48 protein-coding genes and 1 tRNA gene (1 of these 49 running past the window's edge) are annotated in these 57,671 nt (G+C 53.9%); 11 read left to right on the forward strand and 38 right to left on the reverse strand.

The features are described from left to right. Nucleotides 1–2 precede the first annotated feature (2 nt). The 15 genes from F1728_RS29700 to F1728_RS29770 form a co-directional block, all read right to left on the reverse strand. Nucleotides 3–560, reverse strand: a complete 558-nt coding sequence (locus F1728_RS29700) for a hypothetical protein (protein ID WP_155367032.1) — start codon at nt 558–560, stop codon at nt 3–5. A gap of 47 nt (nt 561–607) precedes the next feature. Beyond that, nucleotides 608–1,777: an ABC transporter permease gene (locus F1728_RS29705; protein WP_155367033.1), complete on the reverse strand. Its 1,170-nt coding sequence runs from the start codon at nt 1,775–1,777 to the stop codon at nt 608–610. A gap of 112 nt (nt 1,778–1,889) precedes the next feature. Further along, nucleotides 1,890–2,270, reverse strand: a complete 381-nt coding sequence (locus tag F1728_RS29710) for a hypothetical protein (RefSeq protein ID WP_155367034.1) — start codon at nt 2,268–2,270, stop codon at nt 1,890–1,892. A gap of 63 nt (nt 2,271–2,333) precedes the next feature. Further along, nucleotides 2,334–3,509: a multiheme c-type cytochrome gene (locus F1728_RS29715; RefSeq protein ID WP_155367035.1), complete on the reverse strand. Its 1,176-nt coding sequence runs from the start codon at nt 3,507–3,509 to the stop codon at nt 2,334–2,336. Continuing rightward, nucleotides 3,506–4,201 (reverse strand): tetratricopeptide repeat protein, encoded by a 696-nt coding sequence (locus F1728_RS29720; RefSeq protein WP_155367036.1) that lies wholly within the window; start codon nt 4,199–4,201, stop codon nt 3,506–3,508. Before F1728_RS29720 ends, F1728_RS29715 begins: the two co-directional genes overlap by 4 nt. After that, nucleotides 4,105–5,649 carry a hypothetical protein gene (locus F1728_RS29725; RefSeq protein WP_155367037.1) on the reverse strand — a complete coding sequence of 515 codons (1,545 nt, stop codon included), beginning with the start codon at nt 5,647–5,649 and terminating at the stop codon, nt 4,105–4,107. The genes F1728_RS29720 and F1728_RS29725 overlap by 97 nt, the downstream gene beginning before the upstream one ends. Before the next feature lie 269 nt (nt 5,650–5,918). Beyond that, nucleotides 5,919–8,042, reverse strand: coding sequence for a LamG-like jellyroll fold domain-containing protein (locus F1728_RS29730; RefSeq protein ID WP_155367038.1), 2,124 nt, complete (start codon nt 8,040–8,042; stop codon nt 5,919–5,921). 190 nt (nt 8,043–8,232) lie between these two features. Next, complete coding sequence (locus tag F1728_RS29735; RefSeq protein ID WP_155367039.1) at nt 8,233–8,661, reverse strand: carboxypeptidase-like regulatory domain-containing protein; 429 nt, start codon at nt 8,659–8,661, stop codon at nt 8,233–8,235. Between the two features lie 94 nt (nt 8,662–8,755). Continuing rightward, nucleotides 8,756–9,754 (reverse strand): DUF1559 domain-containing protein, encoded by a 999-nt coding sequence (locus F1728_RS29740; RefSeq protein WP_155367040.1) that lies wholly within the window; start codon nt 9,752–9,754, stop codon nt 8,756–8,758. A gap of 189 nt (nt 9,755–9,943) precedes the next feature. Continuing rightward, on the reverse strand, nt 9,944–10,327 hold the full coding sequence (locus F1728_RS29745; protein WP_155367041.1) for a cupin domain-containing protein: 384 nt from the start codon (nt 10,325–10,327) through the stop codon (nt 9,944–9,946). Nucleotides 10,328–10,522: 195 nt separating this feature from the next. Then, on the reverse strand, nt 10,523–11,842 hold the full coding sequence (locus F1728_RS29750; protein WP_145041460.1) for a DUF1552 domain-containing protein: 1,320 nt from the start codon (nt 11,840–11,842) through the stop codon (nt 10,523–10,525). A 14-nt stretch (nt 11,843–11,856) separates the two neighbouring features. Further along, nucleotides 11,857–13,554: a DUF1592 domain-containing protein gene (locus F1728_RS29755; protein ID WP_155367042.1), complete on the reverse strand. Its 1,698-nt coding sequence runs from the start codon at nt 13,552–13,554 to the stop codon at nt 11,857–11,859. After that, nucleotides 13,551–14,141, reverse strand: a complete 591-nt coding sequence (locus F1728_RS29760) for a c-type cytochrome (RefSeq protein WP_194242594.1) — start codon at nt 14,139–14,141, stop codon at nt 13,551–13,553. The genes F1728_RS29755 and F1728_RS29760 overlap by 4 nt, the downstream gene beginning before the upstream one ends. Before the next feature lie 290 nt (nt 14,142–14,431). Further along, on the reverse strand, nt 14,432–15,160 hold the full coding sequence (locus tag F1728_RS29765; protein WP_228030404.1) for a 3-keto-disaccharide hydrolase: 729 nt from the start codon (nt 15,158–15,160) through the stop codon (nt 14,432–14,434). Nucleotides 15,161–15,303: 143 nt separating this feature from the next. Next, nucleotides 15,304–16,716, reverse strand: a complete 1,413-nt coding sequence (locus F1728_RS29770) for a DUF1501 domain-containing protein (protein WP_155367044.1) — start codon at nt 16,714–16,716, stop codon at nt 15,304–15,306. 618 nt (nt 16,717–17,334) lie between these two features. Between F1728_RS29770 and F1728_RS29775 the strand changes: the two genes are divergently transcribed. The 3 genes from F1728_RS29775 (at nt 17,335) to F1728_RS29785 (ending at nt 20,763) form a co-directional block, all read left to right on the forward strand. Further along, on the forward strand, nt 17,335–17,898 hold the full coding sequence (locus F1728_RS29775) for a sigma-70 family RNA polymerase sigma factor (protein WP_155367045.1): 564 nt from the start codon (nt 17,335–17,337) through the stop codon (nt 17,896–17,898). Continuing rightward, on the forward strand, nt 17,885–19,189 hold the full coding sequence (locus F1728_RS29780; RefSeq protein WP_155367046.1) for an anti-sigma factor: 1,305 nt from the start codon (nt 17,885–17,887) through the stop codon (nt 19,187–19,189). The genes F1728_RS29775 and F1728_RS29780 overlap by 14 nt, the downstream gene beginning before the upstream one ends. Nucleotides 19,190–19,302: 113 nt before the next feature. Next, nucleotides 19,303–20,763, forward strand: a complete 1,461-nt coding sequence (locus F1728_RS29785) for a sulfatase (RefSeq protein ID WP_155367047.1) — start codon at nt 19,303–19,305, stop codon at nt 20,761–20,763. A 19-nt stretch (nt 20,764–20,782) separates the two neighbouring features. On the opposite strand, the gene F1728_RS29790 is transcribed toward F1728_RS29785, so the two are convergent. The 4 genes from F1728_RS29790 to F1728_RS29805 all read right to left on the reverse strand — a co-directional run bounded on the left by F1728_RS29790 (nt 20,783) and on the right by F1728_RS29805 (nt 25,835). Continuing rightward, nucleotides 20,783–21,823 (reverse strand): Gfo/Idh/MocA family protein, encoded by a 1,041-nt coding sequence (locus F1728_RS29790; protein WP_155367048.1) that lies wholly within the window; start codon nt 21,821–21,823, stop codon nt 20,783–20,785. Between the two features lie 44 nt (nt 21,824–21,867). Continuing rightward, nucleotides 21,868–23,154: a Gfo/Idh/MocA family protein gene (locus tag F1728_RS29795; protein ID WP_194242595.1), complete on the reverse strand. Its 1,287-nt coding sequence runs from the start codon at nt 23,152–23,154 to the stop codon at nt 21,868–21,870. Nucleotides 23,155–23,273: 119 nt separating this feature from the next. Beyond that, nucleotides 23,274–24,398 (reverse strand): hypothetical protein, encoded by a 1,125-nt coding sequence (locus tag F1728_RS29800; RefSeq protein ID WP_155367050.1) that lies wholly within the window; start codon nt 24,396–24,398, stop codon nt 23,274–23,276. Between the two features lie 168 nt (nt 24,399–24,566). Further along, entirely contained in the window at nt 24,567–25,835 is a 1,269-nt protein-coding gene (locus F1728_RS29805; protein ID WP_155367051.1) for an exo-alpha-sialidase, read from the reverse strand. Nucleotides 25,836–26,052: 217 nt separating this feature from the next. Between F1728_RS29805 and F1728_RS29810 the strand changes: the two genes are divergently transcribed. Continuing rightward, nucleotides 26,053–27,312 (forward strand): outer membrane protein assembly factor BamB family protein, encoded by a 1,260-nt coding sequence (locus tag F1728_RS29810; RefSeq protein ID WP_155367052.1) that lies wholly within the window; start codon nt 26,053–26,055, stop codon nt 27,310–27,312. A gap of 52 nt (nt 27,313–27,364) precedes the next feature. On the opposite strand, the gene F1728_RS29815 is transcribed toward F1728_RS29810, so the two are convergent. Both F1728_RS29815 and F1728_RS29820 read right to left on the reverse strand, forming a co-directional pair. Continuing rightward, complete coding sequence (locus F1728_RS29815) at nt 27,365–29,287, reverse strand: exo-alpha-sialidase (RefSeq protein ID WP_228030405.1); 1,923 nt, start codon at nt 29,285–29,287, stop codon at nt 27,365–27,367. 68 nt (nt 29,288–29,355) lie between these two features. Next, on the reverse strand, nt 29,356–30,453 hold the full coding sequence (locus F1728_RS29820; protein WP_155367053.1) for a twin-arginine translocation signal domain-containing protein: 1,098 nt from the start codon (nt 30,451–30,453) through the stop codon (nt 29,356–29,358). 222 nt (nt 30,454–30,675) lie between these two features. Between F1728_RS29820 and F1728_RS29825 the strand changes: the two genes are divergently transcribed. Further along, nucleotides 30,676–32,265 (forward strand): arylsulfatase, encoded by a 1,590-nt coding sequence (locus F1728_RS29825; RefSeq protein ID WP_155367054.1) that lies wholly within the window; start codon nt 30,676–30,678, stop codon nt 32,263–32,265. Nucleotides 32,266–33,485: 1,220 nt separating this feature from the next. Here F1728_RS29825 and F1728_RS29830 read toward each other — a convergent pair. Both F1728_RS29830 and F1728_RS29835 read right to left on the reverse strand, forming a co-directional pair. Next, the gene (locus tag F1728_RS29830; RefSeq protein WP_155367055.1) at nt 33,486–34,289 is read right to left on the reverse strand and encodes a polysaccharide deacetylase family protein; all 804 of its coding nucleotides are present in this window, start codon (nt 34,287–34,289) and stop codon (nt 33,486–33,488) included. 47 nt (nt 34,290–34,336) lie between these two features. Further along, a complete protein-coding gene (locus tag F1728_RS29835; protein WP_155367056.1) occupies nt 34,337–35,152 on the reverse strand; it encodes a hypothetical protein in 816 nt (271 codons plus the stop codon). Between the two features lie 141 nt (nt 35,153–35,293). Here F1728_RS29835 and F1728_RS29840 point away from each other — a divergent pair, with 141 nt between their 5' ends. Next, a complete protein-coding gene (locus F1728_RS29840; protein ID WP_155367057.1) occupies nt 35,294–35,866 on the forward strand; it encodes an ECF-type sigma factor in 573 nt (190 codons plus the stop codon). 39 nt (nt 35,867–35,905) lie between these two features. Here F1728_RS29840 and F1728_RS32385 read toward each other — a convergent pair whose 3' ends face one another. After that, entirely contained in the window at nt 35,906–36,034 is a 129-nt protein-coding gene (locus F1728_RS32385) for a hypothetical protein (RefSeq protein ID WP_261344489.1), read from the reverse strand. Here F1728_RS32385 and F1728_RS31995 point away from each other — a divergent pair. The 3 genes from F1728_RS31995 to F1728_RS29850 are packed head-to-tail and all read left to right on the forward strand — an operon-like array spanning nt 36,033 to nt 40,851. Further along, on the forward strand, nt 36,033–36,434 hold the full coding sequence (locus F1728_RS31995; protein ID WP_228030406.1) for a hypothetical protein: 402 nt from the start codon (nt 36,033–36,035) through the stop codon (nt 36,432–36,434). The genes F1728_RS32385 and F1728_RS31995 overlap by 2 nt on opposite strands. Then, nucleotides 36,374–40,456, forward strand: a complete 4,083-nt coding sequence (locus tag F1728_RS29845) for a serine/threonine-protein kinase (protein WP_228030407.1) — start codon at nt 36,374–36,376, stop codon at nt 40,454–40,456. The genes F1728_RS31995 and F1728_RS29845 overlap by 61 nt, the downstream gene beginning before the upstream one ends. Beyond that, a complete protein-coding gene (locus tag F1728_RS29850; RefSeq protein WP_155367058.1) occupies nt 40,453–40,851 on the forward strand; it encodes a hypothetical protein in 399 nt (132 codons plus the stop codon). The genes F1728_RS29845 and F1728_RS29850 overlap by 4 nt, the downstream gene beginning before the upstream one ends. 20 nt (nt 40,852–40,871) lie before the next feature. On the opposite strand, the gene F1728_RS29855 is transcribed toward F1728_RS29850, so the two are convergent. The 5 genes from F1728_RS29855 to F1728_RS29875 all read right to left on the reverse strand — a co-directional run bounded on the left by F1728_RS29855 (nt 40,872) and on the right by F1728_RS29875 (nt 45,673). Then, nucleotides 40,872–41,264 carry a zinc metalloprotease gene (locus F1728_RS29855; protein WP_155367059.1) on the reverse strand — a complete coding sequence of 131 codons (393 nt, stop codon included), beginning with the start codon at nt 41,262–41,264 and terminating at the stop codon, nt 40,872–40,874. Nucleotides 41,265–41,332: 68 nt separating this feature from the next. Then, nucleotides 41,333–42,007: a Calx-beta domain-containing protein gene (locus F1728_RS29860; protein ID WP_155367060.1), complete on the reverse strand. Its 675-nt coding sequence runs from the start codon at nt 42,005–42,007 to the stop codon at nt 41,333–41,335. Between the two features lie 100 nt (nt 42,008–42,107). Next, complete coding sequence (locus F1728_RS29865; RefSeq protein WP_155367061.1) at nt 42,108–43,115, reverse strand: DUF1559 family PulG-like putative transporter; 1,008 nt, start codon at nt 43,113–43,115, stop codon at nt 42,108–42,110. A gap of 69 nt (nt 43,116–43,184) precedes the next feature. Continuing rightward, nucleotides 43,185–44,021, reverse strand: a complete 837-nt coding sequence (locus F1728_RS29870; protein ID WP_194242596.1) for a DUF1559 family PulG-like putative transporter — start codon at nt 44,019–44,021, stop codon at nt 43,185–43,187. Nucleotides 44,022–44,137: 116 nt separating this feature from the next. Then, nucleotides 44,138–45,673 (reverse strand): DUF1559 family PulG-like putative transporter, encoded by a 1,536-nt coding sequence (locus tag F1728_RS29875; protein WP_155367063.1) that lies wholly within the window; start codon nt 45,671–45,673, stop codon nt 44,138–44,140. Between the two features lie 371 nt (nt 45,674–46,044). Between F1728_RS29875 and F1728_RS29880 the strand changes: the two genes are divergently transcribed. Together F1728_RS29880 and F1728_RS29885 are read left to right on the forward strand one after the other, a co-directional pair. Next, nucleotides 46,045–47,316 carry a lactonase family protein gene (locus F1728_RS29880; RefSeq protein ID WP_155367064.1) on the forward strand — a complete coding sequence of 424 codons (1,272 nt, stop codon included), beginning with the start codon at nt 46,045–46,047 and terminating at the stop codon, nt 47,314–47,316. 64 nt (nt 47,317–47,380) lie between these two features. Further along, a complete protein-coding gene (locus F1728_RS29885; protein ID WP_155367065.1) occupies nt 47,381–48,094 on the forward strand; it encodes a methyltransferase family protein in 714 nt (237 codons plus the stop codon). 1,213 nt (nt 48,095–49,307) lie between these two features. Here F1728_RS29885 and F1728_RS29890 read toward each other — a convergent pair. The 9 genes from F1728_RS29890 to F1728_RS29930 all read right to left on the reverse strand — a co-directional run. Further along, nucleotides 49,308–49,392, reverse strand: a tRNA-Leu gene (locus F1728_RS29890). Between the two features lie 113 nt (nt 49,393–49,505). After that, entirely contained in the window at nt 49,506–50,291 is a 786-nt protein-coding gene (locus F1728_RS29895; RefSeq protein ID WP_155367066.1) for a sensor histidine kinase, read from the reverse strand. Nucleotides 50,292–50,874: 583 nt separating this feature from the next. Beyond that, nucleotides 50,875–51,876 carry a glycosyltransferase gene (locus tag F1728_RS29900; RefSeq protein ID WP_155367067.1) on the reverse strand — a complete coding sequence of 334 codons (1,002 nt, stop codon included), beginning with the start codon at nt 51,874–51,876 and terminating at the stop codon, nt 50,875–50,877. 319 nt (nt 51,877–52,195) lie between these two features. Beyond that, the gene (locus tag F1728_RS29905) at nt 52,196–53,389 is read right to left on the reverse strand and encodes a hypothetical protein (RefSeq protein ID WP_228030408.1); all 1,194 of its coding nucleotides are present in this window, start codon (nt 53,387–53,389) and stop codon (nt 52,196–52,198) included. 12 nt (nt 53,390–53,401) lie between these two features. Beyond that, nucleotides 53,402–54,682 carry a glycosyltransferase family 2 protein gene (locus F1728_RS29910; RefSeq protein WP_155367068.1) on the reverse strand — a complete coding sequence of 427 codons (1,281 nt, stop codon included), beginning with the start codon at nt 54,680–54,682 and terminating at the stop codon, nt 53,402–53,404. Then, the gene (locus F1728_RS29915) at nt 54,679–55,263 is read right to left on the reverse strand and encodes a serine O-acetyltransferase (protein ID WP_155367069.1); all 585 of its coding nucleotides are present in this window, start codon (nt 55,261–55,263) and stop codon (nt 54,679–54,681) included. The genes F1728_RS29910 and F1728_RS29915 overlap by 4 nt, the downstream gene beginning before the upstream one ends. A 26-nt stretch (nt 55,264–55,289) precedes the next feature. After that, the gene (locus F1728_RS29920; RefSeq protein ID WP_155367070.1) at nt 55,290–56,696 is read right to left on the reverse strand and encodes a glycosyltransferase family protein; all 1,407 of its coding nucleotides are present in this window, start codon (nt 56,694–56,696) and stop codon (nt 55,290–55,292) included. Nucleotides 56,697–56,721: 25 nt separating this feature from the next. Then, nucleotides 56,722–57,456: a polysaccharide deacetylase family protein gene (locus F1728_RS29925; RefSeq protein ID WP_155367071.1), complete on the reverse strand. Its 735-nt coding sequence runs from the start codon at nt 57,454–57,456 to the stop codon at nt 56,722–56,724. 9 nt (nt 57,457–57,465) lie between these two features. Beyond that, nucleotides 57,466–57,671, reverse strand: partial view of a glycosyltransferase gene (locus F1728_RS29930; protein WP_155367072.1) — the 3' portion only. The gene runs 1,045 nt beyond the window's last position; 206 of the gene's 1,251 nt are visible here — the last part of the coding sequence; its start codon lies off the right edge, out of view — the gene reads right to left on this strand; it ends in the stop codon at nt 57,466–57,468.

Below are 57,671 nucleotides of genomic sequence, written 5' to 3' on the forward strand. Positions count from 1 at the left end.
ATTTACTTCCGTACAAAAACCTGGTTAGCGAAGACGGTCAGATTACCGGAGTCGTCACGTTTGGCTTTCCCTTTGACGACAACCGTCTGCAGTTCTTTCAGATTCAACAGCTTGCGGGCATCTTCCTTGATCAGCGTGCCGTCTGCATCGACGACTTTGACCAGGGCGGTTGCACCGGGCAGCTTGTCGGTTTCACAACAGTAGTCCCAGGGTTTCTCACAACCATCGCCGGGAATATCACTGCAGGCTTTCAGTGAATTATCCACGATGGAAAATGCGGCCCGGCCGTCAATCCAGGGATTTTCACTTCCGCCAATCCGTCCCACCACGATAACCTCTTCTTCATCCTTAGATGACTCGCGGGCCGCAATTACTTCTTTCGCGCCCGCCGGTTCACTGGTCAGAATGATTTCCGAGGCAGCGGCCGTCGGTTCTGTAGCAGACTCGGCTGCAGAGTTCGCATCAGAAGATGCAGTTGGTTCGGTGGAAGACTGGCCACAGCCCACTGCAGTAAGACAGACAGCGGAGAGGAACAGGCTGGAAAACATCAAACGTTTCATTGAATTCAATCCTTTAAAAATGAGTATTCAACAGGTTAAAAGCATTACTAAACAGATTTGAGACCATCGACGATCGGCAGTCGCAGTGCCCGCAGGGCCGGTGGGATTGCTCCCAGGAGACCCAGCAGAATTCCGACTCCCGAACCGATCAGCAGTGAGACCGTATCGATCTGCAGCGAGAACGCGCCCATTGTAAAACGGACGGCAACCCCGTTGATCAGCAATACCGCGATCAATGCTGCGATCAGACTGGCAGCCGTCGAGAGCAGGATGCCCTCCTGGATCAGGCTGATCACAATCGCCCGGCGGACAAAGCCGAGTGTCTGCAACATCGATAATTCACTGGTGCGGCCGACGACCGCACCGTACAACGTATTTAAGCCGGCAAAGACTCCGGCGCCGGAGACCAGAAACACAATCAGCCAGGCCAGCATCCGAATCGGACCATAATCTTTTTTCAGACCCTGATAGTAGGAGACTTCGCGAACTGACTGTAATTCGAGGTCAAGGCGTTCTTTGCAGAACAGATCCAGATCAGGGTAAACATCGGGTGAGTCCAGGGTGACCGCAACCAGACTCAGGTCCTGGCGTTTCATTGCCTGCTGCAGCTCATCGAGACGACACCAGATCTCTGATTCAAATGCAGACCCACCTGCGGAGAAGGTACCGCTGATTTTCCAGCTGCGCCCCTCCAGTTCGATTGCCTGGCCGGTCCTCAGCTGTTCGGGGGAGAGTCCCAGCTTGGTAGCGACCAGCTGGCCAATCAGGACTTCTCCCGGTTCGGGCCAGCGACCCGATTCCAGTTCGACTTTACGACGGACCAGGAGTATCGCCGGTGTTACACCGCGCACCAGCCCCATCGCAGTTCGCTCCTGTTCGGGCAGGGTGATCTGTGTTCCCAGGTACAATTCGGGAGACGCGTATTTCCGGCCGTGAAATTCTTTAATGCCACCCACACTGGCGGAAACGAGTTCACTCGTCCGCATTGGAATGGATGAGTATTCCAGATTCTCCCCCATGCCCAGCGAAAACAGAATAGCTACATCCGGATCACCGCTGGCGGACAGGCTGTGTTCCAGCCCCCGGATGAAACCGACTACGATAAACACCAGTACGATCACGGTCGTCAGACCGGTCAGCGTGAGCAGGGTACGCAGGGGGCGACGGAACAGATTCCGTACGCCGTATTCCCAGGGGATTAATGAGAATCGGATCATGAAAGATGCTTTTGAAGTATCTGCAGCGCAATACACGAATCGAGTCAGCGCGCAGCGGGACATACGTGAATGAAAGTGGAATTAACGCAGGCGGTGCTGATTCAGGAGCAGATCAGCAGAGAAACGACATCTGCGCACAGCGCAGCGCACGACCGGCAGGTGGGGGCGGCGCGGAAGAAACCGGTTGGGGAACCGAGTGAATGTCGGAGACAAGCGATTCTGTCTCTGAGAGAACAGGCATGGCCCAGACGGAAGTCAGCAACGTCAGGTCCAGTTGATCGGCTTTATCATGGATCGCTCCGAAACAGAAGCACTGACAACATTCATCAGAGGCACTCTCTGGTGAGAGTGGCGTTTCAGACGTCGGCGGCTGACAGTGACTGCAGCAGCCAGTGCTGACGGCGTCTGTAGATTCTGCGCCGGCTGGCATGCAGTTTAACGGGCAGACCAGAATCATCAGGGAGCACAGAAATGAAAACAGCTTCTCAGTCACAAATAACCTTTTTTTAGTACTAGTTCCTTCTCATCGTAGTCGTTCGCAAGTCTCAAGACAACATCATTTTGGCTGCTGCAGCTGAAATTCGGGGAAGCGTTCTTTGTCGCGCTCGCGGACTCGTATCCAGTGGTCAGTGAAGGAGAGGTTGTCGTGGACTTCCACTGCCGGCATATGACATTGCAGACACTGGCTTTGCATCGACTCTTTAGAACACACCGGTGCATGATCCTTGAGATCGCTGTGACAGTTCAGGCAGATCTGGCGGTAATATTCCGGATCGCGGCTGGCCTGCTGATGCGGATTGTGACAGGTAGTGCAGTCAAAACGGGCCGATTTGCCGTCCGCCAGTTTGACGTCAGTCTGTTTCAGGAAACAGGGGCTCTGGGACATCCCCACTGGAGCAAAACGGTAGAGCAGATCATTCGCAGGATGGATTTCATCCGCCTCCAGTTGATCGAAGCGACGATGGCACTCTCCACAACGATTGATCGACTCCAGAGGTGTCAGTGAACTCCATTGAGTCAACTTGAGATCTTTATCCCCACGTTCGACGGCTTTAATGTGTTCTTCGCCATTCAAGTGGCAGCGGACACATGAGACCCCGGGAATGATCGCATCCGAATTGATTTCACCTGGCGAATCCCCCAGCCAGGCCGCGTGACAGCCAAAGCAGTTTTGAGTTTTAGCATGATCGCTGACTTCTCCCAGCGCGTTGATGCCGGTCTGCTCATGGGCCAGTTCCTGCAGGCCGAGTGTGATTCCCAGTTTGCCGGAAGGATACCAGGAGACGATGTGCTGCAGCAGTTCTGACTCTCCCTGTGCATTCGGAAACAGCGAAACCGGTGTCATCGCATGCATGCCGGAACCGAAGACCCAGTCGATCCGGACTGGTGACGGATAACTATCGCAGTCGACCCACAGCGCATCATCTTCTTTGAAAAACCGGTAGGTATGCCCGTTCTCTTTGAGGGTGACTTCCCGGTCGACAAAATTTTCGAGTACGCCTGGATCCGTAGCTTTGCGGAGAGTCCGCAGATGAGGAGCCCCTTCGAACTGCTGACAGAATTTGTCGTGACACTCACAGCAGGAACGCGATGGGACCGGCTGATGCACCGAACGGACATGCGGAACGAACTCCGTTTTCTGCTGTGATCCGTAAAGAAACAGGCCGGCACCTGACAGGCAGGCCAGTAACAGGATCGACAGGGGGATGAGAAACGGGTACTTCTGGATCATTGCAGGGCATCTAACATGTTCTGACTGGGGACGACCAGTCGGTCCTGGGGATGCTGTTCAATTAACTGACGAAAGGTCGACGCGGCATTCGCGGGATCGCCGGCTTCCAACTGAATCTGGGCTTTTGCATACAGACTCTCGCTGTCATCGGCAGTCAAAGCGGCGATGGCTTCGGAACAGTCGCCGTGAATGTATTCGTTAATCGCCCGCGCGAGCGTTTCTGAAACTTTTTCGGGCGGACTGTGGTCACCTTTGATTCCCGGACCTGCCTGGGCGAGAGGAAATTCTTCTGTCGGGCTGGTCTGCTGATAGGCTTGCAGGCGTAACTGGCTGGGAGCACCCGTGTCGAGCTGTTCCTGATAAGCCAGTTCTTTCTGACAGAGTTCGAATTCCTGTTTGACTTCAGGAGAGTCGTAATGTTGCAGTAGTGGATGCAGCACACGCAATGCGGCTGTATAGAGCTGCATCGCACGAAACGTTCGCGCCTGCAGCAGTGCCGGTTTCAGATTGGGAGAGCCGGTCAGCATACCCCACCAGTCAGCACAGTCCGGTGTGCCACTCGGATCGGGCGGGGAATAGGTCCACTGCTGGCGATTCAGAAACTCTTTGACGGGGAGCAGCTTGATGATCTGCGGCGTGCTGAGTAATTCACCCGACCAGCCAAAGGGAATGACTGCCGCGTCAACCGACATTGGCTGCCAGCGACTGTCGAACAAGGCACGAATTGTCCGCGTCTGACCATTGGGAACCAGCAGCAGCTGACAGTTCCGATCTTTGAGGCGGACCCACCAGCCCCCCAGCCGCCATTCATGCGTGGCTTCTGTAACATCCAGCCGTCAGACAGTTCCGCGTTCAGGGAAAGTTCCTCGAATAAGCGTCCCTGTTTCAGCGCCTGTCGGTGAGTGAGGTAGGGGCGAACTTTGTGATCCGCCTTGATCCAGCACAACATGCCTGCAGAAGTGATATCCATGCAGTGGGCCGTTCCCTCATATTCGAGTGGTCCGATCGCCTGGTTTAACAGCGTGATATCCAGCTCGGGAGCGAGGCCCCAGCCCAGTCGCTGTGACTGACCGGGCAGCGTTCCGGCTGCCGCTTTCCCGCTGAGCAGAAGCAGGCCCAGTCCCAGTAGCAGGCGACCCAGAGCGGGTGAGAGCAGATCTTTGGTTTTGAGCAGCTGGATTGGATAGGGATGTGCCACCAGGCTGCGTCCCAGCAGCAGAGTGATACCTATTGCACAGGGGGGAACCGCATCGGCATTCAGCCAGGCCGGAACCGCGAACATCAGGAATGCAAAACTCTCCAGCCAGCCGGTGGAGTAAAAAATGAGATAACTCACGGTGACCAGAGTGAGAATGCCCAGCCCGGCTGTTTCGACTGTCAGTCCCTGTGCGAAGGTCGGCTGCCAGACCGTTGTAGCCAGCAGGTCTCGGGCGTAGAACAGACCGGGGAGGAGCTGAGTCAGTGAATCGGAGAGCGTAAACCAGCCACGTGGGGTGAGCATCAGCGCAAAAGCGGATGCGGCAACGAGCAGACCAGCCTGCTTGCGGGTGACTGTGGGCTCGGTCTTCATGCCGGTCAACCAGGGGACGATCGCGACCACAGCAATTCCCAACAGGCAGAGTGGCGCGAGATTGGCCCACACCACCAGTGAGATGAGCACGAGGACCGCATTCTGTTTCGTCGGGGACTGGCTCCAGCGGACTGTAGCAATCCAGGTCAGAAAGAGAAACCAGCAGTCCCAGAGGCGGGGCGTCGGTTGCCAGGCAGCATTCGCGGCCAGCAGCGTGACCAGCGCCAATGCAAACGCGGCCCACTGCAGTTGAAGCTCAAACCGTCGCATGAGGAGATAGAGTAATAGAAAGGTGCCGCAGAACTTGAGCAGCATCAGTCCCGAAAAGCCGGCGATCATCCAGCTCATAAAGAAGGGGAACCCGCCCAGCCAGTCTGCTTCCGCTGTCGGATTGCCTGCCGCCAGGATTGGCCCCGGAACTGCCAGCTCGGCCAACACTGTCTGCCCCCGGCTCAACTGCCACCAGACATCCGGCGCAGCAATAGGCGTCAGTACGAAACTGGCGGTGACGATCAGCAGAAACAGGCGGCGCAGTCTCCGATCTGTTGTCGACAGGTCAGGTTCAGTCATGGGTTGAGCCACTGGAACGGAAATGTGATAAAGTCAATTACATCAGACGATTAGGACATGAACTCCCTTTAATTATATAGTCCCGCGCGGGCTGTGAATATGCAGGAACCCCCCATCGGGCAGAGATTCCGTAATTCGAGCGCTCGGTCTCTTCTCATACGCGTCAGATCGTCGATTCGCGATAAAAAACGGATCATTCCCAATAGAAAAGCCCGATCGCAGGTACGACCGGGCTTTCGAAGATGATAGATAGTGCGTTTCAGACAGGTTTATTTTGCCAGCTGACTGACTTCACCTGCATTGAGGGCCCGATCGAAGACCGCGATTTCATCCAGACGGCCTTCCCAGTTCGAGTCATTATCCGTCCGTCCGCCGAAGAACAGCTGTTCCAGCAGCACGCCGGATGCCCCCGGTTTCGATTCGAGTTCGATTTCCGGTTTGCCATTCAGGTAGACGGTCAACTTGTCACCATCGCGAACGAGAGCCACATGATTCCACGTCCAGCGTTCAACGGCAGTTTTGCCAGCGTGCAGCTTACGGTCCGTACCGTTCATGTAGACCAGCTTGCCGGGATGCTGTTTGCCTCCCAGGCCGAGGTGATCACCGTAAGCGGCCAGACCGTGGTTCGGTCCCTGTGAGAACATCCAGCCGCTGATGTCGCGGGCGTCGAGAGGAATTCCGTTCCAGATCCAGAGCGAGACGGTAAACTGATCGCCCAGGTCATTCACACGAGTCTGCAGACGATTGCCGGCGAAGTGAACGGCCCGGTTGGTTTCGGTTCCCGTGCAGAACGATTTCGAACGGGCTCCTTCGAGGAAGTAAGCGATGGCCGGTTCGTAAATGCCGTCCCGCTGATTGCCAGAGAGATCGCGGGCCCGGGGACCATTGAACTCGTCCAGTCGCCAGTAAGCAGACGGCTTGAAGCCCAGGATCGTTTCCACGGCAGGACCACGGCTCTGTTCATAGAAGCGGCGGGGCTGATTGGAAACTTTCTCGAGCAGTTCAATATCCGATTCCACGATACGAGGTTCGGCCAGGACTTCGAGGCCTGCGGAACGCGCGGCCCAGGTATTGTATCCGCCGAGCAGATGCTGTTCGGGAGGCGGAATGTAACCGTCGCCCCCGTTAGCCAGTTCAATGACCATGGTCTGTGGCAGCGGACTTTGTGCTTTGACTTTCAGCCCGGAAAGGGCATAGGTTTCATTGGGAGTGGTCGCGATTGCGATGTCGCCGATGCGGAGTGCCTGTGTGACGACCTCGGTTGACTGTCGTTCGTGCAACATGATCTGTTCGCGAGCGTAAATCTCTTCCTGTGTTTCGGGCAGCTTATCGCCCATTTTTTCGACAATCCGTTGAGACCATTCGAGCAGCTGTTTATCGGGAACCCGGTAGTTCAACTGCATCCGGTTCTCGGCCATTTCAACGTCGGCGTCTTTGCGATACGTAATGTTTTTATAGATGCCCATGGTCAGTTTGACGAGCTCGCTGGAGTATTCATTGATGTCATCGGTGAATGACCACTGATCCTGCGGCTTGGTATAGTCGCGGCGATAAATGTCACCACTACAGCCGTGTGACATGATCGCTACGAACTCGGGAGCATCCTTGGGCAGTTTCTTACCGATTTCTTCCTGCAGGCCGTTACAGTAGAGACCAAAGTAGTCGGCGCTCAGTGAAGGGGCACCAAAGTAGTGCATGGAAAAGTTGGCCAGTAAAGCGATCGGACGCCCGTCTTTCGACTGGAACGAGATCAGGGACAGATCAGGATCTTCGGGACCGGATTCGCCGATGACATCATCCCAGTTCCGACCAGCATGCATGGTGGCCCGTACGGTCGGGTTGCCGAACGGGTCGTTGCTGATGCGATCGGGACGTTTGATCCAGCGTCGCAGGGCGGTGAACTTGGCAGCGTTCCCAACCCCCCAGCCAATCTGAGCCGGTTCCAGTTTTGCTTCGGCTGCAACGATGGCATCGACCAGCTTACCGCGGAGGAAAGGCGTGTATTCCGGATCGGCACTGGTTCCCAGACAGCCCATGCTGGAAGGCACCGAATGTGCGTGGGTGGCGGAGATCAACATATGGTCGGCCGGGATCTTTGTTTTCTGTGCGGCCAGTTTTTTGACTTCATCCAGAAACGGACGCGTCATCATGCAACTGTCAACGACGACGATTGCCAGGCGGTCTTCGCCATCGGCGACGACGATCGCCCGGGCATTGACTTTGGTATAAACCTTATCGACGCTGCGGCTCTTCATGCTGCCATTAACGAGGACGGGGAGTTTCACAGGGGTAACATCCATGATGGTGGCGCCGACCTGCAGTTCCGCATAGGAACGTTCCGGGATCAGCAAAGCAAGGCAGGCGAGCAGGAGGGGGGCGAGAGTCGGTTTCATGTGAGGATCCTTTGTAATGACAGCCAACTGCGGGTTTGAAGTTTCATCACCGTAGACTTCGAGTATATCCGCTGGATTTACAGAACGAAATGGAGATACTTAGAGTTCTTAATTAAAATGGCAGGTTAAAAAAAACAGCCTGCAACAGTGCATTAATGGCTGTTGCAGGCTGGTGTTGGTCTGAAGCTGCTTACTTACTCTTCAACTCAAAGTTGGCTTTGTTCTCACCCGGTTCATTGACCTGGGCGATCAGACCACTGGTGGTGCGTTTGGTGTATTTCGCGGGAATCTTTACGGTCGATTTTTCCTGCGGCTTTTCTGCGAGGGCCATCGCGTTTTCTTCTTCGACGATAGGCGGACTGATGGTGACTTCGTATGCAGAGCCGACATCTGCCTGTGGAAAAGAGACCGTATAATTTCCGTTCTCATCCAGATTAGCGTACGCACTTTCGCCGGATTTGGACGAAGTGAACTGGATGCTGGCCTGCTGCAACGGCGCTCCATCGAGGGTCACGGATCCTGAGATCTCCACTGCGGGACGGACATTCGGATCTCCCGAACAACCCTGAGCCAGCAGCACAGAGACCAGCAGGTAACTGAAAAGTGATAGACGATACATTGTGAGAATCCTGAATTAAATGTGACGCAGTTGATACGCATCACGTACGTCGTTCAAATCTATGGGATAGAGAAATAGAACCAGAGGTCGTGGCTTACCACTCGCCGATGGTCTGGCCGTCATCGCGGACACAGAGTTTCTGGATCAGTAACAGGTCTGCGTTGTCGCTCAGGAACCGGGTTGCTCCGTCGCAGAGCAGCACATGCACGCCGCCGGTGTGGTAGGAAGTTAAGGGGGTGTTCCAGTCCCATTGGGCATTGGCTTCCGCACCCGTCGATTTCGGATTGGGACTGTGGAAGACCGACGTCACTCCGGTACCGAAACGGTGCTGTCCGGCTCCGCTGGCAATCCACTGAGTGACGGTACCGGCATAACTGGTGCCCGCCCAGCCTGAAGTGTAATCGGAACGCTTCAAAACCGGGTTACTGGCTGAGATCCGCGACTGTTCGGCAATGATGATTGTGTTCGACGAACCATCGGTCACGTCCCGCATGCCTTTGCACTCGTTGATCAGCAGACAGCCTGTGTTAGTGGCAAAGCTGTTATACTGAGTTTCGTAAGAGACATTCGTGCGCGCTGCGGGGTCAGGGTAAGCACCCATGATGCCGACATACTGATGCGACTGGGAACCCTGCTGTGGTTCGCCATTGGCATAGCTGATGGCCGGGTCTGAACTGGAAGGGCACATGTAAATGGAAGTGATGACTTTGTCTTTGAAGAGCAGGGTGTCGCCGTTGTATGCGCCCCCTCCGCCTTCCCAGAAATCGACGTCGCTGGTGGGGCTGTTCTTGGCGAGTTCGTAAATATTTGCCTGGTCCATGTAAGGCAGCAGAGCGAAACGCCAGTTGTGGGGGCCATCATTGGGGGCACGGGACCCGATGGGGAACTTGAGATAGACGTCGTGATAATTGTGGAGCGCCAGACCCATTTGTTTCAGGTTGTTTTTGCACTGACTGCGGCGGGCAGCTTCGCGGGCCTGTTGCACGGCGGGCAGGAGCAGGGCGATCAGAATCGCGATAATCGCAATCACAACCAGCAGCTCGATGAGCGTAAAACCAGATTTGCGCGTGACACGCGGCGGGTAATTCAACATTGGTAACCTTTTGGAAATATAACTGGGAAGGAATAAAAGGTGGGACAGCAGAGGCATGCTCCGAGGAATTGCATTTTAAATCGCAAGGGGGAGACTGCACAAGTAAATTATGTTAAGAAAATGCAATCTGCGTACATCTTACCTTGATGTAAGGACTTGCAGAGGAACTCCTTACGCAATATGAGGATTTTATGACCCCGAAGTGCGGAGATCTTCTGAGTCTGTGTAGCAGGAGCGGAGAAAATGCGGATTACAGACGACGAGAAATACCAGATCGTCTTCACCAATGTTGGTGATTCTCTGATCAGTGTCAGGCGGGATCCGCACGACATCGCCAGGATACACTTCCGTGGGTTCGTAGTCGCCCACTTCGACCAGTCCTGTTCCCGAGAGCATGATGTAGCGCTCGAAGGTCCCCTTGAGGCGATGGAACCGGGTTCGCTTGCCAGGCTCGACGCGGGCACGGGCGAGGGAGACTTCAGGATCCACATCCGGGCTAGACATCTCCAGGATATAGCACCCTTCCTCAAAGTAGTATTCGTCTTGTTCCTGGGGGCGGGTGATGTGGTCCATGCGCGTATCCTTTCATGTGCATTGATTGTCGTCAGGGTATTGCCTGAACCCGAATCATAAAGACCAATCACGTTGAATGAAAGTACCGGGGCCGATTTCCAACAGGTTGTACCAGGACTGAGTAAAAAAAGTGAGCACCAGCCTGCGGAGACTGGTGCTCACTCGAGTTCGTTGATTATCTCTCTGCGGACGCGATCAGGTCAGTTCAGAAATGATGCCGTCACCGCAGAAGTCGGGTTTACCGAAGGTCTCGATGTGATGACCCATGCCGTGGGCCAGCGACATCAGCAGACGGTTATGGGGAATGTTCTTGAACTGTAATGAACGTCCCATTTTGAAATCAAGTCCCTTACCGACGAGTACCAGCGGCACATCGTTCAGCGTGTGGGAGTTCCCTTTACCCAGTTCGTTGGTCCAGACGACCGTGGTGTTATCGAGCAGGGTTCCCTCGCCGTTAGGTTCGGGAGTCGAGTCGAGTTTCTCAACCAGGTAAGCGAGCTGCTCGCAGAACCATTTGTTGATCTTGGTCAGCTTTTCCTGCGAATCTTCGTCGCTGTCCGGTTTATGGGACAGTGAGTGGTGACCATCGTCGATCCCCAGCCACTTCATCCGTGCCTGACCGACCGAATTCGTATACTGCAGCGTTGCGACGCGTGCCATATCGTTAGCCAGACTGTTGACCATCAGGTCGATCTGCATTTTACTGGTGACCGGCATGTGGTCGTTATCGTTCTTGATACCCACTTCCTGAACCGGAACTTTGACGGCCAGTTTCTGTTCTGCGCTGGCTTTGAGTTCCTGTTCCATCTGGCGGACGTAGCTTTCGTGCTCTTCGAGCAACTGCTTGTCGGAACTGCTCAACTGAGAACGAACCTTTTTCAGGTCTTCGCGGACGTCGTCCAGAATGCTGGCCAGGCTCTTACGATCTTTCATCTGACCGTAGATCTTTTCAAACATCAGGTAGGGATCGTCAATCGGCGCGACCGGTTTGTTGGGACCTGCATAAACCATACGGGTCCAGGGGTCGGCACGATGTGGAACGTTCACACCAAATTCCAGCGAACCGAAACGGGTGCGGGTCTCTTTATTGCTTTGCAGGAATCGTTTGAGTTCCTGGTCGATGGACAGTCCGCTGGCCCAGCCGGCCGGAGTGTGCGATCCCCCCTGGATGTTACCGGGGAGCAATTCGATTCCGGTTAACAGACAGCTCATGCCACGCATGTGGCTGTCGCCGTCTCCCCGGACGCGGTCTGCGACCCCTTTAATCACCAGCATCTGGTCCTGGTATTTCTTCAGGGGCTGCATGATTTCCTTGAGCTCGAACTTATCGCCGGTCTCATCGGGCCAGTAAGTTTTGGGAACGATACCGTTGGGGCTGAACATCACGATCATACGCTTTTTGCGAATGCCGGCATCGGCGGCAAAACCAAGGCTGGGCAGATGCGAAACCAGCGGCAGGACTGCAGAAGAGAGTCCGAGTTTTTTGAGGAACTGGCGGCGGGATTGATATTTCATTGGTAGGCTCTTTCTCAGGATTGAGGCTGGTGCAGGGCAGCAACCTTCATGATTTCTACGAGCAGTTGTTGAATATTATATCCGGATTTTTCGAATCGGGTGGTCAAATCGTCACGGATTTTTTCGCCATAGGCATTAATTGGCTGTTTGACAGCCTGATGGAACAGCTGGTCTACAAAGGCGGCATGGGCGTTCTGATCCTGCGAGATATACTCTGCCAGATCGCGGGCACCATTAAACTTGACGGTATCACCGGTGAGTGAAACCAGCTCTGCAGAGGCGTTAATGTCTTTTTTGACTTCCTGTTTTCTGTATCGACCAATGGCGTCAAAGTGCTCCAGACTGAATCCGAGCGGGTTAATGATGCTATGGCACGACATACAGGCGGACGGTTTCGTGATCTGGGCGACCTTTTCGCGGGTCGTCATTCCCGCATGAAAATCGCCGTCTTTGAATTCTGTGGCCTGTGGTGGCGGCTTCAGGGAACGCCCCAGCAGACGTCGCGTGACGAACACGCCACGGTGAATCGGTGAACTCAGGTTGTGGTAGGCGAAGTTGGCCATCAGGTACGGGTGCGTCAGCACGCCGGCCCGTTTGTCTTTATCGAGAGATACCTTCTGGAATGATTCTCCTTCCGGCATCTCAACCTGGTATACTTTGGCCAGTCGCGAATTCATGTAAACGTAATCGGCCAGCAGCAACTGACGATAATCGGACGATCCGTTCCAGACGACGTCGTCGATGAACATATCCAGCGAAGTCCGCAGATCGGCGACCACGTGATCGTCGAATTCCGGGAACAGGGCTTTATCTTTCGCCAGCTCTTCTTTTTCATCCAGCTGTAACCAGTGGTGGAAAAAGTAGCGCAGCTTGGCCTGGGCCCGTGGATCATTCAGCATGCGCTCGGCCTGCTGGGCGATCTGTTCCGGCTTGTTGAGGCGTCCCGCTTTGGCGGCATCATACAGTTGGCGATCCGGCATGGAATCCCACAACCCGTAAGAGAGACGGGATGCGATTGTGAAATCGTCCGGCTGTGCGAATTCGCGGTCGGTATACAGGAAGCGGGGTGATTTCAGAATCAGCAGGACGGATCGCTTGGCAGCCAGCTCTGTTTTCAGCTCAGGCTGAAAGTGCTGATCTACGAAAAACGTTCTCTGTTCTGTTGTCAAAGGTCGGCGAAACGCCAGTTCGGCAAAGCGATGACAGAACTTCTGGACTTTATCCCGGCGGTCTTTGGCCTCGGGTTTGGTTCCGGCCAGACGATCCAGGTGCTTGATCACTCCCGTCATGATTTCGAGGGCCGCAGACGTCGTTGCGTCATCCCAGGACTTGGAGACCGCTACCCCGCGTTCATACCCGGAGACACTGTCATCCGGCGGGAACTCGGTCGAAACAATAAAGGTTCCCGGCACCTGTTGCGGAACGAGGTGCCGTTGCGGAATCACTTCCTGGGCCTTATGCGGCGGTTTCCACTCCAGGCTGATGGAGGAAGACTTATCTTTATATTTGAAAACATGCAGACGGAGCGTGTAAGGGCGACCTCCCAGCAGGCGGATCGTCGCTTTATGTTCCTTGGCCCGTCCCTGAGAGCTGACCCATTCATCAATGATCGGTTCCTGCTCATTGACCCAGAGCCGTGCCCCATTCTCGGTTTTGATGATGAATTCATAGTCGCCGGTCTCTTCCACGTAGACCGAACCCTCCCATTTCATGGAGAACTCTTCGGCGTTCTTGATTTTCTCGTGGGGGCTTTGTCTCCAAACTGGAAACTGACAACGGGGTCGATTCGTTTTTCAACCCGTTTGTCCCCTTTGAAATTCCGAGTAGAGAAATACTCAGCCCGCAGACCGTTCTCTTTATTCGTGACACGCGCATTTCCGAGGAAATGAGACATCAGGTCGGCGGTGGTATAGAAGTACTGGCGGACCGTCATGTGCGAGAGCTGAATCCGGGAGGCCTGGCTCTGGTCCTGCTCATCCGGGGAAAAGAAGCGGTCAAACACATACTGAGCGACCTGCTTCGCATCCTCACCCTCACAGAGCTCCGGATCTTCTTCCGGCATCGTCTCTTCAATAAGCATGGTCAGTTCAGCCAGGCTCTTTTGCCCCTGAAATGGATTGGCTTTTTCCGTGACACCTTGGCCATTCTTTGCATGGCATTCGATGCACAACTTTTGATAAATCTGTGCGCCGGTCCCCGTTTTCTTGTCGGAGGCATCAGCAGAACTCAAGAGCATACCACAGATCAACATCGTGATTGCGGATACGGAAAAGCGTCGGTATTGAGGGATGGTCATCATACCAGGCATCACATATTAAGGCAGGAAAAGCAGGAGGGAGTTCGCATTTTTAAAGGTCGCAAAAACACGTACCGGTAAGCTACATCATCGGTTAGTGGATTACCTTACCCTTATTATATTCGCTCCCCAGGCATTCGTCAAGGATTGGGAATTGCTCCAAACCGTTTGAATTACTGAGGTTAGTTAAGGAAGAGGGCTGTTTTGCCGCTGAAATCGCCACGAGAGACGCTCTGGCAGTCTCTCGTGGTCAGTCTGATATTTTCCGATAGAAACTCATGCGAAGCAGATGTTCATTTCAGGATCGGGGCCGTCTGTTCTTTGGTAGTGACTCCGGGCGGAAGTTCCATGATCTGAATGTTGCGGAACTGGATTTCGGCTCCCTCGGATTCCAGGCAGAGGTAGCCTTTTTTGATCGACGCGTTGCGCACGCCGTTCACGAATTTGCCGTTTACAGACAGCTTGACGGTTCCGTCCACACAGACCACGTCGTACACGTTCCATTGCCCTTTGCCTTTGCAGCGGTTTTCTATCGACTTGCTGCGGGTCCCTCGGGGATTGTCGGGAGTGGTGATCAGGCCATTGGCCCCGAACAGTTCGCCGTGTACGTAAGCGATGGGGGGCAGGGTGCCGTCTTTCATTTTGTGTTGATTGACCCAGTCGAGTTCGAGCATCTGGATTTCCATCCCTTTGGGCAGGCGTCGACCTTCGGGAACAGTCCCTTCACTCCAGGCGAAGACCCCCGAATTACCGCCGGCTTCCATGTGCCGCCATTCGATATGCAGGAGAAAATTTTCGTACTGTTTATCGGTCCGCATCACGCCAATCGGATGTCCCGTGCAGACGAGCATGCCATCTTTGACATACCAGGTATCTTTGTCAGTATTCACATTCACCCAGCCGGTCAGATCTTTTCCGTTGAAGAGCGGCTTATATTGAGGCAGGTCTGCTGCCTGAATCGCGTTGGTCAGAAAGCACAAAGCCAGGAAAGATCCAAAGAGGGTAGCACGTTGTTTCTGCATGATGAGGTCTCCTGTGGGGAACCGCTGATTTCAGGTAGGCGTATGTGAGTCGAGGGCACATTTCTGATTTGATCATACCGGTCGCCGAATCGCGATACAAGCAGATTGCGTCGGTGACAGCTGTCTGAGTCGTCTTAGGAACCTCACGCCAGTTCGGAAAGACGCTCTCCCTCGTCGAGCAGATATTGAGGGCGCCCATGCGGATCGTTAATCGTGATGGCATGAGGATCGATGCCCAGGTTGTGATACAGCGTGGTGAAGATGTCCTTATATGACACTGGACGATCTGTGACAGCGCTGGCAGTGCGATCGGTTGCGCCGATAACCTGACCAGTACGCATGCCACCCCCGGCGAGAATTGCGGGGCCGACGCGCGGCCAGTGATCGCGGCCACCGTTTTTGGAGTTGATCCGCGGCGTTCGACCAAACTCACCCCAGGCGATAATCGTGACATCGTCTAGCATGCCTCTTTCTTTCAGGTCTGATACCAGGGTGGCGAGCCCATGGTCGACAATCGGAAGCAGCTGCCGCATGCGGGAGAAATTACTGGAATGTGTGTCGAAATCACTGATCGAGATGCTCACGCATCGTACGCCGGCTTCAATCATCCGCCGGGCGAGTAGAAATTTTCGTGTCGCACCCGGACCCTCACTGGTATAAAACTTTTGATTCCTGGCTGACGCACCCAGACTATACTTTTCCATAATGGCCGGGTCTTCCTGTTCCAGGTCCAGTGCATCCGCCAGTCGTCCTGAAGTCAGAATGCTGACTGCCTGTTGTGAAAAACGATCCATGGCGTCCATCATTCCACTCGCATCCACTTTGCGGCGGATGGTGTCCAGTTCGGAGAGCAACGTTGTCCGGTTTTCCAGACGTTCCAGCGAGAGACTGGGATTAAGTTTGAGACTGACCTGATGCTCTTCACCCAGGCGTTTGAGCTCGTTCTGCATCCCTTTTTCCAGCTGTCGTTCGAACAGGTCTGAGATATCAGGACGAAACGGCTGATACGAGGGGCCCAGGAATCCGGGGCGTGCGCTGTTCCTTACCTGTCCGCGTCCCTGCATGAGATCGACAAACAGTGGTGCACGGTCGCGGGGGGAACCTTTGAGGTTTGAGACGACCGATCCCAGCGCGGGACGTCCGCCGACTGACTGCATGTCTTTTTTGCGGAATCCGGACTGGCATTGGAAGGCATCATGTGCCCCGGCTGAACCGATCAGAGAACGCACGAACGCAAACTGATCCGCCTGAGCTGCCATCCGGGGTAGCAGTTCACAGAGCTGAATCCCGGGCACGCTGGTAGAGATCGGCTGAAATTCGCCTCGGATCTCAACGGGGGCTTCGGGTTTCAGGTCGATGGTATCCATGTGCGGAGGACCTCCGTCCAGATGCACATTGATGATCGCTTTGCGAGAGTGCTGAATCCCCGCCTGTGCTTCCAGTCGCAGTAAGTCTGAGAGTGTCAGTCCTGCCAGACCGAGTGTGCCGAGTTTCAGAAAATCGCGGCGTGTAGCTCGTGAATATTGTTGACTCTGTGCGCTCAGAAATCTCAGCATGAATATCCCTTTTCCCTCGAGAGGTCATTCATCGACGCGAAATCGCTTCCCTGTGGTTCATGACGCGCCTGGTACAAATCAAAGTATGTTTATACCAGATTGGGTGAGAAGGACTCAAGCAGGATTCTCGAACGGGAGAACATTCCAACGATCAGAGAAGGATGGAGAAATCTCGGAATGTGAGATCTGGCGAGCTGTAATTCGCTTGAACGAAATCAGGCGGCGCTTGATACGCATCAAAACAGGCTTCGCTCTGCGTCAAACCACGTGTCTAATCAGCCCAGCAATAACTAACCGTCACTGAATGTCCCATGAAATGTGGTTTTAAAAACTGAAGGGAACCTGCCCTTTATTGTATATCGCAGAAAGGGGCAAAACGTTAACAACGAATTTCAAAAATAATCAAATTCGTTAGAAACAAAACTTTTTATATTAATGAACCAAACTTGTTTCTGATCTTCATCCATTCTTAATAGATTTCTCTACAATATAAAATATTGCCGTTGATGAATTACTCGATAACATTTCCAGCAAGAAGATCTTACAGTTTTCCATGATGGGATTCTGAATTCTTAAGATAAGAAAACTTACTGCAGAAAGAAAAGACGCACTTGCAAGATGGATGCGACACATACGACCTCACTCCAAACTGAAACTGCGCGAAGCCGTGCTGAGCTGGCTCGAAACTGGGTTAAAGTTCAACCCTCTTTGATGGCTTTCGTTGTAGCTTCGACTCCCCAGTTTAGTGATGCAGAAGATCTGCTGCAGGAAGTCGCAGCAGAAATAGCGATTCGTTACGACGAGTATGATAACACGCGGCCCTTTCTTCCCTGGGCCTTGTGGATTGCCAAAATAAAAATTGCCGACTTCTATCGCGGCAAGCGTAAAGACCGGGTGCTGTTCATGGGGGAAGCAATGGACGCACTGGCAGACGCCTGTTCCCGGGTACAACAGCTGATGACCGAAGAACGGGATCTGCTCGAGTACTGCCTGGATCAGCTGACAGAACGTTCGCGGCGACTGCTGGGCCTGCGGTATGCCGAAGATTTAAAACCGAAACAGATTGCCGGAGAACTGGGCACCTCAACCGGTTCCGTGCGTGTGACTCTTTCCCGCATTCGTACGACGTTAATGGAATGTGTTCAAAAGCGGGCGGCCGGTGAAGCGAATGTCGGATCTTAGCGAATACAAACAGAGTACGGCGCTCGAAAATATCGACGCCTATCTGGATGGAGAAGAGCTTTCTGAAGAAGAAGCTCACAAGCTCGAGCAGTGGATCAAGACCGACAGTGAAAATGCTGATCAGGCCTTCCGCCGCGTGTTTCTGCACTCCTATCTGCGTCAGCGATTTCAGACACGGGCCATCGGTGAACGACAGGCAAGGGAACTGGAATCTCGTAAGCAGGAACCGCTGATCCTGCCATCTGAGTCGGAAATTGAAATCAAACCCGAACCTCAGCCGCAGACGAAGCCCACCCCCGCGAAACGTCGTCGGCATCCGCTGCTGACCTGGCGCTGGTTTCTGCTGATTGGGATTGGACTCGTGTCGACGTTCAATCTGGCTGTCCTGTTCATCAAGGACTTCCAGATCCCTTACGACGAAGAGAAAGCCTTCGAGCAGCCCATCAATTTCGATTCCGATTACATGAAGAAAACCTTCCTCATGGCACGGGTGGCGGCACAGCCCTTCCTCTACGAAGGCTTCGATTATTCGAAAAAAGAACTGTTGGACAAAGAGGCCGAAGGCGTTAATGGGCTCAATGGTGGTGTCGGCTGGGCAGGGCCCTGGATCGATGAAGGCCCCGTCTATGCTTCGATCGTACACGATACAAAAAAGAAAAACCTGGGCAAGAACGACATGCGACTGTTCGGCACGCTCGGTTTTTCTGACCAGTACGGGAATATGCTGCTCACCAAAGGGGGGCAGTATCGGACCGGCCAGGTTTCGCAGTCCGTCTCGGTGCGTCACATCGATCTGCAGCAGGTGCCGCATGCACTCTCTGATGACAAAGGCTTTGGCGCAGATGGTGAAATCCTCTGGTTCAGCTTCATGGCCCAGTCTTACGATAATGAAGGCGACGGACGTTATGCCTACATCGATCTGGGTAACGAAGAGTCGAGCCTGCGGATCGGAAAGCTGTCCTCTGCCATTCGTGGTAACTGGGCTGCCGCCGGACAGGTCAATGGCACAGAAATCAATACTGCTTCCAGTGAAGTACTTTCGGGGCAGGCCGTTCTGATTGTTGGTCGAATTCTGTTTCGTCCCGGAGCGGAAGAGGTTGACCTGTGGTTGAACCCCGTGCTGAATAAGATTCCTGAACTGGACGAGGTCGATCTACGACTGATGGCCCCCGATCTCCGTATCGAACGGGTCAAGATCGTCAGTCGCTATTCGACGGACTTCGATGAGATCCGCGTCGGCGTCTCTTTTGTCGATGTGATTCCCGCCAGTGAACATGACGACAACGAATAAGTCCTGTCGTGTTTCGGATCAGAGTTGTGGCTGCCTGCAGGGAACCGTAGAATAAATCTGTAATCATTCAGATTAACTGCGCAACTTAGTCCTCATGCCACGGGTGTCCATCGATGAAATTCCCCCGCACGTTACAACTGCTCTGTCTTTTATTTCTGCTGGCACACAGTTCTCCAGCTTCTGCAGCCGAGCAGAAGATGAATGTGCTGTTTATTATTTCCGACGACCTGACTGCGACGGCACTCTCCTGTTACGGGAATCAGGTCTGCCAGACACCGAATATCGACCGCATCGCGGCTAAGGGAACACGCTTCACCCACGCGTACTGTCAGGCAACCTACTGCGGCCCCTCGCGGGCGTCTTTCATGTCCGGTTATTATCCCCATGCGACCAAAGCATTCGGGTATGTCAGTCCTCGGTCCTACATTGGCGAGAAACCGACCTGGGCACAGCTCTTCAAGAACAACGGCTATTACTCCGCGCGTGTCAGCAAGATTTACCACATGGGAGTCCCCGGAGACATTGAAAAGGGGAACGACGGCACCGACGATCCGGCTTCCTGGACCGAACGTTTTAACAGCCAGGGGCCCGAATGGGCCGCTCCAGGAGAGGGAGAGACACTTGAGAATAACCCAGACGGCAAAAAGCCGGCCGTGGGCGGTAATACTTTCGTGGTTGTGGAAGCGGACGGGGATGACCTCGTGCATTCCGACGGAAAAACTGCCCGCAAGGCTGTCGAACTGATCCAGCAGCACAAAGACGAACCGTTTTTCCTTGGTATCGGCTTTGTGCGTCCGCACGTACCCTTTGTCGCGCCCCGGACTTACTTTCCGCCGTATAAGCCTTACAGCAAACATGTTCTGCCGGAAAAAGTACCCGGTGACTGGGATGATATTCCCAAGCTGGGGATCAATTATAAAACCAGCAAAGGCATGCAGATGGATATCCGGCGACAGAAGAAGGCGGTCGGTGGGTACCTCGCCTCAGTTGCCTACATGGATCGTCAGGTCGGGAAAGTCCTCGATGCCCTGGAGCAGGCAGGGATAGCTGACCGGACCATTGTGATCTTCACCAGCGATCACGGTTACCATCTGGGAGAACACGATTTTTGGGCGAAGGTCAGCCTGCATGAGGAGTCGGCTGCCGTACCATTGATTATCAGCGTCCCCGGTAAATCACCCGCCGTCTGTAATTCACTCGCCGAACTGCTCGACCTTTATCCAACGATCAGCAGCTTATGTGGTCTGCAGGTACCTGCAGGCATTCAGGGCAAAAATCTGGCTCCGCTTCTGGATGACCCCACACTGAGTGTCCGCGAAGCTGCCTTCAGTGTTGATCCACGCAATAAAGGCAATCGCGGCTTTCTGCTACGCGATGAGCGCTGGGCTTATATCCAATACCGGGAAGACGCTTCGGGGGGCATCGAACTGTTCGATATGGAACAAGATCCCAAACAGTACACGAACCTGGCCGAAAAACCGGGCTATGAAAAGGTGGTGGCCCAGTTCAAGCAGCGGATGGCTGAGAAGCTCAAGACGGTTCGCTCGAATGATCTGGGGCACAGCTACGACTGAACCGGCTGGACAGCGTCACTCACTCGATGGGGATCTGTTGCGTCTCTCCTGTAGCAGAGGCCTGATAGGCTGCGTATATCGTTCTCAGAACCTGCAAGCTGTCGTGGCTGTCGAGTGGCGGCGGTTCCTTGTCGAGCACAGAGCGGATCGCCGAATGCACGAAAGGCGTGTAACCGCGTGGTTGCACCGATTCCTCAAATTTATGAATCGTTCCCGGCTTGTCCGAGTTGAGATGCCACTGCAGGTAACGGCCCGTAGAATAATCCATTTCCAGCCAGCCCTTGGAACCCCAGATCTTGATCAGCGACTGTTTCCCACGGTTGGTGTAATAGCCTGACGACAACGTGCCCAGAAAGCCTTTATGGAACTTCAGGCTTAATGCCACAGAGTCTTCCACGTCGATCGGCTGACCGCCGATGTTGGTGACAAACCCGTTCACGGCACTGATTCTGGTGTCGGTCAGGTACATCCCCAGATCAAGCCAGTGAATTCCCAGCCAGATCAGATGCCCTCCGCCAGCCCGGTCTTTCTGGGCGAACCAGCCTTGATGATAGCTTTTGCTCGTGAGCCGCGTCTGGTCGGCAATGTAGTTGAGTTCAATCGCATAGATCTTGCCGAACACTCCTTTGCGAATCATGCGGCGGGCCGCTTTGACTTCCGGATTACTTCGATTGGCGAGCGCGAGCATCAGGTTGAGATGCTTGCTGTCCGCTTTCTGAACCAGGGCTTCGAACTGATCGATACTCGTGCAGGCCGGCTTTTCTGCGAACACGTGGCAACCATGTTCCAGCGCCATGTCAATCGCTGCTGGAGCCTTGATGGCTTCCAGCGTGACCAGCGCCATGTCCGGTTTCTCTTTCTCAAACAGCTGGCTGGGGTTGTCATACACGCGCGTCAGTTTGTCCCCCAGCTTCTCTTTCGCCAGAGCCGTGTGTTTGTGGCCTTCGTCGGAGAGGACGATTTCCTTGATGTCTTCTGAGGAAGCCAGCGCCGGAAAATAAGCGCCCAGGTGAGGCGACGTCTCACTGATGATGAGCGCGACTGTTGCTTTATCTGCCATGTGTCTGCTTTCTACTGATGTGCGTTGCTGTAATCTCTAATGCATCATACCTGCGGCAGTTCATAGCCGTCACGATAAGTTCTCGTCAAATACTGATTGGCGTCTTTATCTTCCGGGAAGGTTTCCGTTTTTGGGTCAAAGACCAGCCGGCGTCCGGTGCGGTACGCGATATTCCCCAGGTGGCTGAGCATCGCTGAATAGTGGCCTTCCTCAATCTCCGCCAGCAGTTCCTGCGATTTGCGGCTTTTGACACAGTCGAGGAAGTTCTGGTAATGAGCTCCCGTGTCCTGCCATTTCTGTTCGAATGCCGGGCCGCGTTCATGCTTGTAGAAAATCCGATACCCGGAACGGTCAACCATCATGAACCCTTTGTCACCGTAGATAATGTTGTCGTTGTCATGGCGATGGGCCTGCATCCGGTAGGGGGTGAAGTCGCGCTGCTCGTAGACGTAGAGCAGATCGTCATACTCCCAGGTGACCACCATTGTGTCGGGAGTTTCCTGGGCATCTCCTTTGGAACCCAGCTTCGCACCACTGCAGGAAACCGCATTCGGTGCCTTAAGATTCAACGCCCAGCGACCGATGTCGATCTGATGCACTCCGTCATTACCGATATCCCCGGTGCCGAAATCCCAGTTCCAGTGCCACGAGGTGTGAAAACAGTTGCGATTGAAGGGCCGCTTCTGGGCCGGCCCCAGCCACAAATCATAATTGACACCTTCAGGAACCGCTTCATCAGGACGTGGCGGATACAGGGCCCGACGTTGATTGTTAATCGCCTTGACCATCATGACCTTCCCGATGGCACCGTCCTGGATCTGCTTCCACGCTTTCTGATAGACGGGAGTCGCCCGTAGATTCGTTCCGTGCTGCACCACACGCTTGTATTTCCGGGCAGCATTGACCAGTTGGCGACCCTCGTGAATGTTGTGCGAACAGGGTTTTTCGACATACACGTCTTTGCCGGCCTGGCAGGCCATGATCGCCGCAGGAGTGTGCCAGTGGTCGGGAGTCGCAATCACGATGGCATCGATCTCGTCTCCCTCAAGCAGGCTGCGGAAGTCTTCCACCTGGCGCGGTCGCTTTGTGCCGGCTTTTTCAGCCTGCTCTGCCATCTGACCACTTCGACTCTGATCGGGATCACAGACCGCGACCAGATTGCTCTCGGGGAGTTTCGCAAACCAGTTCCCCAACCCACGTCCGCGACCGCCACATCCTACCAGGGCGACATTCACCTTTTCATTCGCGGAGACCGCAGCCTGACTCAGAGAGGCCAGGCTCATTGAAGCCAGGGAAGCACCTATGAATGTGCGACGATTGACGTGAGTCATAACGAATCTCCTCAGACGGGGTTTTGATTTCGAGTACGGACGCAAATCGCAGGTCTTCATCCTACCACGCAGGAGAACCATGTATCAAGCGGGGTTGATGTAAAAGGGGCTGTCTGGTGTTAATACTCATCGTAGTATTTTGGGGAGAGATAAATCTCGCTTTTCCAGGGAGACTCGGTTGTTGTCTGCAGTGTGTATTTTCGATCGGGGGGTAACAAATCCAGGGCCCGGTGGAAGGCATTCATCACGCATACTTCAGACCGAAAGATTTGATTCAATTCCTGTTCCGCTTTGAGGTACGGGTCCTCTTCATCGTCGTCATCTTCATCATCGAGATCACTTTCATAGCAGATGGTGTCTGTGAGTGTATCGATCAGGTGAGACGCTTCTGAATATTCATGGACAATCACCAGTCGATCAAGAGTCTCTTCCCACTCCTTGCCCGACATGTTCGTGTTGTTGAGATAGTCTTTCCGGATCTGGTCGGTAATGAAATTGTCAATCTGCTGCTTCCAGGGGCGTTTGGCCAGTTCAATCTCTTCTTCACTCGGTTCAGGCTCACCGTTCCTGGCAGAGATGCGAATGACTTCCTCAGTGGTCACGCCCCCCCGTTCCATCCGCCAGTCCATTTCCCTGGCCCAGAAGGATTCAAAATTGTCTTCGAATTTCTGGCCTGTGAGATCGACAGTCGTCTCTCCCTGCAACTCTTCTAAGAGACGCGCATGCATCTCTCGGACCTGCTCTGGTTCTGAGAGGTCCAGATGATCTAATCGAATCAGCTTTGAAAACTGGGGGTGATCCAGACCTTTATCTTCAGCATTCGAGACCGTGATGTGAGTGCCGTCGGATAAATCGGCAACCAGGTCCAGACAAAGCCGATCCATCTGTTTGATTTCATATAATGCCGCAAATGAAGAAGACTGACTGTTTCTGAAGCCCTGGATCTCAATCTGCAAGGGGGCATACGCTTCAAACAGCCCATCCGGTTCATAGCCCAGCTCTATCAGCGTCTCGGTAATCGAATCTGCCTTGTCGCCGTCAGACCAGTCAGCCTCCTGCATCGGTTCCAGATCGATCCGTAACGGCGGTGCCATGCCGCCCATTTGAGCCATCGCACTCGCGAATTCTTCCGCAAATCGGGCAGCGAAATTGCGAAATTTCCATTTCAGCCAGAACCAGACCAGCAGGATCAGTAGCACAAACCCTAACACAACCCCCAACGCCACATACACGATCATCATCATGGGATTTCCGATCTGCCGGGGAGCACTGTGAGCAGTTTCCCTACCGGCTGCGAATAATGAACTATATCAGCTGTGCCTGTCGAATACGGATCTGTTCACCAAGTTAGCAAACCGGAATTCGGGTGCAAGTAAATTTCGATTTCCGTCTCTCGTTTTCCTTGAGTTAAATCATTTCTTCATCAACCGGTTCGGCTTCTTCCACAGAATCTTGGAAACGTAAACGCTGTTATCAGCGCCGTACTTGTTGTCGACGGGCATGACATAGTCGGGGCCGAAGCGCTGCATCCATTCGGTGACAATCACCCAGGTTTCATTTTCATTCACATCGACTACGCCGAAATTACCCAGGCGGGCGCCCCGCTCGGGAACCAGAATGCACTCTGAGTCACGAATCACGGCCATCTTCTCCGGATTGACACGTCCAATGAACAATGGAGCCCGATGTCGTATCACATGTTCGTTGTTCGCGCCGCGTCGCGTATAAACCAGGTACAGACCACTAGAGTGCGTCACCCAGTGCGCTTGCGTGTTATAACTGCCCAGGTCAGTACCATTTTCAAACGTCCATTTTCGCGGCGGCTCGAAATGCAGTCCATCCTTGCTGCGGGTGACATAAGCGGCGTCATCATTGCGGAGCGTCAGGTAAAACCAGTCTCCAAATTTCGTGATCGAAGGTTCTGCATAGCCCCGTTTGACATCAATCGAGAGCTCATTTCCATGTGCAATGTATTTCAGTGTCTTGCCATCAAAGCGACAGCGGAGGACCATCACGTCCGAACGCTTCTTCTCAGGTCGTTTATAATAGACCGGCAGCAGGATATCCCCATTGGGAAGATCATATCGCTGAACCGAACCGGCACCGCTGCTGGCAAACTCAGGGCCCTCCGGAAGTTTGAGGGACTGCCAGTCCGACCAGACATTTTTGACAGGATCATAGGTCGCATACGAAGACACGCGGATATTTTTCTTGTGATCAATGCGGTTGTTGTAATAACGGACTGTATGACCGATGCCCAGCAGCGTCTTTGATTTGGCATGCCACTGTGGCCAGAAGTCGGAGACGACGACCTCGCCTCCATCGGGCAGATCGTGTCGCCCGAGGTTCTTCTGTTCGAACGGCCCCTGCCAGGTTTGACCTAGATTATCGGTTCGCATGGAATTCAACGCGTAGAAGACATCGCTTCCGGTCAGCAGCAGCTTCTGCATCGTCATCACAACGATCGGAAGTTTATGCGGGTTCCCCGGTGCGTCAACGGGAATCGCACCGGCTCGCGCATGCACCCAGCAGGTCTTCCCATCATACCCTTTGGTGGCTCTGCTCAGTTGAATCTGAAAGTCCGGCGAATCCTGCTCGGGAAGTTTCGGATCACCGGCTTGAATCGTTGAGACAACGCAGCAGAGCATCAGCAGCCAGAGAGCAGGGGAGAAGATTCGCATGGTGTTATCCTGGTTTGAAAGAGTGTGGCAGAACCTGATCATCAGTGATGGTCGTTTCATGATAACCGGCGGGGTGTCAGACAGCAAACTTCAGATTCTGCAGACTTTACTTGCGGTCTGCCTCAGACGGTTTACAATGAATGACTGATTTCTTGCCCGTCGATTCAGCTGAATCAATTCCGTCTCTCCGACATTCATACCCGAAGAAAGCATCCTGATGTCTCGAACTCTGCTGGTCTGTCTGACGCTGTTGTTATGTCCGTCTGCGATTCTCTCCGCCGCTGATCTGCCCCAGTTCCAGGCCAGCGACTGGCCCTGGTGGCGTGGTCTGCACCGGAATGGCGTCGCCAGCGCCAGCCAGAATCCACCGGTGAAATGGAGCGCCACGGAAAACGTAATCTGGAAATCAGCCGTCCCCGGCAGAGGCTATGGTTCACCTACCGTCTATAACAATCAGGTTTTCCTCGCCTCGGCTGATACCGAACAGGAAACACAGTTCGTCCTCTGCTACGATCGCCAGACAGGCAAACAACTCTGGAAGACGGACGTCTTCAAAGGGGGCCTCAGTACCAAGGGCAATAAGAAATCAACGCACGCCTCCTCGACCATCGCCTGTGACGGCGAGCGGGTCTTCATTAACTTCATCAACAACGGCGCCGCTTACACCACGGCGCTCTCACTCGACGGCAAACAGCTCTGGCAGACGAAGATTACCGATTACATCATTCACCAGGGCTACGGTTCCTCTCCTGCGATTTACGGACCGCTGGTAATCGTCTCCGCCGACAACAAAGGCGGCGGTGCGATCGCCGGCCTGAACCGCATCGATGGTAAAGTCGTCTGGAAAAATGAACGCCCCAAAACGCCGAACTACCCGTCGCCGATCATCCTGAACGTCGCCGGTAAAGAGCAATTGTTGATGACCGGCTGCAACCTGGTCACCGGCATGAATCCACTGACCGGGAAGATCCTCTGGGAAATCGACGGGGCGACCACCGAATGTGTCACCTCAACCGTTTCCAACGGCGAACTCATTCTCACCAGCGGCGGTTACCCCAAAAATCACATGTCCGCCGTCAAAGCCGATGGCTCCGGCGAAGTCGTCTGGGAGAACAGCACTCGTGTCTACGTTCCCTCCATGCTTGTGAAAGACGATTATATCTATTCCGTGACCGACAACGGCGTCGCCATCTGCTGGGATATCAAAACCGGCAAAGAACGCTGGAAAGGCCGTCTGGGCGGAACATTCAGTTCCTCACCCGTCATGGTTGGCACGCGAATCTATGTCACCAATGAAGCCGGCGAGACCTACATCTTCCGGGCCAACCCCGATAAGTTCGTCATGATCTCCGAAAATAAACTCGGCACCGAAGTCTTCGCGACCCCCACCATCGTCGACAGTCGCATCTTCATGCGGGTGACTGAAGAAGTTGACGGCAAACGACAGGAAATGCTCTACTGCCTTGGCAGTAAGTAAGCAACTCACGCTCCCCGTCACTGGTGCTGAGTGACGGGGAAGCCGTGGTACGTTAGTCAGCTGTCTCCTCGTAAAACCAGGCCAGTGGAATCGAACGGAAGCGGGACGAAATCTTACGCTCGGGATCGCTGACGTAATAGCTCATAATCGCCCGTCCCTGGTAAAAGATCAGGCTGATGTACGAATAACCGTGGTCGGTTTCTGTCTCCAGATTCCGTTTGATTTTCCAGGAATGCCCCTCATTATCGCTGATGGCAACAGTCAGCGGCGATCGTGTTCCTCCGTGGCTCTTCGCCTTTGGATCGTAGTTGTCGTTCCAGATCAGCATTAAATCACCTGTGGAAGGCACCCGTCGCAGGGTCGCCGGTGCTTCGGGAGCACGAACGCCCCAGGAAGCAGGTGTGCTCCACGTGTTACCACCGTCACCAGACACACTCGAACCAATATGCCCGAACTGCGTGCGGAAGATCATCAGCACTCTGCCGTCCTTCAGCTCAAACACTTCCGGCTCCATCGCTCCGCGTCGGGCGTAATCAACTTTCCCCTTCGACTGTCGCCAGTTCTTCCCCTGATCATCTGAAATGAAACAGGTACAGACGAAATGATTCTCTTTATGTACGTCGGCTGTCGAAGCCACGGGGGCCAGCCAGCGTCCAGTGGAGAGAATCGTAATCCGGTCATTGTTCATCACGTGATATCCGGGCGGAGTCGTAATCTCGGTCGGCGGGCCAAACGTCTTCCCGTTGTCATTGGAAATCTTAAGGTACGCTTTCAGATCCGACAGCGTATTCTTTTTCAGGTAGAATAGACCAATCGGTCGCTGTTCATGCTCGGGTCCCGCCAGGTAACGCAGCGTGGCCGACATGACATTCTTCTTCCCCGTATTTTCCTGCAGGACGCGTGGCTTACTCCAGGTGCGTCCCCCGTCAGTCGACTTTTTCGCAATGATCCGGGCCGTCGCGAAATCGGAACCGCTGCCGATAAACTGTGTCGTCGCGAAGAGCAGCGAACCATCGTTTAAAGGCAGGATCGATCCTTCACTGTAACGAGGATACTCTTTCGAGGCTTCATACACGTCGGTGACGATAATCTCGTCCTTCGGTGGCTCAGCTTTTGCCAACACGATCAGTGCCTGGGCCGCCCTGACGCGTGCATCCAGAGTCTCGTCATCCAGCTGTTTAATCAACTTGTCTTTGAGGTTACTGGCACCCGCTTCGCCCGCGAAGATGGCCGAGTACGTCTTCACCGCGGCATCCTCACTGGAGAGGTTCCGCTTGACCGCTGCCAGCCCTTCGGCATCACCCAGCATCGCCAGGGCGCATTCAAAATAGCAGCGGGTAAACGTATCGTCGGTCCGCTTCAGATTGGCTTTCAGAGCCGGGATATCCTGCTTGTCTCCCACCCGGGCAATGATCCAGGCAGCGATACTTGCCAGTTTGACATCGGGATCTTCCAGATATTTGCGAACGACCTGGTAACCCTCAGGATTCCCCCAGCGACAGAGCAGGGCTGCGGCCATCATCGCTTTCTTCGGATCCTCGGATTTCATGGCCTCCCGAATCAGCGTCCCGTCACCCAGTTCGTTGACTTTGTAAAGCGACTCGCAGGCATGCACGTGTCCGTAAGGATTCTTACCTGTCAGGATCTGAAACATGATGGCCGCTTTTGAACGGTCTCCCGCCCGCACCAGTTCCCGGGCCAGACCGCAGCGATGCTGGTCGTCTTTGTCGGTCTTCAGCTTCGGCTCCACAATCTTGCGGACTTCAGCGCCCTTTCCGGCGAGCGTCAGCGCCTCGGCTGCGTGCATCGAAGGCCAGAACTCATCGCTCTGAATCGCTTCACGCAGTACGGCCAGACATTTCTTTTCCGTTTCCGGACTGAGCTTGATTTTCGGTTGCGGAGAACCGGCATCCGCCAGCGCGAGGGAACTGAGAGTGAAAACAAGCGTCAACAGCAGGAGGGTACGTTTTATCATGGTGTGATTTCTAATTCGAGGAGAGAGTTAACGTGCGCTTACTGTAAGTAGAGTCTCTGATTAACAGACTATCCAAGGTGTTTAAGTTTACTGATCCGGCCCGTGGCCACCCATTCTGCAACAAAGATGTTGCCATCCTGATCAAAGCAGGCATCATGCGGATGGACGAAGCGACCCGTCTGCCATTTTTCGGGAGTCTCCCGCATCCGTGGCTTGGCACTCTTCATCGCTTTGGCCCAGTCCGGATCCTGTCCCAGGTGTGCGATCACCTTGTTCTTGCCATCCAGCAGTGTAATGCGCGACGCCAGGTCGGGTACCAGCAACAGATCTTTATAGGTATCGAGATTCGCAGGCAGAATAAAGCCAGTCATCGTTTCCAGGTGTTTGCCATCCAGCGTGAACCATTGCAGACGTGCGTTCGCCCGATCCGCGACGACCACGGAAGCCTCGCGCCCCGGCCGATCGTCGATCCACAGGCCATGGGGCAGATTGAACTTACCGTCTTCTTTTCCCTGTCCCCCAAATGCGGACAGCCATTTATCGTCTTTACTGAAGCGATGAATCTGGTACGCCCCGTAACCGTCGGCCAGGAAGAAACCCCCGTCCGGATGGAACGCAAAATTCGTCGGCAGAAATCGGTCCCGGCCCCAGACCTTCTCGGGACGCGTCGCTTCCCCGGAAGCATAAAACCCCGACACCATCGGTGCGTATTTCTGCCAGACCGTTTCCCCTTTGAGATCGAGCTTGGCAAAGGTTTTCAGATGTTGATACCCGGTCACGTACAGAAACTGTTCATTCCCTTCCTGGCGGACTTCCAGTCCATGCCCGCCCCCCTGGAACTGGTTACCGAAGGCACGTACGAATTTCCCTTTGGGGTCAAATACGAAGATGGAAGGATGATCTTTCTGGTCCGCCCGTCCTTCATGGATCACGTAGACGAAGCCATCCCTGTCGATGGCCACGTTATGTGTGGTCTGCCAGGTGAATTTCGAAGGGAGCCTGGCCCAGTCGTGGGTCACCTCGTATTGATAATCGCCCGTACCAAGCACGATTCGCGAATCCGTTTTGGAATCGGCGTGAATCGCAGGGGCTCCGAACAAAGCAGCGGTTGTACCGGCTGCGGTGGTTTTAAGAAAGTCACGACGTGTCTGATTTGAAGCTGGCATTTACAGGTTCCCGTGCTGCGCTGGAAAGAAAGGAATTCGGCAATGGGGTTTATTAAATGTACCCGGTGGTAGAACCCAGATCAATTCGGAACCCGTCGGTTCCCGCATTTCTTGTGAAGGCTTTCCGGCACGCTGAATCTCTGGTTGAGTCTGCTTCCGTCGATCCTTACAATAAATCCTGAATCTGATCGATTTATCTCCTTTAACAGAAGACTTGCCTCCATGGTCCATCCGCGCTCCCTTCGTTATCTCACCGTCTGTCTGTCGCTGCTGGCACTCTTGTTTTCTGCCGGCGCAGTCGAGGCCGCCAAACGACCAAATATCATTCTGATCATGTGCGACGACATGGGCTTTTCGGATATCGGTTGTTACGGAGGCGAAGTCGATACGCCTCATCTGAACCAGCTCGCCCGGGAAGGCATGCGGTTCACCCAGTTCTACAACAACGCCAAATGCACGACGACCCGCGCCTCGATTCTGACCGGCCTGTATCCTCGCTTCGGTAAAGGGGGACACCTCAGGCAGAACATGGTCACGTTGGGCGAAGCGATGAAAGTCGCCGGCTACCAGACCGGCCTGAGCGGCAAATGGCATCTGATGAAGACCAAAGGTTACGCCAAGAGCAAAGTCCCGGGAGGCTGGCTCGACCGCTACGACAAAACGACGCACCCCTATTTCCGTGGCTTCGACTCGTATTACGGCGTGCTTGATGGCTGTTGTAACTTTTTCGACCCGACCATCTCCGATCCCCCGTATAAACGAGCAGGGATTCGCAGTTTCGGCCACGACGACAAAGCCGTCACCGAGTTCAAAGACGGCTATTACACCACCGATGCCTTCACCGACCATACCCTGGGGATGATCCGCAGCTACAGTCAGAATGAGCAACCGTTCTTTATTCACCTCTGTTACACCGCGCCCCACTATCCGCTGCACGCTAAGCCGGAGGATATCCGGAAGTACGTTGGAAAATTCAAAATGGGCTGGAACCAGCTGCGTAAGAATCGTTGGGAACGTCTGCAGGAACTCGGTATTGCCGGCGAGAATTGGTCGCTCTCCGAAGGTGACAGCCGCAGCTATGACTGGGAGACCGCGAACAAGGATTTCGAAGATCTGCGTATGGCCGTCTATGCCGCGATGATCGACTGCATGGATCAGAACATCGGCCGCATCAAAGAGACACTGAAAGAAACCGGACAACTCGACAATACACTGATCGTGTTCCTTTCCGATAACGGCGGCTGCAGTGAAGAACCGGGCGGACGCGATCCCAACGTCCGCCAGCCCGGCCCGAAAGACGATTACGTTGCCGTCGGTCCCGCCTGGGGCTGGGCTCAGAATTCTCCCTTCCGCAGATACAAGTCCTGGGTTCACGAAGGGGGCATCTCCACTCCCTGTATCGCCTGGTGGCCCGGCAAGGTCCCCGCGAACAGCATCAATCGCAGCCCCGCGCACATCATCGATCTTCTGCCCACCTTTCTGGAAATCGCTCAGACCGAGTACCCCGAGTCTTACCAGGGACACGAACTGCTCCCCCTGGAAGGCACCAGCATGCTCAGCCTGCTCGCAGGGGAGCATAAAACACTGCACGATTCGCTGGCCTGGTACTGGTCCGGCAACCGCGCACTCAGACAGGGGCCCTGGAAGCTGGTCTGGGACAAAGGCGTCAAGCAATGGGAGCTCTACGACATCAGTTCCGACCGCTGCGAAACCAACAACCTCGCGGATCAGCACCCCGAACGCGTCCAGCAGATGGCGCAAGACTGGTTCACCTGGGCCAACAAAGTGGAGTTGAACACCAAGGCGAAATAGCTGAGCTGGCAATCCGGAATGATGGGCGATCATCTTGCACTCCTTCTCCTGAGCGGAATGGCGCTAGCCACCGGTAATTGAGCAAGACTTCGCTGTTGCGAACAGGAACAGCACCCATTCCACGCCCCACCGGGTGTTCCCGGATAAAATCCGGGATTGCCGCAGGCAACAGGAGGTCTCAGTGCAAACAGACAATCCACATTCAACTCTCCCATCCCTTCCATCAAACACCACCTCACGAATCCTGTTAGACCCACATATTGTTTAAAAAAATTAGCCGCAGGGCATTAGCCCCGGTTGAAACGACTTTGGTCTATGCCCTTCGAATTAAGCAACGCTACTTGGCACCTTGCCGCTCAACCAACTGAACTTCCCTCACCCACAACTGAATAAACTCACCTTGATCGGCTCCTGCTTCCCCGTATCCTGTTCCCAATCTGGCTCGCGCGCGAGACGGGAAAGAGACACCAGGCAGCAAAACGCACCAGTGCCCCACATCCACCTGAAAAACCATCGATTTTCACTTCCTGTTCACGGAAACATCCCGCAGCTGTTACCTGAATCCACTTTTGACTCAGGGCACAGCAGGACAGAAACAAGCCAGACCAGGACAAATTCCCGGACACTCCAGGACAAAATCCGGTCACATTGGGACAAAATTCTGTCTTGACTCCCCGACGCCGTTTCGCAAAATTAAAACCATCAATCATGATCGCAGGTACGATATCCATCACGAACTCCTCGAATGTCTGGAGATAAAAAGAGTTGTAGGGGAGGACCCATGTGTCCTCCCGCCAGTTCAAACGCCAGCCGCGAAAACAGCCAGTGGCCTGGTTCAATTACGGAGCTGACTACAACATCGATCAGCGACCGTCCCAAATCCAGAAAATCATACCGATCGGCGCACCCAGAGCCAGAGCAAGAATAACCAGCGCATATCCACCACCAGTAAAAGAAAAAAGGGTGGTCCCGGATAAAATCCGGGATTGCCGCAGGCAACAGGAAATCTCAGAGCAAGCACACTAAGTAAGAGAGATAATCCTCACCCTCTAATCGAGCAATTCAGTGTCATACCAAAGAATCAAAACAACGATCACCGGGTGGCCTCGAATGAAATTCGAGGTTGTCAAAGACAACAAGAGGTCTCAGAGTAAGCGTACGCTGGACGAGAGACAAACCTCACCTGCTGAGCTCAAATCCATTCAACTACGTTCACAACCTCAAGGCAGATCATCATACGTCAGCGTAGCCAACCCGATCTGCTGCGCATGTGCCAGAATCGCCTCCAACACCCGCGGCTGTAGATGATGTCCCGGCCCCTTGTCACTGATGTTGTGCGCATAAAAGATCACAATCTCACCCCGCTGCTGCGCATGATCCAGGGCATCTTTGATCTCCACCAGGTAATCGGGCCGCTTCTCCGTCCCCGCGTAATCGATGCCCGTGCCGATCAGACAACCGCGGTCGGCTATCTGGTCAACCGGCACATAAATCGATTTCAGATCCCGCATCCGCTGACCCGCAGTTAAACCGGTCCCACCCCGCAGATGTCGGAACGTTTTCAGCAGGGCCTGGTCAATCTCGGCATTCCGCGAACTGCTGGGATAAGCGAAGCAGGTCGGCGGAAAGCCGGCGTCCGTCATCCGTTTCACCGCCGGATCAATTTCATCCTTGAGGTAACGCTCCATGCCATGCGCACGCACATAGTCGACCGCCTTGCGATGCCTGGCCCCGTGACAGCCAATCGCATGTCCAGCCGCTTTGAGCTGTTTCAACGCATCGATCTGCTGCGGCGTCAATGTCTGAAAGTGGTCAACAAAGAAGGTCACCTGCGCATTGTATTTCTGGAATAACGGTATCTGTTTGACCCACTGATTCATATTCCGGTCGTCAAACGTCAGAACCACTCCTGCCTTGGGGAGTGCCTTGGGGGCTGGCTTCGCTTCTAACGCAGAACCGTTCTCCGCCGCCGTTGAAATCGAAGCAAACAGCAGCAGACAGAGCAGGGGAAGTAAAAATCGCATGGCAGGGCTTTTGAAAAGGAATACAAACTGGTTGAAGCTTTTGAGTGTTACTTATAGGTTGCTTTTTGCTTGAGCATCGCGGGAGTAACTTGAATTATACCCAGGTCATTCTCACCCGGCTTAATCTGGATCTTGATCCGACCCTTCTGCCAGTCTTCCCGGGCAGCCAGATGGCCAGCCTGCTCGTGCCAGACGCGAAACTCCCATTCCCCGACAGGCAGATTCTTAATCTGAAATGCCCCCGTTTCATCGGAGATAGACACGTACGGATGGTCTAGAACCAGCAGGTAACCGGTTTCAAAGGGGTGAATATCACATTTGATTTGGATGGGAAGTAGTTCCGGGTATTCAAACGGAATGGTTTCTTTACGCCCCGGACCAATGGCAGCTATATCCGGACGCTGATTTTTGAGTGGAAATAATTGAGTTACGTGCACGCGGGGCGATTGATTGGAGAATACCAGCTTCTGATGTGGTTGCCACAGGGCGGTAGCATGCGGTTCGAAACGCTGGTTTCGATGTTCAATCACCACCAGGTTCGGCAGTTTTCGAAAGTCAGGGTGAATCCGTTCCGGTTTGAAATTTCGTGCTTTGAGATACACAAAGATATTCTTGATGCCACCCTGCGGTCCAACGACCAGTGACGGAGGCTCCGGGAACGGAGTCTTTTGTTGTTTCACAGGCGGGCCGGTGTAGACAAACTTACCTGATAGACTTCCCCACTCGGCTGCCTGCCCTGACTGACTCTGTTGAGCAACCAGCCCCAGGATCAGCAGGCACCAGACGGAATCTTGGAGAACACGCAGCATGTTTCGGAACTTTCTCTGAGGGAACATGACTTCCCGGAAGGCAACGACTGTCATTTCACTTCCATATTAACGGATCGCAACACTGCTGGGAAACACAATTCTGATTTGCATCGGCGGTCCCACAGGTTAGACTGGCAGATAGCAACATTTCTATTAATCCGTCGAATGAATCTTAATCGCGTAAGAGCGCAACGCATGCAGGATATCACACACATCTTACAGGCCCTGGAAGCTGGAGATCTGGCAGCCACCGATCAATTGCTGCCTGTCGTCTATGCCGAACTCCAGCGACTGGCGCGACAGAAGCTCGCGCACGAAGCACCCGGCCAGACCCTGACCGCAACCGCCCTGGTCCATGAAGCCTATCTGCGGCTGGTCGGACAGTCCGCGGAACAGGAGTGGGATCACCGGGGCCATTTCTTCGCAGCGGCAGCCGAGTCGATGCGGCGGATATTAATCGAAAATGCGCGACGCAAAAAACGACTCAAGCACGGCGGTGACCACGAGCGTGTCGATCTCCCTGAAATCTCAGCTCCGGCCCTCGAACAACCCGATGATCTGCTGGCCCTCGATGATGCGCTGACGCTCTTCGCCGAAGAGGACCCGCAGAAAGCAGAGCTCGTGAAGCTCCGCTATTTCGCTGGTCTCAGCGAACAGGAAGCGGCGGATGTGCTGGGCATCTCCCGGGCTACCGCGGCCCGGCATTGGGCTTATTCGCGTGCCTGGCTCTATCACCAGATGCGGGGCGATACCGATCAACTCGTTTAATTACAGCAGCTTAGGGCGATGTAAGTCGGCCCGCTTTCATTAAATCTGATGAAAATCGCGTTTTTTGATCGTGATGGTGAGGCGCCAGGCACCGTGCTGTCGCATGTAATGATAGAAGGGGACTGGCGTGGTTCCCGGGACGTAAGGTTTAACAGAAAACAGTCTCATGTCTGATCCTGCTGCTGACAATCCGGAACCGGAACCCACGCGCGAGAATGTGAACCCGCAGTCGGTTGAGGGCCTCTTCCTGGCGGCACTCGAAAAGAAGACCCCGGCAGAACGGGCACAGTTTCTGGATGAAACCTGCGGCGAAGATCTCGAACAGCGTCGTCGTGTGGAAGCATTGCTCCTGGCCTATGACGACGCGGGCAGCTTCCTGGAAAAGTCCCCCGTCGGTTCCGGCACAGCAGAGCCGCTGTCACTCGATTTTCTTACCCCTTCCGACGACCCGAACCTGTTAGGGACCCTGGGAGACTACCAGGTTCAGGAAGTCATCGGGCAGGGGGGATGGGCATCGTCTTTCGGGCCCTGGATCCCAAACTCAATCGGATCGTCGCCATCAAGGTGATGTCCCCCCTCCTGGCCGTTAATCCCAATGCCCGCAAACGCTTCCTGCGGGAAGCACAGGCCGCCGCTGCAGTCAGCCATCCGCATATCGTCACCATTCATGCCGTTGACGAAGCGACGCTCCCTTACCTGGTGATGGAATACGTGGTAGGACAGTCGCTCCAGGAAAAACTGGACAAAGTCGGTTCACTCAAAGTCACCGAAATACTCCGCATTGGCAATCAGATTGCCGAGGGGCTCGCCGCCGCTCACAAACAGGGATTGATTCACCGCGATATCAAACCCGCAAACATACTTCTGGAAAATGGAGTCGAACGGGTCAAGATTACCGATTTCGGTCTGGCCCGCGCCGTCGATGATGTCACGATCACGAGGACGGGCGAAGTCTCAGGCACTCCGCAGTACATGTCCCCCGAGCAGGCCTCGGGAGACCGCGTCGATCAGCGCAGCGATCTCTTCAGCCTGGGCGCGGTCATGTATGCCATGTGTACCGGCCGCTCTCCCTTCCGGGCCAGTAACCTGGCCGCCGTCGTCCGTCGCGTCTGTGATGACACACCCCGACCGATTCAGGAAGTCAACGAAGAGATCCCCGAGTGGTTGATCGAAATCATCGAATGCCTGCTGGAAAAACAGCCTGAACATCGCATTCAGACCGCAGCCGAAATCGCTGAACTGCTGGGAACGCACCTCGCCCGCCTGCAGCATCCGGGATACACACCGGAGGCACGTCCTCCCCGCGCTGCACGACCCGCGCCACGACAAAAGATCGATATCCCGCAGACACCACAACCCGTGGAAACGGTCGCGGACCTGGAACCGGAACTCAGGCATAAGACTCCCGGCAATCTGGTCGGGGGGATGCTGCTGGCAGTCGGCGTCGGAATCTTCCTGGCCTTTTCGTTGATGAGAACCGGTTCGCAACTTGAGGAAGTCCATTTGCTGGACAAAGTCGTCAAGGTCTCCGGCACGCTGGTGGCGATCATGGTGTTCTCCACAATCATCTATCTGGTGCGGGGAACTGAAGGAAGGCGGCTTCCGACGACGACCTGGTTTCTCTGTCTCTCCTCGCTGAACCTGACGCTCTTCCTGTCATTCGTGCTCACCGTAATGGTCCGTACGAAGGTCTCCCTGCTGAACGTGGAACCCGACATGTACCAGGTTCTGCTGGCTTCGCTGATCGCATTGATCGGCGTCAGCGGATTCGCCGTCTATCAACTCTGGCGTTTTTACCAGTCACTGGAACCCGGCCAGTTCAATGCGATGCAGCAACGCGATGCCTGGCTGTTTACCGTCATGGGGATCGGAATCTGGGTGCTGCTGGTGCTCTGGAACTGGGCTGAAGCGACGGGAATCATACCTGCGATGATGTCGATCTCCAAGGATTGGCAGATGGTTCCGGTAATTGTACTCGCTGTGCTGGGAGGACTCTGTCTCAGCGTCGGTTTCTGGCTCGATCAGAACCTCAAAAAACGACTGGGACTTTCGGCTGAGGACGCGCTGGAATTCCCTGAAACGGTCATGGCCCCGCAGGGAACACGGGGATCGCAGTTCGACCGGATTGTGGTCGGCGTCGGTGCCGTCCTGCTGGTCCTGCCCCTGCTGATCTGGCTCTTCGGCATCTCTACCGGGCTGCATTTTACCTACAGTGTATCGGAGATGGTCCTGGTCTCATCCCTGTTTTTTGTGCCCGTCGGGCTGCTGGTCATGATCTGTGGGGCACAGAATCTGGTCGAACCGGACTCACGTGCGGAAAAGGTGCTGGATGGACTGTTTCTGCTGGCCTGTCTGTTTGCCGGTCCGGTTGGAATTCTACTCTACATTGCCCGCTATCTGAAACGGCGCGATGCACGTGCGGCAGGAACACTCGAGCAACAACCTGCCCCCGAAGGTGACCCGTTTGTCCAGGAGCAGCGGCGCTCCAATAAGCGGGTCATCATCGGCGTGCTGGTCGGCATCCTCTTGCTGTTAAGCTCGATTCTGGTGGTACAGATCTGGCGGCACCTGAATCCGACCGAGCAGGGCTTTATCTTGAGCTGGGGGCTGAATCTGGTCGTGGTCTCGGCGATGCTCATCGCTGCTTACTTTATTCGTCGCAAAGGGGCCGCTGCAGCGAAAAGGAATCCGTGGGTCTTCATGGAATGGGTGACGATCCTGGTGGCCTGCCTGATGTTACTCAGTCTCTTTCTGCCGACGCTGGGTAAACCGGAGCAGGATACGGTCACCCTGCAATACAGTGGGACCACTCCTATCAGCAATGTGATTGTGGAAGCCGACCGCTACTATCAGGTTCAATCCTGGCCTTATGAACTGATTGTGGAACCAGGCGTGCAATATATTAAAGTCACTTTCACCGCCTCGGGACAACTCGTCAAATTCACGAAAAAGATCGATAAACAGCCGGGAGAACCCTTGCTGGTCGATCTGACAAGCCAGATTGTCGCGATGACACGCAATTTACAGAAACCGACACCAGCAGCACCAGCAACACCAGAACCTCGCGGCCCGGGAGCCATTCTCATCAGCGGACAGACACCCTTTCTTCGTGCCGGTATCTTTCCCGTACATTCACCCGAAGGGGAAGCCATGATGGCAGGCGGTATGGAGATGGGCGGCGGAGATATGGGCATGGGGATGTTTGGTGGAGGCAGTGCAGCCCGAAATGTCTACGGCTTTGCAGACCGCTTTTTTACCCTGGAACCGATGACACATGAGCTGCCTGCAGGCAAGTATCAAATCAGGGTCTCAAGTACGTTGGCTGGTTGGGTAGAGGAATACAGCACACCCCAGTACGATCTCGAAGAAGTGGAAGTCAAACCAGGCGAAATCGTCTCGGTAACCATCAAGTCGGATTATCGGAAACTGGCCGAAAATCACCCGGACTGGTCCCGGGGCGGACTCTTCAAATTTCACTGGTCGGAAAAAACGAGTCGCAACAGCCTCAAGATTTATACGCTCTCTCTACCCCAGGCCCTGGTCGTGCAGCAATTGTTACAGGCCTACGCAGACGGGAAACCGGATGTCGCTGAGTCGGCTCTGCTACAGGTCGTCGCAGAGAACATTAAGACGGAACCGCCCAAGACGCTGGCAGTGATTTTCAACAACGGGCAGCACCCCGCCTGGAAATCGCTGATCATCCCCGGCAAGTCTACGGGAACCTGGCGGCTGACAGAACAGCAGCTGAACCAGCCAGTTCAGTCGATGGGCGGCGGTGGCTTGGGTGGCGGGACATTCGAAAACAATCGCACTCAGTCTCAGCAGCAGCAGACATCTCCAGAACAGAAACCGGGAACTCAGTCCTCACTCGGTCAGCAACCAGTCCAGGCGTCAAAGCCACGTGCCGCGCGAACTCCGTATAAAACGGTCGTCCTCTTTGGCAAAGACCCGGGTATGAGTATCGATCTGGCCCCACTCAAGGCCGATTCCGGCACGCGGATTATGAAACGCGTGCAACGCGGCGCGAGTACCTTCGAAGTAACGCCGGGTGAGTACGCTGTCACGGTCAGCACACAACTCGTCGGCTGGGCCAATAATGGACGGTCCGCACGCTATGTTGACTCAGAATTGAATGTGAAAGCAGATCAATCGATTGAGAAAACGCTGCACTATAATTTCCAGAAACTGGCGGAGAATCATCCGATCTGGAAAGCGGACGAGCGCTTCTACTTCCACTGGCCGAATCCCAAACAGGGCGTCGGTATGGAATTCGACTTTTCAGCACAGCAGGCAAAAGTGGTTCAGGAACTGTTGAAACGATTCGCAGACGGTAAGCCCGATATTCCGGAAACAACGCTCCTCAAAATTTTTGGGAATGTCATCGAGTTGGATAAGTCGTCCGACAGCCAGTTAAAGTCACTAGAAGATATTTTCTCCGATATCAAGAACCCCGACTGGAAACAACTGATCGTGCCGGGCCAGTCAGAGAAAACCTGGCGACTCGTCGATCCTGAATTTCAGCAGCGACAACAGGCTAAGTCACAAACTACTGAAAAAAGCATCGAGCCTGTGGGAGGGGGAGTAAAATGAAAGATCTACTCACAACCGTCTCATCGATCTTCGTGATCCTGTTCAGCCTGTCAGTGCTGTTTCTGGCGGAACCCACCGATGCCAGAACCGCCCTTTCTTCAGAGCAGCGGAATGAGATATCAGATCAGCCTCTTGGAAAATCGTCTCTGCTGTTTACGCGCGTGCAAGGGGTCAAAATTAAAAAAGGCGTTCTGATCTTTATGACGCTCGAAGAGGCAGGCTTGGAAGATCATTACTTCCCCCTGCGAGGTAAAAATGTGGTGCTCAGTCAGACACCGGACAAACAGCTTCCGGTCAACTCCATCCAGTTCACGGAAGAGAGCGAGAACTGTCTGCGGATCAATATTTGTCCGTCGATTCAGATCAACCTGCTCGAAGAACTCACAGCCCTCTAGTCGGCTGTCGAAAGATCCGTTCACTTAAACGGCATCAGTTCTGTTTCGTCCTGAATGTCGAGGAAAAAATCATCAGTATCCTCCAGGGAGAGCCCCGGGTCGAATTCGAAGTTGAGTTCCCAGTCGGGCAGCAGGCGGATGCCGGGAGCGAGTGTGTCCTGCATCACTCCATCCTCTGCATGTGCATAACCCAGCAGATGCCCCAGTTCGTGGAAGAGTACCGTCTGCAGATCGAAACGGCCGTCCGCATCACTGCCGGGCAACGCGATGAGGCTCAGGTCGCTGTCATACACGAAGTTAAAATCAGCAGCAGGACTTCCTTCCAGATACCAGCCATAGCCCGCTGCATCCACATTAATATAGATTGTGCCGCCAGCGACCCGGCCCAGCGCGTCTCCCTCCAGATCGACCATTTGAACTGTCGTGACATCCAGAATCCTGATTAGAATATCAAGTTCTGGTTCCGGTTAAGGGGGCAAGGTCAATCTCCGTAGCTTCCACTTTCTATTGCAGTCCCTGCGACTGTTGAAGCTGAAAATGTAATATCAGCACCGGCGACCTCATCCAGCGAAACTTCAAAGATCAATGGGCCATCTTCATATGCTGTGGCATCGTTGATACTGAGAGAATTGGCATCGTCGTTTATTATGGTTGCCGTGCCGAGCATTTTCTCAAAATTAGTCTCAGGATCATCAGTTGAGAGTACCAACTGAAAATTTTTATTCTGTTCGGTTATCGTATTACCCATCACTTCAATGCGCACGGTCATTGTCTGCGACTGGGCAGAGGCATCCGCAGTAAACTGAAGAGTACCACTCTCAGACAGATAATCGTTGTCAGCAACTTTAGCCGTTCCATCTTGGGTTGTGTAATAGATGCTGATAGAGCTGTTCAGATCGCCTGCATTATTTCCCGTTCTTGTCACGGTAAAAACAAAGTCTGTCGTACCGCTGTCTCCCTCAGCAACACTCACATCATCAATACTGATCATCGAAGTCAACAGCGTGCGGTCTTCCAGCTCTTCGATCGCAATCGGGCGTGGGCTCAGCGCGGGCTGATACCGATGACGTGCGCGAGAACGCTGATTACGGGGACGACGTGAGCGTACAGTTCGGTATCGTGAAGTCAGGGACTTCAACCAGTTAGTCAACAGCATGCGAGGCAGAACTTTCAGTTTCTCTACTTTGAAAATTCATGTCGTTAAGAAATAGCCTTAAGGTACTATCGATAAATATGTTATGGCGATTTAGTGCCGCTCAGAAAATCGGCAGGCTCTGACCGTCTCGATGCTGGATTGCCAGACTGAGCGTTTGTGGCGAAATACTGGTCGGAATCGTGCGCAGTGCACCATCACCCATGATGCACAGGAATCCCCCATTGCTAGCCTGTCCCAGAGCGCTGATCGGATTACCGGGATTGAAGGGCAGGTCGATCGGCTGTGTCCAGGGAACCGCTTTGTCCGGGCCTGCTTTGACCGCCAGGATCACGTTGGAAACACCATCGGTGAAACTTCGCATGCGTAAACCCTGACCGCCGTTGAACGGGGTGTCCTTGCCTGAGAAGGTCATCACGGACGTGAAGCCCGGCTGCAGGGTATTTTCTGTCCGGTAGACATCCGGCATTTTGGTAATCAAGGCTTTGTTATGCGGACTGTCCCAGGGCTCATCCAGCTTGAACTGCTGATACAACTCCGTCTGTCCCAGAAACGGGAGCAGATGCACCCGCCAGCTTAAATTCGGTTTGCCATCGGTCAGATGCGCATCGGCGTACGGGAATCGCGTGAAGGAATCGTGATAGTGATGAAAGGCCAGCCCGATCTTTTTCATGCTGTCTGCCTCTGACGCTTGGACCTGTTGCGAATTGCCTCCATTCATTTGAGAGTTGATCATGTCGTCCGCCTTATCGGTGATACGCTTCATGATCTTGCCTCCCGGAGCGCCCCAGGTCAGCAGAAAATAACCTCCGCCCCCCAGCAGCAGAACCACGGCACCGATCGCGATCAGCGGCCCCGGTTTGACTTTGGAAGCCGTCTGTTTCTTCTGCTTGGATTTCGCCGACTTCGCGGGGCTTTTCTTCCGCCGTCGTGTCGGTGGCGAATATTCCATTTCTTCTTCTTCATCGAGCGCTTCCAGAAAATCATCGCCCGCGGGAACCGGGATTTTCATCACCGCTTCGCACTCTTTGCATTTGATTTTCTTACCGGCTTTATCGTCGCCGACTTTATATTTCTTACCGCACTGCCTGCATTCAAAACTGATGGTCATGGTCGTCTGGGGGTCTTTTCAAAAAACTACGTGGGTTGGGTGTGATGAAAACATGATCGTCGTTGACAGTTATTCTTTCTGACCCGGTTTGACTTCGATGGCGTCCCAGTCAATCCGTGTGAAGTCCTGTGGACCGATCATCTCTTTCCACTGAGCGTCTTCCAGATCCTTTTTAACGAGTGATATGGATCCATCCCCTTTCAGAATCGCAACCTGTGAAGCAGTTTCTCCCAGTTCGGCTTTTGGCTCTGTTGGGTTCAGACCACCCGGTTTGGTCCACTTGATAGCTTTATCGGGGCCCACTTCGACCACTATGATCGTGTTCGAAGTGCCATCCAGCGCGTCTCGCATACTGGCTGGCTGACCCAGCGGAAACAATGTGGTCATTTTCTCATCTCCCTCACCATCTTTTTCCCGCTTACCATCAAATACCCGAAAGCGGGACTTGTTTGAGTCAGCAGGTATGTCCGGGGATTTAAATACATCAGGCATATTCTTCGCCAGTGGTGCATTGTGCGGGCTGTCCCAGGCTTCATCTAGCTTGAACTGATCATACAACGGCTTCTGGTCCATATAGGGCAGGAGATGCACCCGCCAGCTGACCTTCAGCCGACCATTCTCATCATAATATTCTGGATGTTCCTCCTGAGTGGGCAGGAAGTGTAGTGTTTTATCGTACAGATTATGAAACGCCAGACCAATCTGCTTGAGCTGATTTCCAACAGCCTTGAAACGTTCGGCGGTCATAGGTTCACCCGCTTTGGTCATCATCTCCGGGGCGATCTTTGGCTCTTCCGGTTGAGCGTCCGTCTCTGCCGGTGCACCAGTCTCGGTGGCAGCTTCTTCCGTCGTTGGAGTCGCAGCAGGCTGTTTCTGGCATCCGCTGGGAACTGTGACTGCTAGCATCAGCAACGCCATTAGCAAAATTCGATTCTGAGTATACATTCTCGTCTCCATGGTTCTGTCAGAGAGGTTGTCTTTAAAGTGAAAACAGCTGAAAAAATCAGTTGCTGTTTCCAATCTTATTCAGGTTTGTAAGAGGGCAGATCTACTGTGATCACATTCCCGTCTGCCGGCTGAATCAGATTCGCCAGCGTTTTCGCCGGGATGTTCGCAGGAATCCCCCTTGTCGAGCCATCCATCATCACAGCGGGGATCACAGGCGTGGTTAACTTTCCGAGAGCTTTGACCGGGTCAGCAGGATCAAAGGGCAGGTCTTCCGGTTTCGTCCAGGGTACCGCTTTATCCTCAGCAGCGATCACGAAAAAGATCGTATTGGAAGTCCCGTCAGTGATATCTCTGATACGTGAGCCCGATCCTCCCGGAAACGGCGTCTTTTCTCCGGAAAATGTCATCACACGTGTCTCGCCAGGCTTACCTGCGGAACCAAACTGATAGATCGCCGGCATTTTTTCCACTAAGGCTTTGTTGTGGGGGCTGTCCCAGGGCTCATCCAGTTTGAACTGTTGATACAGCGCCTCCTGTCCCATGAAAGGCAGCAGATGCACGCGCCAGCTCAGATTGGGTTTGCCGTCGACGAGATGTTCATCCGCGGGGGGAAAACGCCTGTATTTATCGGCATAGTTGAAAAACGCCATGACGATCTCGCGAAGCTGTTGCAGGACCTTGATCTGACCCGGCTTCAGAGTGGTATGGACGATGACGAATTCTCGGTAGTCAACGACGGTAGCATCATCCGGACCAATCAAGGCTTTCCATTGCGAGTCATCGATATCCCGTTTGAAACAGAGAGTCGCGCCATCGGCCAGCAGTACCGGAATGCCTCGACCAGCGGCTCCGAATTCTTCCTTCGGATGTTCCAAATTCAAACCACCGGCCCGAGTCCACTCTACAGCTTTGTCCGGACCTGCTTCAACAACCATAACGGTATTCGAACTCCCGTCTCTCACATTCCGCATGGATACAGGTTTACCGACGGGAAATATGGTAGATGGCGCCTCTCTGCCTCTGGAGTTTTTTCCCCATTGTCCTTCAAAGACACGGAAGCGGGTCTTGTCTGAACCGATCGGAGTATCGGGAGAGCGGTAAACCTCAGGCATCTGCTTTGCCAGCGGTGCATTGTTTGGACTATCCCAGGCTTCATCCAGTTTGAATTGATCGTACAGCGGCTTCTGGTTCAGAAAGGGCAGAATGTGGACCCGCCAGCTGACTTTCAACTGACCATTCTCATCGTAATATTCAGGATGTTCTTCCTGTGATGGTAAGAAAGACCGGTTTTTATCATGCGAGTAATGCAGGGCCAGGCCAATATCTTTCAAGTGAGCTTTCACCTCCTGATAACGTTCGACCGTCATCGGCTCCCCTGGTTTCGTCACCATCTTGGGGTCGATGGTCTTTTCTTCCGCAGTGGCAGTATCTTTCGAGGATGACTGTTCGGCAGACGAAGCTGAGGAGTCGTCTTTTTCCGCCTGGGAGTCGCCGGGCTGAGGCTTTTGACAACCTGTAGAAACCAGCAGCAGGATCAGACAGAGAGAGAATGTAGACAGACAGCGGTTCCAGTTCCCCGGAAAAGCAGGGAGTGAGCGAGTAGCAGACATGTAGGCAAACTTTCAGCTGAGTCAAATTGGATCAGACCCCGCGCGCATGGAGGCTCTGATGAAGCGAAGTTTGTGCCTGCCTTCGTTCTGTGAGCGTGTGCCTTTCGACATCAGAGAGAAGTCATTTAAGTCTATCTTCCACTTTGGGTTCAGGCAAGTTAAATGCGGACAAAGAATCACACAGGCCGGCGATCCGACATACTGCAGGCAGGAGGCCGGGTTGAGAGAACCAAAATCTGTACACACCCCGGCCAGGATCCGATTTTGTCTCCCAAAGAATCGGCGATTTCAGATGCATTCTCTCCCCACGCGAGCTATGATCGAAGCCCGACAACCTGAAATTTCTCCTGATGATAATAGAAACTCACACCATGCAATCTCCCGAAACATCCCGCCGCTCGTTTCTGAAAACATCTCTCGCTCTGACCGGAACTTTTCCACTGGTCGCGGGACTGGCCTACGCGGAATCAAAATCGTCCGACAAACCCCTGATGGCCTATGTCGGCACCTTCAGTTCTCCGCTTCAGGATGTGCTCGATACCCAGGTCGACCTGCCACCCGGCAACGGACGCGGCATTCATCTTTTCCAGATCGATCGCGAAACGGGAGCGATGACTCCCGTCGGCATTCAGCGGATGGGAACCAGCCCCAGTTGTCTGGCCGTCAACGCGGAAGGCACACGCCTTTATTCGACCAATGAAACCGATCGGGTCGGCAAGGAGAAGCATGGTTCCGTCTCCGCTTTCAAGATCAACCGGGAAGACGGCTCGCTCACACAACTCAACAAGGTCAATTCAGGAGGAGATGGACCAACCTATGTCAGCGTCCATCCGTCGGGACGCTATCTGCTGATTGCGAATTATTTCGGCGGTTCGATTTCCGTACTCCCCATTCTGAAAGATGGCTCACTCGGCGAAGCCACCGATGTCAAAAATGATGCCGGCAAAATCGGTCCCACCACAGCCACGAACGCGCCCGAAGGCAGCTTCGCCTTCAGCGGTCACGATCATACGCACGCTCACATGATTCAGGCCGATCCCTCAGGACGCTTTGTGTTTCACGTCGATCTGGGCTTGGACAAAATCTACATCTGGAAGTTCGATGAAAAAACGGGCAAACTCTCGCCGAATGATCAGCCTGCGATCTCTCTGCCTCCCGGCGATGGCCCCCGGCACTTCCACTTCCATCCTAACGGACGCTGGTTCTATTCGATCCAGGAGGAAGGTTCGACACTGGTACTCTTCGATTTCGATTCAAAGGCTGGCACACTGACCGCTCGGCAGACCATCTCGACACTGCCGGAAGGTTTCAAAGGCAGCAACTTCTGCTCGGAAATTCTGGTCTCGGAAGACGGGAAGTACGTCTATGCCGGCAACCGTCTGCACGACAGCATCGGCATCTTTTCCGTCGGCGCAAACGGCGAACTGACCTGGGTAGCTGATGAATGGACACGCGGCAATTATCCCCGCAGCTTCAGCTTCGACCCGACCGGCGAATTTCTCTACTGCTGTAACCAGCGGGCCGACAGTGTGGCCGTATTCAAAGTCGATAAAGCAACAGGCAAGCTGCACTTCACAGACCATTACGCCGCCGTCGGCAACCCCTCGCACATCGTCTTTCTGGACCTGGCGAAGCAAGCTTGATGCAGGGGTTAATATGATCCAGACTGGATTGCTGAGTTCGTAAGCGAGAAATGAGGAACGATTCATGGCCGCTGACAGTGACTCGGAAAAAACACCTCAGGGCATCAATCGCCGCCGTCTGGTTCTGGATCTGATTGGCCTGCCAATCTTCTTCGCTCTGTTTATGTTTCTGCCGGCGGGAACATGGACATGGTCGAAAGGCTGGTTGTTCATGTTCTTTCTGCTGGTAGTCGTCTCAGCAGGATTCGTGGTTCTTCAGCGTGTGAATCCGGAAGTCATTGTCGCGAGAAGTCACTTCCACAAAGGGACAAAACAGTGGGACAGAATCCTGCTCGGTTTTTACTTTCCGTCGATGCTGGCCATCGTCCCTATAGCGGCTCTGGACGAGGGTCGATTCCACTGGTTTCCCGTCCCGTGGTGGATCTGCATCGTCGGCTATTTTTTGCTGCTGGCCGGGATGGTAATCGTCACCTGGGCCGAAGCCGTGAACAAGTTCTTTGAAGTCACCGTGCGGATTCAAACAGACCGCGGGCAGGCAGTGATCGACACTGGCCCTTATGCCATCATGCGTCATCCCGGCTATGTCGGGGGAATCCTCACCGCGATCGGTATGCCGCTTTCATTAGGTTCCCTGTGGGCCTTAATTCCAGCCGGTATCGCCTCACTGGTGTTGCTCGTGCGAACCCACTGGGAAGACCAGACCCTGCAGACAGAATTAAGCGGGTACCGCGAGTACGCGCTGCGGGTGCGATATAAACTGATTCCAGGCATCTGGTAGTGAAACCAAGATCTTCCGCAGAAGCGGGCATTCTCAGACAGCCCCGCCAACATCATGAGAAGTTCCAGGTTTCAGGTATCCAAAAAACCTTAGAACACAGCGGAGGTTTTCACATCATTCCTGTCGGAATTTCAGTAGGATGACAAAATGCACTTGAAAATATTATTGCCCAGATACCCAGTCAGTGCACTTAAATCGAAGATGGAATTCAATCTGCTCATTCGCGATGAGCATCCAGATATTAAAGATGGGCTTTGCAGTGAGGTAATTTGGTCTATATGACTGCATTAAAAATTATGAAAAAAAATTCCTAATCGCTCTCAGAAATCCTGCCGGCAACTTTCTTCTCGAACTCTGTCAGGTCCTGCACTCGAGTCAGTGATTCATCGGCCGCTTCCTGCAGTCCAACCAGTACAGTGGCAGAGAATGTTAGTCCGGTGACGAGAAGACCAAGTATAAATATCCCAAGCGTACTCATTTTTCAAGGCTCCTTCCTTGCAAGATCAGACAGCCGAAAGAAAGAATCGAAGGGACCCAGATTCCTACAAATAACCCTTCTTCTCGCTGGCCACTGAACCAGAGCGACACTGAAAAGAGGAATGAGATGAAGGCGGCGATAACGAACAGGAGTTTCCCAAGTTTTTTGCGTTTCACAGTTCCTGTAGACCTTTATGTCGATGAAATGCGGAGAAGCTTAACACTCAGCCGTCAGGATCCTCTATAGCGATAATCGATGAGAATGTCGCGATGAATACAATCGCAAATACGACCACGCCAAGTTTGAAGATTTCCAGATCGTCGATGGTTAAACTTCCTGATTTGAAGAAATTGCTGGCACGTTTATCTTTCTAGAACATCAGGCAGATCTGCCAAGTGTTTAATGTGCTGAGAAACGGAACCGGGAAGTATCTATTCAGGTTAGCGCGTACCAGGACTGCAGGATCAGGTGAAGTTGATTCCACTGCAGGAGAATGGAGTGAACTAGAACTTTGACTGGGGTACTGATTGCAGGAAGAGGAGAATTCTATGATGAGGGGAAAACATTTTTTGATGTGTAGCCTTGCGCGTGTGGGCCTGTCCTCCTGTCAAAACAGTTTCAAAAAAATGCAATCAGGTACAAGTCTGTCTGAGTTTGCATCTGGCTGCACGGCCCACAAACACAAAAACCCGACGGGAAAGGCTAAACACCATTTCCTGTCGGGTTTTTTCATAGTACCGGAGGCGGGACTTGAACCCGCACGGGGTTTACCCCCACTGGATTTTGAATCCAGCGCGTCTGCCGATTCCGCCACTCCGGCTTGAGAATAAGAGTATATATTATAACGCTTTATGAAATTCAATGGAAACAGGCAAAAAACTCGGATCCCATTGACCGGCTCAGAATGGCCCGTTGCCTGAAAAAGGCCTCGAATCAGGCAGCTTCGATGGCTGCTGCCGAGAGTGGGAATTTCAGCGTGAAAGCAGTCCCTTTACCAATGGCACTCTCAACACGGATGCGTCCGTTATGGGCCTCCATGACCTCTTTGGCCAGTGACAGGCCCAGACCAGTGCCTCCCTGGCCGTTCTCGTCTGCTTCTTTGGTCGTGTAAAACTGTTCAAAGATATGGTGCAGCTGCTCGGGCGGAATACCAGAACCGCTGTCGCGCACGATCACCTCTGCCAGGTTCGATTCCGCATTCACACGGACCGCCAGATCGAGTCTGCCGCCGCCCGGCATCGCCTGACGGGCATTCACGATCAGATTGACAAGCACCTGCTGAATCTGGTTCGGATTTAAAGTGACTTCCGGCTGAGCATCGAAATGCGTATGCAGATTAACGCGGTTCATCGAGAGGTCTTTTTCCACCAGGGCAATCACGCTCTTGACCAGTACGACCAGATCGACCGGTTCCTGGCGACTCTCATTACCGCGGGCATACGAGAGCATGCCGGTGGTGATCTTGGCGGCTCGCTGACCAGCGGAGAGAATCTTGGTAAACGCTTTATCCCGGCGTTCTTCTTCTTTGTGACGCAGGCCCAGCTTCGCGTAATTGATCACGGTCGTGAGAATATTGTTGAATTCATGCGTGATCGATGAAGCCAGGGCACCCACGGAGCTCATCTTCTGTGCCTGAATGAGCTGCTTCTGGTAATCCTGGACTTGAGCTTCCAGCTCTTTGACGCGGGCTTCAAGATTTTCGACGGTTTGCTGAGTCATAAACCTGACACATCCTTGTGAGGCGAGTGAGTTGTAATTTCGAACACCCATTTGATTCAAGTTGCACTTGAAGCGGGCGAGTGTTTCAGCTGAGCTATCTACTTAAGAATATCGGCTGCCGCAAATCGGCAATCCAGAACCTGAGCAGCCACCTGTTACAGTCGATCAAGAATGAAGCCCTCAGATCCAGTTATGTAAACAGGCCTAGGCGGGGGGGATGGGGGCTATGGGATGGGATCAGCCATCAATGGGCCTCAATATGTAGGCGTGAAAGCCACAAAACTATGTGGAAGGAGGCTCAGAGCGGATTGCCAAACGACATCTCCGCATTAGCAACAGGCGTTAGTAACCTGCTGCAAAATAGAGGATTACGATGGGATTTTGCTGCGGAACCCTGCTGACAGCCTGGGTACCGCAGCTGGAACAGACCTGACAGAGCTCCGTATCCGCAGTAGTTCAGGAAACCGTTGTCCTTAGCGCAACGGATTCACATATCTATCCGGAAAAGGTTCTGCAGGGTGCCTGGGGTGTGCTTCTTTCCAGGTTTGACTTTCAGCACCGGACCCATGTCAGGCAATCTGATTTAAGCGGCAGCCCGCTCTTCTGCAGGACCCTGATCCTGTTGTTTGTCTGCCCGACTCTGGCGTTCCGCACACTGAATCCGATAGGCGATCTCTTTGGCGATTGCCTGATTGAAGTTGAGCTGGAACTGCTGATACGAGAACTGGGCAGCACAACACCAGCCGATCACGGACTGGCAACGCTGCGGACGGAGCTCCAGCTCACGCATCGCTGAGATCAGTGAGGCGGCGCTCTGTTCGGCGAAGTGGATTCCACTCCCCAATCCATGCTGTTCAAAGCAGATGACCGACTGGGCTGCTTCACAGCCTCCAAAGATCACCACCGGGGCACCACAGCTCTGTGCTTCCTGGGCAGACAGATCGAAGTCAACATCCCGGGGACAGATCACTGCTTTACAGAGCCGATATTGATCTCGCAGAGTCTGATCATCAATGGGACCAATGATTTCTACCTGAGGCTCATTATGAACGGCAGCAGGGACCTGTTCTGCAGGAATCCCGATGATCGACAGACTCTGTTTGAGAGCCACACAGGCATCAACGGCCAGTTGCTCTTGCGCAGTCCAGGGACCGTCGACAACCAGCAGGTAGAACTCACTCCGTCTTTCATAACCGGAACTGAAAAAATCGGTTTCAACGGGGGGGCGCACAAATGACGTGAAACGATCACGGTTCTGATTCAAAAGTGTTTTGGTCGGTACAACGAATTCCACTTCAGTCAGTGAGTTAACCAGCTGGTGATCGATAGGCTTCTGATTGCTGGCGATCGGTTCCAGGTAGCACATATGCAACTGGTGGTCCTGGCATTTGATCGAGGCGGCTGCTTCGAGGCTCGTACTGATGATCAGATTCGCCCGGGAGACATCCACTTCCTTCTCCGGGGAAAAGCCGGTTCCGAAGCGGGCAATCGTGGAGGAATGAGGCCAGGTCTGATTCAGTGCTTCCCAGATACTATATTCAATGCGCGTATGAGATACGCCTGTGTGCACTAAGATCACACTCATGTTGTTTCCTCCTTGAAACGATGATGAGTCTGAATCAAATCCTGTTGTTATTCTGCCAGCAGCGACTTCACCGCAGAATACGCTTGAGGGAAGCTCAAAGAAGGGGGTGATGTATTTAGTAACTCAAGTCAGACAACAGAGAAAGGACTCAATTTTAGTACCGCGGTTGTCGGCCGCAGAACCGATAGAAAAACAGGGGAAGACAAGCCAGTTGAGAATCACGGACCGTCTGGGCGCTGATATTGACAAATCTCGAAAATCTGGTCAATCCGAATCTGCCCGGATTCTATAATGAAACGGGTGCCTGCTCCACTTTTTCTCAGACTGGAACAGCCGTTTCCTGGTGGGAAATGGGGTGAATCGCTTCAAAATCGGGCGTTGTGTTTCCCTGTTCCGCCTGGTGAATCAGCGCTGCCATTTCCCACGCGGTCACGTAATAATATTTCCACTCCGGATGCCGGGAGGCTTCGCGACGCAATTCTGCATGAAACGCCTCCGTTTCCGGTCCCAGCAGAGTCTCCAGATTACCAGGTTTGGCGCCATGGGTGTGCAGCTTGATAAAGGTCCAGTCGGGCCGGCCTGCCACATGCACATCTGCCGCCAGCCAGTGCCGGAAACGTGAGATCGTTGCCGGACGCCCACCGTGCAGGTCCGAGTTCTCAATCCCGGGCATGAATCCCCATTTCCGTTGATTCCAGTCGAGTCCCAACGGTCCCTGGATCATTAGCAGGCTGTCCCGCTCGGGAGTCTGACCAACGTGCGCGAGCGTACCTGCATCGTGTGATTTACATTTGCCAGGCTGATTCTTCGCATAATAGATGCTGTTGATGATGCGTGTCTGGGTGTCACTGGGAGCTGAAGGCATCGTCAGGTCGGCGTAGCAGCCTGTCTCCAGCAGCACATCGATTTCATTGTCGACTCCGCACCAGCGACCATCCGGACGCGAGTTGCACAGGGCCCAGTTTCCGTGAATGAAACTGTAGAGAATCTCTCCCGTTGCGGGATCCTTGCGCAGCAGTCCATGTCGTTCGTAAAGCGTCTTGCGAAAATCATTCATTTTCTGACGCAGCCCCTCGGCCGTGTCATTGTCGTGGTGCAGGTGGATCTCCACATCGCCGAATCCCTGTTTACAGAGTCGCGCCAGGCGATCCAGGTACTCGGGCTGATACTGATCCTGTGGAAAGAAGAACGTATGTTGAGGCACCTGTCCCCGCGAATCACTGAAACGCGAGAAGCGGGCCGGATATTCTTCACACCAGCGGTCCACGCGGGCGATCGCTTCCGCTTTCTGTGGTTTTCCCCATTCGGGTTCATAGTGATCGCAGACCGCGATGAAGATATGCCGGGGCTGTTCCGGAGTAAATTTGACCGGCCGATCCTGCCTCTTCTGAAACAGATAAGCGGGCAGCCAGTACTGCATGTTCCGGGCACGAATCGCCAGGGAAACGCAGCCGATGCACGCCATCACCAGCAGGCTGAGCATCGCGATACAGGCAAACAGAAATGTATTCATGACGGATTATCTTTATGAATGATGAGAGGGAATATTATTCTCAATGGTTTCCACATCGATGTCGCTCTGCTGTTCCAGCGAAAACGCTTCATCGACAGGTACCACACGGGTGGCACTGCGTTCGGTCCGTTCCCAGGTGCCGGTCTGTCGCGTGAAGAGCCAGCGAAACAGGCCAATTCCCAGTGCCAGGTTCATCTGCACGAACATGCCCGGAACCCGACAGAGTTTACGGAGCACGCCCCCTCGATTCGCGAGTTTCATACCCAGGAAGGCAGACAGATAAAACAGTCCCTGGCCCAGTAATGTGATCTGGTAGAGTGTCTGATTCAACAGGCACAGATTCGCCAGCAGTGCCACGGTCATGAAGACCGGACAGAACCAGCGCAACAGTTTGTGTGACCAGAAGGCAAATGCGATGTATCCATATCGAGGACTCAGCAGCCCCTTCAGGTGTCGTAAACTTTGAAAACCGCCGGTACCGATGCGGACACGACGTTTGAATTCTGCCTGTACCGAAGTGGCAGATTCCTCGGTCGCGAAGGCACTGCCGTCATAGATCAGACGACGGCCCATCAGATGGACTCGCATCCCGATTAGAAAATCGTCAATGATCGTTTCCGGAGGAATCGGCATGTAGATCGACTTGCGTAAGGCATACAGTGCACCATTCACGCCCAGTACGGCTCCGAGGTTCGTTTCACACTGTTTCAGGAAGTTTTCATATTTCCAATACAGGCCATCCACATTTTTTCCCGTCTCTGAATCTTCGAGAATCAACTGCCCGCAGACACCGCCGATGGTTTCATCGTCAAAGTGCTGTACCAGTTGTTTGAGGCACTGTGGATCCATGTGGGTATTGGCATCAGAGAAGACCAGGATTTCACCGCGGGCCGCCGGTACACAGTCATTTAAGACCGATGACTTGCCCCGGCGTTCTTCGAACTGCAGCAGACGCACGCGGTCATCCTCATACATGGTGACCAGTTCGCCCGTCAGGTCTTCGTTCCCGTCGCAGCCGATCAGGACCTCAAGTTTGTCGGCAGGGTAGTCCAGCTGCGCGAGATTATTCAGACGATCGAGAATGACATTCTCTTCCCGATAGGCGGCGATAATAATCGACACAAAGGGGAGTTCCCCCGCCGTTGCCGTTTCGCTTTGAATGCTTTCTAAGTCTTCCGCCCGTCGGGAATGACGCCGTGAAAGCAGCCAGATCAGCAGTGGATAGCCGACATAGGCGTAGGCGATCAACGCGACGGATCCCCAGAAGAGGCTGATGAAGAGTGTGGATATCATGGTGCCACCTTTGGCTGATGTTGTTTGTAGGGGAGTTCGGCTTGATTGATTTCTGGTCTGCTGACAGGTTCCGTCTCCTGATGAACCTTAATCACTTTCGCAGGAATCCCGCCGACAGTGGTGTGCGCTGCGACGTCTTTCACAACGACCGCATTCGCCCCGATCTTTGAGTGCGATCCAATTTCCACCGCACCAATCACCTTGGCTCCCGCACCGATAAAGATGTCCGATCCCAGTCGAGGCGATGTGTTGCGTTCCGCACCGATGGTCACCTGGTGTTCCAGTTTGATGTCATCGCCGGCCTTGACGGAACCGTTAATCACGATTCCCTGGCTGTGGATGATCACCAGACGGCGACCGAAATCCGCACCGCGTCCGATGATGCACTGGCAGAAGATCGCATTGCATTTGTTGAAGATCATGGCCAGCGGCGCCAGTTTCCAGGCACTCGCCCACTGCATCAGGCGGTACCAGAGCATCGCCATCGTGCCGTCGGTCAGGCACGTTTTCAGCAGGCTCCGCGCAGTCACACTGCCGTAGCACCATTCTGATTTTGCTTTCAGATCTTCCCAGAATTTCATGTTCAGCCCATTTCGATTCGAATTAATCAGATCCGGTGATGGACCAGTTGGTTTAACAGTTCCGCCAGTTGTCCTGCCTGGTGTTCCCGCTGGAACCGATCCCGTTTTTCCGGATGAGGCATTGGTGAGACCGTTTGGCCATTCAGACGATTGACCAGCCAGTGAGCAAGTTTGTCCGTTTCACTGGCACGGAAATTCCCTTCCGGCCAGAAGTCCTGCAGAATGCCCGCCGTTTCTCCCGCGGGAGTGATCGACAGGATTTCCCGCTGGATTGCCAGGTATTCAAACAGTTTCGCCGGTGCCACACGATCGGCGCCTTCCACATCGCTGAGCAGCAGGCAGAGTGCATCCGCGGCTGCCATCTTTTTCAAGGCTTCGTGGTGGGCACAGTAGTCTTCGCAAATCAGCGTGCAGTCCGTCTGGTTCAGACGATCCAGGACTTCCCGCTGTTCGGGAGTCTTTCTCCCAATCACCTGCAGTTCCAGATGTTTCAGGATTGCTGGCTGGGACTGATGTACGGCTTCAATCGCCCGCACCAGTGGTTCAATCGTGGTCAGGTTCCAGAGTGTTCCCGTATAAACAATCCGAAACTTTCTGCCACTCTCTGGTGAATAAGTCGATGACGTCTCATGCGGCGTGTCAAAGTCATCCGGATCGTAGCCGTTATAGATACACTGTCCGACAGGCGAGGCTCCAAACTGCTCCGCCCGGTCCAGCAGACGCTGTGTGCTGGCTTTTGTGGTAGCGACAATCGCGTCTGAGTGACGCATGACCTTTTTCTGTAATCGGGTCTGAATCAGATCCGAGATCCGGTCCCGCTGATGGTTCTCCAGGTACTTGCTGCTCAGATCCCACTCGTCACGGAAATCCGAAATCAGTGGCAGGTGGAATATTTTTTTGAGTTTGCTGGCCAGGATCAGGTTCGAATAGGGTGGGGCGGTCGCCAGGATGGCATCGTGGGGGACCCGCTTCAACAGACGCTTACCGGCCTTGAGTGCATTCGGATACCAGAGAATCTGCGCGTCGGGCTGCAGCAGCATTCCCGCACCCGCTTTGACCACCTTTTTGCAGGATGACTTGAGCGAACCTGACAGGCTCACTTTCTGCGCCCCTGCCTGCTTCTGGGCCATATTCTTTTTGAGTGTGTAGTCCGGTTCCCAGGTCCGTGCCTTTTCCAGATGGGTGCCTTCAGGAATATCGACCAGCAGGCTGTTATCGAACACCGGTACCGAAGGGTTGGCAGCCATCAGTACGCTCACATCCCAGCCAAACTGCTTCAGGTATTTCACAAACTTGACGGGACGCTGTACGCCGGCACCGCCAACCGGGGGGAAATGATAGCTCACCAGCAGCAGTCGCTTACGTGACTCCTGTGGACGCGGCTGTTCTCCCGAATCGGACAGATCGACAGGTTGAGAGAGGATGGTAGACATTAATCAGAAATTCCTTTGTATACACTCAGGCAGAAGCCCGTTGTTTGACTGGCGCTGGTTTCTTACCGGAAGCAAGCCAGTGGCTGACTCCCAGGGAGCGGATAGCATATTGTGTGTGTTCCGAAAGCTGACGTACCGCTTCAATCGCGTAGGGGTGATTGTCGTGCATCAGGCAGAAATTACCTGCCTGCGGTTGAAAGCGTTCGCACCACTGGTTGATTTGTGAGTTTTCGGTCATCTGGTAATCCCGCGGATCGGTATCCCAGAGCACGATAGTTTTGTGACGTCGCCAGAGCCCCAGCATTTTGCCCGCGGTCAGTTTCCCTTTGGGAGGCCGCACCAGGCGCGGAATGCTACCGGTGATATCCCTCAGAATCCGATCTGTCTGATCGATCTCTGCCAGAAACTGTCTGGCTGTCGTTCGTGAAGGCTCGCTGTGAGTCAGGGTGTGATTGCCGATTTCGTGCCCCTCCTGAACCATCCGCTGGATGATTTCGGGGTGACGTTGTGCCTGGACGCCGATCACAAAAAAAGTCGCCTGTTGCTGATACTGCAGCAGCAGATCGAGCAGGCGGGGGGTGTATTCCGGATGCGGACCATCATCGAAGGTCAACGCCAGTGGTACGGGAGCCTGCGGGTGGGAGCCCGCATGTGTCTCTGAGGACAGAACCGGATGGGGAGACGTACCTTGAACCAGAAACAGTCGCCGTGGGACGACTGCAGTCAGCGAACGCTTAATCAACTGGCGAATCTGGTTCATGTTCGAATTTCAAACTGGTTGTCTGAGTTTTCTGTTTTTACGACGGTAGGACGATCGTGATTTCTGCTGTTCTGTTAAACCGGCTGAATACCGCGTGCTACAGTCAGACAAAATCTGGCTGAGCTGCACAGCGGACTCCTGCCAGGTCAATGGCTCGAAAACCCGTTGTTCCGGAATCGCAGGCACCGCCAGCATGCCCGACAGGGCGTCTGCCA

The sequence above is a fragment of the Gimesia benthica genome, assembly GCF_009720525.1.
In the GTDB taxonomy this organism is placed as follows: domain Bacteria; phylum Planctomycetota; class Planctomycetia; order Planctomycetales; family Planctomycetaceae; genus Gimesia; species Gimesia benthica.

Bases quoted from the DNA above. Each gene is read 5' to 3' on its own strand.
- F1728_RS29880 (WP_155367064.1), top strand. From the start codon at position 46,045: ATGCAATCTCCCGAAACATCCCGCCGCTCGTTTCTGAAAACATCTCTC.
- F1728_RS29910 (WP_155367068.1), bottom strand. From the start codon at position 54,682: ATGATATCCACACTCTTCATCAGCCTCTTCTGGGGATCCGTCGCGTTG.
- F1728_RS29780 (WP_155367046.1), top strand. From the start codon at position 17,885: ATGTCGGATCTTAGCGAATACAAACAGAGTACGGCGCTCGAAAATATC.
- F1728_RS29810 (WP_155367052.1), top strand. From the start codon at position 26,053: ATGTCTCGAACTCTGCTGGTCTGTCTGACGCTGTTGTTATGTCCGTCT.
- F1728_RS29790 (WP_155367048.1), bottom strand. From the start codon at position 21,823: ATGGCAGATAAAGCAACAGTCGCGCTCATCATCAGTGAGACGTCGCCT.
- F1728_RS29770 (WP_155367044.1), bottom strand. From the start codon at position 16,716: ATGCTGAGATTTCTGAGCGCACAGAGTCAACAATATTCACGAGCTACA.
- F1728_RS29700 (WP_155367032.1), bottom strand. From the start codon at position 560: ATGAAACGTTTGATGTTTTCCAGCCTGTTCCTCTCCGCTGTCTGTCTT.
- F1728_RS29820 (WP_155367053.1), bottom strand. From the start codon at position 30,453: ATGCCAGCTTCAAATCAGACACGTCGTGACTTTCTTAAAACCACCGCA.
- F1728_RS29835 (WP_155367056.1), bottom strand. From the start codon at position 35,152: ATGACAGTCGTTGCCTTCCGGGAAGTCATGTTCCCTCAGAGAAAGTTC.
- F1728_RS29815 (WP_228030405.1), bottom strand. From the start codon at position 29,287: ATGATAAAACGTACCCTCCTGCTGTTGACGCTTGTTTTCACTCTCAGT.
- F1728_RS29925 (WP_155367071.1), bottom strand. From the start codon at position 57,456: ATGAACCAGATTCGCCAGTTGATTAAGCGTTCGCTGACTGCAGTCGTC.
- F1728_RS29895 (WP_155367066.1), bottom strand. From the start codon at position 50,291: ATGACTCAGCAAACCGTCGAAAATCTTGAAGCCCGCGTCAAAGAGCTG.
- F1728_RS29915 (WP_155367069.1), bottom strand. From the start codon at position 55,263: ATGAAATTCTGGGAAGATCTGAAAGCAAAATCAGAATGGTGCTACGGC.
- F1728_RS29735 (WP_155367039.1), bottom strand. From the start codon at position 8,661: ATGTATCGTCTATCACTTTTCAGTTACCTGCTGGTCTCTGTGCTGCTG.
- F1728_RS29855 (WP_155367059.1), bottom strand. From the start codon at position 41,264: ATGGTCGATCTGGAGGGAGACGCGCTGGGCCGGGTCGCTGGCGGCACA.
- F1728_RS29885 (WP_155367065.1), top strand. From the start codon at position 47,381: ATGGCCGCTGACAGTGACTCGGAAAAAACACCTCAGGGCATCAATCGC.
- F1728_RS29875 (WP_155367063.1), bottom strand. From the start codon at position 45,673: ATGTCTGCTACTCGCTCACTCCCTGCTTTTCCGGGGAACTGGAACCGC.
- F1728_RS29860 (WP_155367060.1), bottom strand. From the start codon at position 42,007: ATGCTGTTGACTAACTGGTTGAAGTCCCTGACTTCACGATACCGAACT.
- F1728_RS29845 (WP_228030407.1), top strand. From the start codon at position 36,374: ATGGGCATCGTCTTTCGGGCCCTGGATCCCAAACTCAATCGGATCGTC.
- F1728_RS29775 (WP_155367045.1), top strand. From the start codon at position 17,335: ATGGATGCGACACATACGACCTCACTCCAAACTGAAACTGCGCGAAGC.
- F1728_RS29825 (WP_155367054.1), top strand. From the start codon at position 30,676: ATGGTCCATCCGCGCTCCCTTCGTTATCTCACCGTCTGTCTGTCGCTG.
- F1728_RS29750 (WP_145041460.1), bottom strand. From the start codon at position 11,842: ATGAAATATCAATCCCGCCGCCAGTTCCTCAAAAAACTCGGACTCTCT.
- F1728_RS29805 (WP_155367051.1), bottom strand. From the start codon at position 25,835: ATGCGAATCTTCTCCCCTGCTCTCTGGCTGCTGATGCTCTGCTGCGTT.
- F1728_RS29755 (WP_155367042.1), bottom strand. From the start codon at position 13,554: ATGAAATGGGAGGGTTCGGTCTACGTGGAAGAGACCGGCGACTATGAA.
- F1728_RS29720 (WP_155367036.1), bottom strand. From the start codon at position 4,201: ATGTCGGTTGACGCGGCAGTCATTCCCTTTGGCTGGTCGGGTGAATTA.
- F1728_RS29725 (WP_155367037.1), bottom strand. From the start codon at position 5,649: ATGACTGAACCTGACCTGTCGACAACAGATCGGAGACTGCGCCGCCTG.
- F1728_RS31995 (WP_228030406.1), top strand. From the start codon at position 36,033: ATGTCTGATCCTGCTGCTGACAATCCGGAACCGGAACCCACGCGCGAG.
- F1728_RS32385 (WP_261344489.1), bottom strand. From the start codon at position 36,034: ATGAGACTGTTTTCTGTTAAACCTTACGTCCCGGGAACCACGCCAGTC.
- F1728_RS29850 (WP_155367058.1), top strand. From the start codon at position 40,453: ATGAAAGATCTACTCACAACCGTCTCATCGATCTTCGTGATCCTGTTC.
- F1728_RS29785 (WP_155367047.1), top strand. From the start codon at position 19,303: ATGAAATTCCCCCGCACGTTACAACTGCTCTGTCTTTTATTTCTGCTG.
- F1728_RS29830 (WP_155367055.1), bottom strand. From the start codon at position 34,289: ATGCGATTTTTACTTCCCCTGCTCTGTCTGCTGCTGTTTGCTTCGATT.
- F1728_RS29765 (WP_228030404.1), bottom strand. From the start codon at position 15,160: ATGCAGAAACAACGTGCTACCCTCTTTGGATCTTTCCTGGCTTTGTGC.
- F1728_RS29795 (WP_194242595.1), bottom strand. From the start codon at position 23,154: ATGACTCACGTCAATCGTCGCACATTCATAGGTGCTTCCCTGGCTTCA.
- F1728_RS29760 (WP_194242594.1), bottom strand. From the start codon at position 14,141: ATGATGACCATCCCTCAATACCGACGCTTTTCCGTATCCGCAATCACG.
- F1728_RS29705 (WP_155367033.1), bottom strand. From the start codon at position 1,777: ATGATCCGATTCTCATTAATCCCCTGGGAATACGGCGTACGGAATCTG.
- F1728_RS29840 (WP_155367057.1), top strand. From the start codon at position 35,294: ATGCAGGATATCACACACATCTTACAGGCCCTGGAAGCTGGAGATCTG.
- F1728_RS29870 (WP_194242596.1), bottom strand. From the start codon at position 44,021: ATGCTAGCAGTCACAGTTCCCAGCGGATGCCAGAAACAGCCTGCTGCG.
- F1728_RS29865 (WP_155367061.1), bottom strand. From the start codon at position 43,115: ATGACCATCAGTTTTGAATGCAGGCAGTGCGGTAAGAAATATAAAGTC.
- F1728_RS29920 (WP_155367070.1), bottom strand. From the start codon at position 56,696: ATGTCTACCATCCTCTCTCAACCTGTCGATCTGTCCGATTCGGGAGAA.
- F1728_RS29900 (WP_155367067.1), bottom strand. From the start codon at position 51,876: ATGAGTGTGATCTTAGTGCACACAGGCGTATCTCATACGCGCATTGAA.
- F1728_RS29800 (WP_155367050.1), bottom strand. From the start codon at position 24,398: ATGATGATGATCGTGTATGTGGCGTTGGGGGTTGTGTTAGGGTTTGTG.
- F1728_RS29745 (WP_155367041.1), bottom strand. From the start codon at position 10,327: ATGGACCACATCACCCGCCCCCAGGAACAAGACGAATACTACTTTGAG.
- F1728_RS29715 (WP_155367035.1), bottom strand. From the start codon at position 3,509: ATGATCCAGAAGTACCCGTTTCTCATCCCCCTGTCGATCCTGTTACTG.
- F1728_RS29730 (WP_155367038.1), bottom strand. From the start codon at position 8,042: ATGAAACCGACTCTCGCCCCCCTCCTGCTCGCCTGCCTTGCTTTGCTG.
- F1728_RS29740 (WP_155367040.1), bottom strand. From the start codon at position 9,754: ATGTTGAATTACCCGCCGCGTGTCACGCGCAAATCTGGTTTTACGCTC.
- F1728_RS29905 (WP_228030408.1), bottom strand. From the start codon at position 53,389: ATGAATACATTTCTGTTTGCCTGTATCGCGATGCTCAGCCTGCTGGTG.